The following is a 57,671-nucleotide window of genomic DNA, read 5'->3' as shown; positions in this document are numbered from 1 at the left end:
GAACTGGTTGCGCAGGGCCGCGATCATCTTCATCTGCGGGGAGTCGTCCTGACGGGACGCGAACCGCGCGAAGAGCGAGGTGGTGATCGCGGGCAGCGGGACGGCGTGGTCGATGGCGGCTTCCACCGTCCAGCGGCCCTCGCCGGAGTCCTGCGCGAAGCCCTTCAGCTTCTCCAGGTGCTCGTCCTCGTCGAGGGCGTTGACCGCGAGGTCCAGCAGCCAGGACCGGATGACCGTGCCCTCCTGCCAGGAGCGGAAGACCTCCCGGACGTTGTCGACCGACTCGACCTTCTCCAACAGCTCCCAGCCCTCGGCGTAGGCCTGCATCATGGCGTACTCGATGCCGTTGTGGACCATCTTCGCGAAGTGCCCGGCGCCCACCTTGCCCGCGTGGACATAGCCGTACGGCCCCTCCGGCTTGAGCGCCTCGAAGATCGGCTTGAGCCGGTCGACGTACTCCTTCTCGCCGCCGACCATCAGGGCGTAGCCGTTCTTCAGACCCCACACGCCGCCGGACACGCCCGCGTCGACGAAGCCGATGCCGTGCGCGCCGAGCTCCTTGGCGTGCTGCTCGTCGTCCGTCCAGCGGGAGTTGCCGCCGTCGACCACCGTGTCATACGGCTTGAGCAGGCTGCCCAGCTGGTCGATCACGAGCTGGGTGGGCCGGCCGGCCGGGACCATGACCCAGACGGTGCGCGGCGCGTCGAGCTGGTCGACGAGGTCGGCCAGGCTCGCGACGTCGGACAGTTCGGGGTTCGTGTCGTATCCGACGACGGTGTGGCCGGCGTTGCGCAGACGCTCGCGCATGTTGCCGCCCATCTTGCCGAGACCAACAAGACCGATCTGCATGTCAGTTCACTTCCTTGAGTTCACGGTAGGCGGCCACGAGGGCGGCGGTGGACGGGTCGAGGCCGGGGACCTCGGCCCCCGTGGTGAGGGCGGGCTCGACCCGCTTGGCGAGGACCTTGCCCAGCTCGACGCCCCACTGGTCGAAGGAGTCGATGTTCCAGACGGCGCCCTGGACGAACACCTTGTGCTCGTAGAGGGCGACCAGCTGGCCGAGGACCGACGGGGTCAGCTCGGGGGCGAGGATCGTGGTGGTGGGGTGGTTGCCCAGGAAGGTGCGGTGCGGGACCTGCTCCTCGGGCACCCCCTCCGCGCGCACCTCGTCCGCGGTCTTGCCGAAGGCCAGCGCCTGCCCCTGTGCGAAGAGGTTCGCCATCAACAGGTCGTGCTGCGCCTTGAGTTCGTCGCTGAGCTCGGCGACCGGACGGGCGAAGCCGATCAGGTCGGCGGGGATGAGGCGGGTGCCCTGGTGGATGAGCTGGTAGTAGGCGTGCTGCCCGTTGGTGCCGGGCGTGCCCCAGACCACCGGGCCGGTCTCCCAGCCCACGACCTGGCCGTCCCGGTCGACCGACTTGCCGTTGGACTCCATGTCGAGCTGCTGGAGATACGCCGTGAACTTCGACAGGTAGTGGCTGTACGGCAGCACCGCATGCGACTCGGCGCCGAAGAAATTGCCGTACCAGATGCCCAACAGACCAAGGATCAGCGGGGCGTTGGCCTCGGCGGGCGCGGTGCGGAAGTGCTCGTCGACCGTGTGGAAGCCGTCCAGCATCTCCCGGAAGCGGTCCGGTCCGATGGCGATCATCAGGGACAGGCCGATCGCCGAGTCGTAGGAGTAGCGGCCGCCGACCCAGTCCCAGAACTCGAACATGTTGTCCGGGTCGATGCCGAAGTCCGTCACCTTCTCGGCGTTCGTCGACAGCGCGACGAAGTGCTTGGCGACCGCCTTGTCGTCGCCGCCGAGCCCGCCCAGCAGCCAGGAGCGGGCCGAGGTGGCGTTGGTGATCGTCTCGATCGTGGTGAACGTCTTGGACGCGACGATGAACAGCGTCTCCGCCGGGTCCAGGTCACGGACCGCTTCGTGGAGGTCGGCGCCGTCGACGTTCGAGACGAATCGGAACGTCAACTCCCGTGCCGTGAACGGACGGAGAGCTTCGTACGCCATGGCGGGGCCGAGGTCGGAGCCGCCGATGCCGATGTTGACGACATTGCGGATACGGCGGCCCGTGTGGCCGGTCCACTCGCCGGAGCGCACGCGGTCCGCGAACGCGCTCATCTTGTCGAGCACCGCGTGCACCTCGGGCACGACGTTCTCGCCGTCGACCTCGATCACGGCCTCGCGCGGCGCCCGCAGCGCGGTGTGCAGCACCGCCCGGTCCTCGGTGACGTTGATCCGCTCCCCGCGGAACATCGCGTCCCGCAGCCCGGACACATCGGTCGCGGCCGCCAGTTCCCGCAGCAGGGCGAGCGTCTCGTCGGTGATCAGGTGCTTGGAGTAGTCGAGGCGCAGATCACCGACGCGCACGACGTACCGCTCGGCCCGGGACGGATCGGCCGCGAACAGCTCACGCAGCCGGGGGCGCTGGAGCACGTCCGCGCGGTGGTCCTCCAGGGCCGCCCACTCGGGGCGCCGGGTGAGCCGGGGGGTCTCAGACATGAGAGGACGTCTCCTTGGGTGCCTCGCCCCGCAGAGCGATGGCGTACATCTCGTCCGCGTCGAGGCGCCTGAGCTCCTCGGCGATGAGCTCGGAGGTGGTGCGGACCTTCAGCGCCAGGGTGCGCGACGGCTGGTCCGGCAGGGAGAGCGTGGCCAGCGGGCCCTCGGGACGGTCGATGACGATCTCGCCGTTCTCCGTGCCCAGGCGCACACCCGTGACGACCGGTCCGGCGGTCACGACCCGCTCGGCGGTGACGTGCAGACGCGCCTCCAGCCAGCGGGCCAGCAGCTCGGCGGCCGGGTTGTCGGCTTCGGCCTCCACGACGGCCGAGATGATCGGCACCCGGGCCTGGTCCAGGGCCGCCGCCAGCATGGAACGCCACGGGGTGAGCCGGGTCCAGGCGAGGTCGGTGTCGCCGGGCGCGTAGGAACGGGCCCGGGCCTCCAGCTCCACCAGCGGATTCTCGGTCGTGTACAGGTCGGTGATCCGGCGCTGGGCAAGCGCGCCCAGGGGGTCCTTGGCCGGGTTCTCCGGTGCCTCGACCGGCCACCACACCACGACCGGCGCGTCCGGCAGCAGCAGCGGCAGCACCACCGAGTCGGCGTGCTCGGACACCTCGCCGTACATCCGCAGCACGACCGTCTCACCGGTGCCGGCGTCGGCGCCCACCCGGACCTCGGCGTCCAGGTGCGAGCGGGTGCGGTCGCGCGGGGTGCGGGCGTGCCGCTTGATCACGACCAGGGTGCGCGCGGGGTGCTCGTGCGAGGCCTCCTCCGCCGCCTTGATCGAGTCGTACGCGTTCTCCTCGTCCGTGACGATCACCATCGTCAGGACCATGCCCACGGCCGGTGTGCCGATCGCGCGGCGGCCCTGCACCAGCGCCTTGTTGATCTTGCTTGCCGTGGTGTCGGTCAGGTCGATCTTCATGGCCTGCGCCAGCTCCGTCCGTCTCGTGCGAGCATCTCGTCGGCTTCCTCGGGTCCCCAGCTCCCGGACGCGTACTGCGCCGGCTTGCCGTGGGTGTCCCAGTACTCCTCGATCGGGTCGAGGATCTTCCAGGACTCTTCCACTTCCTGGTGACGGGGGAACAAATTGGCGTCACCGAGGAGGACATCCAGGATGAGCCGCTCGTACGCCTCCGGGCTGGACTCGGTGAACGACTCGCCGTAGGCGAAGTCCATCGTCACGTCCCGGATCTCCATCGAGGTGCCCGGCACCTTGGAGCCGAACCGCACCGTCATGCCCTCGTCCGGCTGGACGCGGATGACGATCGCGTTCTGCCCGAGCTCCTCCGTCGCCGTGGAGTCGAACGGGGAGTGCGGCGCCCGCTGGAAGACGACCGCGATCTCGGTGACCCGCCGCCCGAGCCGCTTGCCGGTGCGCAGGTAGAACGGCACGCCCGCCCAGCGCCGGTTGTCGACGTTCAGCTTGACCGCGGCGTACGTGTCGGTCTTCGACCCCGCGTCGATGCCCTCCTCCTGGAGGTACCCGACGACCTGCGCGCCGCCCTGCCAGCTCGCCGCGTACTGCCCGCGCACGGTGTGCTTGCCCAGGTCCTCCGGCAGCTTCACCGCCTTGAGCACCTTCAGCTTCTCGGTGAGCAGCGAGGCGGCGTCGAACGCGGCCGGCTCCTCCATCGCGGTCAGCGCCATCAGCTGCAGCAGATGGTTCTGGATGACGTCACGGGCCGAGCCGATGCCGTCGTAGTAGCCCGCCCGGCCGCCGATGCCGATGTCCTCGGCCATCGTGATCTGTACGTGGTCGACATACGACCGGTTCCAGATCGGCTCGAACATCTGGTTCGCGAACCGCAGCGCCAGGATGTTCTGGACGGTCTCCTTGCCCAGGTAGTGGTCGATCCGGAAGACCTGCTCCGGGTCGAACACGTCATGCACGATCGCGTTCAGCTCCCGGGCGCTGGCGAGGTCGGAACCGAACGGCTTCTCGATGACCGCCCGCCGCCAGGACCCTTCCGGGGCATCCGCCAGGCCGTGCTTCTTCAGCTGCTGCACGACCTCCGGGAAGAACTTCGGCGGTACGGAGAGATAGAAGGCGTAGTTGCCGCTGGTACCGCGCGCCGCGTCCAGCTCGTCCACCGTCTGGCGCAACTGCTTGAACGCCTCGTCGTCGTCGAAGGCACCCGGGATGAACCGCATGCCCTCGGCGAGCTGCTGCCAGACCTCCTCGCGGAACTCGGTGCGGGCGTGCTCGCGCACCGAGTCGTGCACGACCTGCGCGAAGTCCTGGTCCTCCCAGTCCCGGCGGGCGAACCCGACGAGGGAGAAGCCCGGCGGCAGCATGCCGCGGTTGGCCAGGTCGTACACGGCCGGCATGAGCTTCTTGCGGGACAGGTCGCCGGTGACCCCGAAGATGACGAGCCCGGAGGGGCCCGCGATCCGGGGCAGACGGCGGTCGCGCGCGTCGCGCAGGGGGTTGTCCCAGTCGGAGATCATTCTGCGTCAGCTCCCTTGCTGCCGAGCGACTTCTTCACGGCGTCCAACAGGTCCTGCCACGCCACCTCGAACTTGGCGACGCCCTCGTCCTCCAGTCGGGTGACGACGTCGTCGTACGAGATCCCGAGCGCTTCCACGGCGGCGAGGTCGGCGCGGGCCTGCGCGTAGCGGCCGGTCACCGTGTCGCCGGTGATCTCGCCGTGGCCGGCGGTGGCGTCGAGCGTGGCTTCGGGCATCGTGTTGACAGTGCCCGGCGCGACCAGCTCATCCACATACAGCGTGGACTTGTACGCCGGGTCCTTCACACCGGTGGAGGCCCACAGGGGGCGCTGCTTGTTGGCCCCGGCGCCGGTGAGGGCGGTCCAGCGGTCGCCGCCCCCGAAGACCTCCTCGTAGGCCTCGTAGGCGAGACGGGCGTTGGCCAGCGCGGCCCTGCCCTTGAGCGCGAGGGCCTCGTCCGTGCCGATCGCGGTCAGCCGCTTGTCGATCTCGGAGTCGACGCGGGAGACGAAGAAGGACGCCACCGAGTGGATGCCGGACAGGTCCAGGCCCCGCGCGGCGGCCTTCTCCAGACCGGCCAGGTAGGCGTCCATGACCTCGCGGTAGCGCTCCAGGGAGAAGATCAGCGTGACGTTGACGCTGATGCCCTGGGCGATGACCTCCGTGATGGCGGGCAGGCCGGCCTTGGTCGCCGGGATCTTGATCATCACGTTGGGCCGGTCGACCAGCCAGGCCAGCTGCCGGGCCTCGGCGATGGTGGCCGTCGTGTCGTGCGCGAGCCGCGGGTCGACCTCGATGGAGACCCGGCCGTCCCGGCCGTCGGTGGCGTCGTACACGGGCCGCAGGATGTCGGCGGCGGCGCGCACGTCGGCCGTGGTCATCATCCGCACGGCCTCGTCGACCGTGACGCCCCGCACCGCCAGGTCGGCGAGCTGCTCCTCGTAGCCCTCGCCGGAGCCGATGGCGGCCTGGAAGATGGACGGGTTGGTGGTGACGCCCACGACGTGCTTGTTCGCGACGAGTTCGGCGAGGTTGCCCGACTCGATCCGCTTGCGCGACAGGTCGTCCAGCCAGATCGAGACGCCTTCGTCGGCGAGGCGCTTGAGGGTGCCGGCGCTCGCGGTGGTCGCGGTCGCTTCGGTGGTCACAGTGATCAACTTCCTTCTGGCGTTCGGATCAACCGCGGGCGAGGGCAAGGGATTCCCTCGCGGCGGCGGCGACGTTCTCGGCGGTGAAGCCGTACTCGGCGAACAGGGTCTTGGCGTCGGCGGAGGCGCCGAAGTGCTCCAGGGAGACGATGCGTCCCGCGTCTCCGACGAACCGGTACCAGGTGAGACCGATACCGGCCTCGACGGCGACCCGCGCCTTCACGGACGGCGGCAGGACACTCTCGCGGTACTCGCGCGGCTGCTCCTCGAACCACTCCACGGACGGCATCGACACCACCCGGGTACCGATCCCGTCGGCCTCCAACCGCTCCCGCGCGGCGACGGCGAGCTGGACCTCGGAGCCGGTGGCGACGAGGACCACGTCGGGCGTCCCGGTCGAGGACTCCACGAGGACGTAACCGCCCTTCGCCGCATCGGCGTTGACCGGGAGGGTCGGCACACCCTGGCGGGTGAGCGCCAGCCCGTGCGGGGCCGGGTCGGTGGAGTGCCGCCTGAGGATCTCGGCCCAGGCGACCGCGGTCTCGTTGGCGTCGGCGGGACGGACGACGTTCAGGCCCGGGATCGCCCGCAGCGAGGCCAGATGCTCGACCGGCTGGTGGGTCGGGCCGTCCTCGCCGAGACCGACGGAGTCGTGCGTCCAGACGTACGTCACCGGCAGCTGCATCAGCGCGGACATGCGGACGGCGTTGCGCATGTAGTCGGAGAACACGAGGAACGTGCCGCCGTAGGCACGGGTGTTGCCGTGCAGGGCGATCCCGTTCATCTCGGCGGCCATCGAGAACTCGCGGATGCCGAAGTGGATGGTGCGGCCGTACGGGTCGGCCTCGGGCAGCGGGTTGCCCTTCGGCAGGAACGAACTCGTCTTGTCGATGGTGGTGTTGTTGGAGCCGGCCAGGTCGGCCGAGCCGCCCCACAGCTCCGGGACGACGGCGCCGAGCGCCTGGAGCACCTTGCCGGAGGCGGCACGGGTGGCGACCGACTTGCCCTCCTCGAAGACCGGCAGCGAGTCCTCCCAGCCCTCGGGGAGCTGCCCGGCGACGATCCGGTCGAACAGCTGCGCGCGCTCGGGGTTGGCGGCCCGCCAGGCGCCGAGCCGCTTGTCCCAGGCCGCGTGTGCCTCGGCACCGCGGTCGAGGGCGCGGCGGGAGTGGGCGAGGACCTCGTCGGCGACCTCGAAGGTCTGCTCCGGGTCGAAGCCGAGGAGGCGCTTGGTGGCGGCGATCTCGTCGGCGCCGAGGGCGGAACCGTGGGAGGCCTCGGTGTTCTGCGCGTTCGGGGCGGGCCAGGCGATGATCGTGCGCATGGCGATGATCGAGGGACGCTCCGTCTCGGCCTGCGCCGCCTTGAGGGCCGCGTACAGCGCGTGGACGTCGATGTCGCCGCCGAGCTCCGGCTCGATCCGCTGCACATGCCAGCCGTACGCCTCGTACCGCTTCAGCACGTCCTCGGAGAACGCGGTCGCGGTGTCGCCCTCGATGGAGATGTGGTTGTCGTCGTAGAGGAAGACCAGGTTGCCGAGCTTCTGGTGCCCGGCGAGCGAGGAGGCCTCGGCGGAGACGCCCTCCTGAAGGTCGCCGTCGGAGACGATCGCCCAGATGGTGTGGTCGAACGGGGACTCGCCCTCGGGGGCGTCCGGGTCGAACAGGCCACGCTCGTAGCGGGCGGCCATCGCCATGCCGACGGCGTTGGCGACGCCCTGGCCCAGCGGACCGGTGGTGGTCTCCACACCCGCGGTGTGCCCGTACTCGGGGTGCCCCGGAGTCTTCGAACCCTGGGTCCGGAAGGACTTGAGGTCGTCGAGCTCCAGCTCGTACCCGGCGAGGAAGAGCTGGGTGTAGAGGGTCAGCGAGGTGTGGCCGGGGGAGAGGACGAAGCGGTCACGCCCGGTCCACTCGGGGTCGGCCGGATCGTGCCGCATCACCTTCTGAAAGATCGTGTACGCGGCCGGGGCGAGGCTCATCGCCGTGCCCGGGTGGCCGTTGCCGACCCGCTGGACGGCATCGGCCGCCAGGAGGCGGGCCGTGTCGACGGCACGCCGGTCGAGTTCGGTCCATTCGAAGCTGTCCGGTGTCTGCGTGCTCATCTTCAAAAGTCCTCGATCGCAGCGAAGTGGCTGGTCCAACGCGTTCAAAAGTAAAAGTCTGACTTTTACGAGGGAAGGTCGGCGTGTGTCACGCTGTGGTGAAAGTGGGACACCGCGAGGAGTGCCGCGCACGGCTGAGCATGGGGCGCGCACGGGTGAGACGGTACGAGGCGGACATGGCGGACATGGCGGACGTGACGGATGTGAAGGCCGAAGGCGGCGACGGGATACGGACGTTCCCGTTCCCGGTCGATCTGAGCGTCCTCGGCGTCGGCATGCAGGTCGGCCAGATGGGCACGGGGCGCACCTGGCACGCCGCCGACGCGCCACTGGAGCGCGTGCACCGCATCGACTTCCACATCGTGATGCTCTTCGACGAGGGGCCCGTACGCCACATGATCGACTTCGCCGGGTACGAGGCGAACGCTGGTGACGTGGTGTGGATCCGGCCGGGGCAGGTACACCGCTTCTCCGGGACCGGCGGCTACCGGGGCACCGTCCTGACCATGCAGCCCGGCTTCCTGCCGCGCGCCACGGTGGAGGCGACCGGGCTCTACCGCTACGACCTGCCGCCCCTGCTCCACCCCGACGAGGCTCAGCTGACCGCTCTGCGTTCGGCCCTCGCCCAGCTCCAACGGGAGTACGAGGACACGACGACGCTGCCTTTGAGCCTGCACACGGCGGTGCTGCGGCACTCGCTCACGGCGTTCCTGCTGCGGCTGGCCCATCTCGCGGCGAGTTCCGCCGAGGCCGCGCGACGGCAGGGGGACACGACGTTCACGCTCTTCCGGGACGCGGTGGAGAAGGGGTTCGCCACCAACCACAGCGTCAGCGCCTATGCCGACCAGCTCGGGTACTCGCGGCGGACCCTCGTCCGCGCGGTGCGCGCCGCGACCGGGCTCACGCCCAAGGGGTTCATCGACAAGCGCGTGATCCTTGAGGCGAAGCGGCTGCTCGCCCATACGGACATGGCGATCGGGCGGGTGGGGGTGGCGGTCGGGTTTCCCGATGCCGCGAACTTCTCGAAGTTCTTTCATCAGCGCACGGAGGTCACGCCTGCGGTCTTCCGGGCGGAGATTCGCTGAGTGTTCGGGTTCCCCGGCCTCCGCGGGTCTTCTTGACAAGGGCAACCTGGTTGTCTACGAGTGCTGGATGACCGACCACGAGGAGAACCCCGCCGTCGCGACGCATGCCGCGGACGCGCTTTTGGAACACCTGGCCGACAGACTCGGCGGCAGCGCCTCGGTCACCGCCGTCTACGGCGAACCCGTCACCGCTGACGGCGTCACCGTCATCCCGGTCGCCAGAGTGGCCTTGGGGCTGGGCGGCGGAGCCGGGTGGGCCGGTGAGGCCGGAGGCCGTGAGGGCGGCGGTGGCGGGGGAGGGGCGGACGCCAGGCCGGTCGGCTACATCGAGATCAGCAACGGTGTCGCGAAGTACCGGCCCATCCGCCACACCTGGACCGACGTCGCGTTTCCGCTGGCCGCGCTGGTTCTCGGCATCGCGCTCCCGAACGTCCTCCGGACGCTACGCCGACGACGCTGACCATGCCGATGCCCCGCGAGGGCCGTTGGGCTCTCGCGGGGCATCGACCGGACGGCGGACGGGTGCAACGCGCCTGTCAGCGCCCGAAGTTGAACCAGTTCACGTTCACGAAGTCCGCCGACTGACCGCTGGTGAAGGTGAGATAGACGTCGTGCGTGCCGGTCACCCCGCTGATGTTCGCCGGGACGGTCCGCCACGACTGCCACCCGCCGGTGTTGCCGACCGCGAAGCTGCCCACGGGGGCGTTGCTCCGGCTGTCCAGGCGCACCTCGACCAGGCCGCTGACCCCGCCCGCCGCACCGCTCGCCACCCGGGCGACGAACTGGGTGGCCGCGCTGGAACCGAAGTTGACGCCCTTGTACAACGCCCAGTCGCCGTTCGCCACGGCGCCGATGTTCTGTCCGCCGCCCGAGTCGGACGTGGTCTCGGCGCTCACGCCGCTCTGGCTGTCGAACGACTCGGCCTGGATGGCGCTGTAGGCGTCACGGTTGCCTGTCGGCGGGGGCGTGGTACCGCTCCCGCTGGACAGCACCTGGACGTAGTCGACGACCATGGCGTGACCGGGCTGCGTCCCGCTGTCCGGGCCCCCGCCGAAGGCGTCCGGGAAGGCGCCGCCCATGGCCACGTTGAGGATGATGAAGAAGCCGTGGTTCGTGGCGTTCGTCCAGGTCGTCGCGTCGACCTGGTTGGCCCGCACCGTGTGGAAGTTGACGCCGTCGAGGTAGAAGCGGATCTCCTCGACGCTCGTCGAGCGGTCCCACTCCATCCGGTAGGTGTGGAAGCCCGCCTGGCAGGTGGTGCCGGAACAGGGGGTGTTGCCGCCGATGCCGGTGGTCTCGTTGCACGGGCCGCCCGGTGAGGTGCCGCAGTGCATGGTGGCGAACACCGTGTTCTGGCCCTGCGTGTTCTCCATGATGTCCAGCTCGCCGACGCTCGGCCAGTTCCAGTAGTCGCCCCGGTAGGGCGCGCCCAGCATCCAGAACGCCGGCCAGTACCCCTTGGCGGCGGCCCCCGTCACGTTCGGCACCTGGATACGGGACTCCACGCGGAGCTTGCCGCCCGCCGGGGGCTGGAAGTCGGTGCGGTTGGTCTCGATGCGACCGGAGGTCCAGTTCCCGGACGCGTCCCGCCGCGGGGTGATGCGGAGGTTGCCGTTGCCGTCGAGCGCGACGTTGTCGGTGCTGTTCGTCATCGTCTCGATCTCGCCGGTGCCCCAGTTGGCGGGACCACCGGGATAGCCCTTGCCGGTCGCGTACTGCCAGTCGGCGGTGTTCACGCCGGTGCCGGCCGCGCCGTTGAAGTCGTCCAGGAAGACCTGCGTCCAGCCCGACGGCGGCGTGGGCGCGGAGGCGTTGGCGGCGGGGACGGCGACGGTGGCGGTGGCCGCCGCGAGGCCCAGTGTGCCGAGCAGGGCGACGAACGTCCGCCTGAGGGAGCGGTGTCTGCGATGTATGCCGGAGGGTTCACTCATGGGGGGTGCTGCCTCTCGGTGTACGGGTGGGAGTGCGGGGAGCCTTGGGCTATGAGAGCGCTCTCAAAGTGTCGCCAATGTGCTCCCCGTCCCTCCGGTCGTCAAGAGGTGAAGCAGAGGAAACCCTTCCAGCACAGGGGAGTTCACCCTGTGAAGGCGGAAATGTGCTAGAGAGACCCCCAGGTCAGCGCCTACGCCCCCTTCTCCGGCTGCCACCCCAGCCCCCGCGAGATCCCGCGCGCCGCGAGCCGTACCGCCGGCACCAGGACCGGGACCTGCGCGTCGGCCTGCGGTACGACGACGGACACGGCGGCGACGACCGACCCGCCAGGACCGCGCACCGGGGCCGCCACCGACAGCGCGTCGTCGGTGACCTGGCGGCTGCTCACCGCCACCCCCGTGCGGCGCACCTCGGCCAGCATGCGGCGCAGCCGGGCCGGCTCGGTGACGGTGTACGGCGTGAAGACGGCGAGGGGGCCGGCGCAGTACTCCTCCTGGAACTCGGGGTCGCTGTGCGCGAGCAGGGCGAGCCCGACCCCGGTGGCGTGCAGCGGCCAGCGCGCCCCGACCCGGATGTGCACGCCGACCGCGGAGCGTCCCGACAGCCACTCGATGTAGACGACCTCGGCTCCGTCCCGCACCGCCAACTGCACGTTCTCGTGCGTCGCCTCGTACAGGTCCTCCAGGTGCGGCAGCGCGAGCTGTCGCAGGGCCAGCCCGCGCGGCGCCAGTGCCGCGAGCTCCCACAGCCGCAGCCCGATGTGGTAGAGGCCGGAGTCGTCCCGCTCCAGGGCGCCCCACTCGGTGAGGGCGTTCACCAGCCGGTGCGCGGTGCTCAGGCTCAGCCCGGCCCGACGGCTGATGTCCGTCAGACACAGCGCGGGATGTGCGAGATCGAAGGCCCCGAGCACGGACAGCAGCCGGTCGGGCGCGGAACGCGCCTCCTTGGCCGGCCCGGACGGGACGGGCGGCGCGGGCGGCGTGGGTGGCACTGCTTTGGAGGTCATCGGCATTTCATCACCCTGTCACCCCAGCCCGGACTCGGTGAGCCGCTGAAGCAGCCCGTGGAGCTGCTCCCGCTCGGCCGGGTCGAGGGGCTGGAGGAGTTCGTTGGTGACCCGCTGCCCGGCCTCGTCGGTGTCCCGCAGGAACGCGCGACCGCCCTCGGTCAGGACGATGATCCGGCTGCGGCGGTCGTCGGGGGAGGGGCGCCGCTCGGCGAAGCCCAGCTTCTCCAGGTCGTCGACCAGGCCGACGATCGCGCTCGGGTCGTAGCCGAGGGAGGCGCTCAGCTCGCGCTGGAGGGCGCCCGGGGACGTGGCGAGGAACCGCAGCACCGCGTAGTGGCGCAGCCGCAGCCCCGACTCCTGGAGGAACGTGTTGAACAACTGACCCGAGCGCAGGCCCAGGCGGTACAGCAGGTAACCCGTGTCCGCGTGCAGTCCGCGCATCCACGGTTCGTGTCCGTCGATGGGTGCCGGGTTCGTGGCGTGCTGGCGGGCGATGGCGGACTCCCTGGTCTCGGCCCCCGGTGCCGGGGGTTCCTCTGTGCAGATTCCAGCATGACGCACCCGAAGGTCACCAACAACTATTGACGACAACAATTATTGCTCTTAACTTCGATCCCGTAGCCGCACCTCGCGTCGAAGCAACCCATGACGCAGCACCCCACGTCGAAGGGACCCTCCCGTGCCCAGCATCGATCTCACCGGCAAGGCCGCCGTCGTCACCGGCAGCGGCCGGGGCCTCGGCCTCGCCTATGCCCACGCCCTGGCCGCGCACGGCGCCTCCGTGGTCGTCAACGACGTCGACGAGGCCGTGGCCGAGGCGGCCGTGAAGTCCATCACCGAGGCGGGCGGCACCGCCGTCGCCGAGGTCGTCCCCGTGGGCACCACCGAGGCCGCCGAGCGGCTGGTGAACCGCGCGGTCGAGGAGTTCGGGCGGCTCGACATCCTGGTGACCAACGCGGGCATCCTGCGCGACAAGGTCCTGTGGAAGATGACCGACGACGACTTCGACGCGGTGATCACCACCCACCTCAAGGGCACCTTCACCTGTGCCCGCGCCGCCGCCGTCCGGATGCGCGAGCAGGGCGAGGGCGGCACCCTGGTCCTGGTCGGCTCCCCGGCCGGCCAGCGCGGCAACTTCGGCCAGACGAACTACGCGGCCGCCAAGGCCGGCATCGCCGCCATGGCCCGCACCTGGTCCATGGAGCTGGGCCGCGCGAACATCACCGTCAACGCGATCGTGCCGGTCGCCGCGACCGCCATGACCGAGACCATCCCCGCCTTCGCCCCGTACATCGAGGCCATGAAGAACGGCGAGCCGCTCCCCGACTTCCTGCGCAAGGGCGAGGGCTTCGGCACCCCCGAGGACTGCGCCGCCCTCGTCCCCTTCCTCGCCTCCGAGGCAGCCCGGGGCATCACCGGCCAGGCCATCGGCGTCGGCGGCGACAAGGTGGCACTCTGGTCGCATCCGCAGGAGATCGCGGCCGCCTACGCCGACGGCGGCTGGACCCCCGACACCCTGGCCGACGTCTGGCCCACCTCGGTCGGCGCCGCACTCCAGTCGGTCGGCATCCCGGCGCCCAAGTTCCCGGAGGCGTGATGGCCCCGTCCATGAACCCCGACGACCTCGTCGCTATCGACGTCCACACCCACGCGGAGGTCTCCTCCAGGGGCCACTCCTCCCTGGACGACGACCTGCACGACGCCTCCTCCGCCTACTTCAAGGTCGAGGGCAAGCGGAAGCCGACCCTGGAGGAGACCGCCGCGTACTACCGCGAGCGGAAGATGGCCGCCGTGATCTTCACGGTCGACGCCGAGTCCGCCACCGGCACCGCGCCCGTCCCGAACGAGGAGGTCGCCGAGGCCGCGGCCGCCAACGCGGACGTCCTGATCCCCTTCGCGTCCATCGACCCCTTCCGCGGCAAGGCGGGCGTGAAGCAGGCCCGCCGCCTGGTCGAGGAGTACGGGGTGAAGGGCTTCAAGTTCCACCCCAGCATCCAGGGCTTCTTCCCCAACGACCGCTCGGTGGCGTACGACCTCTTCGAGGTCATCGAGGAGACGGGCACCATCGCCCTCTTCCACACGGGCCAGACGGGCATCGGCGCCGGGGTGCCCGGCGGGGGCGGCATCCGCCTCAAGTACTCCAACCCCCTGCACGTCGACGACGTGGCGGCCGACTTCCCCCACCTGAAGATCATCCTGGCGCACCCGTCCTTCCCCTGGCAGGACGAGGCCCTCGCCGTCGCCACCCACAAGCCGGGTGTGCACATCGACCTGTCCGGCTGGTCGCCGAAGTACTTCCCGCCGCAGCTGGTGCAGTACGCCAACACCCTGCTGAAGGACAAGGTCCTCTTCGGCTCCGACTTCCCCGTCCTCACCCCCGACCGCTGGCTCGCCGACTTCGAGAAGCTGTCGATCAAGGACGAGGTCAAGCCGAAGATCCTCAAGGAGAACGCCGCCCGGCTGCTCGGGCTGACGAAACCGTAAGGGGCGTGACATGCGCAACGAGGGACTGGGGTCATGGCCCGCACGCCGGGCCCGCAAGACCCCGCACCGCACCGCCCTGATCCACGGCGGGACGTCCATGGACTACCGCACCCTGCACCTGCGCACCACCCGCCTCGCCCACGCCCTGCGCGACAGGGGCGTGCGGCGCGGCGACCGCATCGCCTACCTCGGCCCGAACCACCCCTCCTACCTGGAGACCCTGTTCGCGGCCGGCACGCTCGGCGCGGTCTTCGTCCCGCTCAACACCCGCCTCGCCGGTCCCGAGATCGCCTACCAGCTCGCCGACTCCGGAGCCAAGGCCCTCGTCTACGGCCCCTCCCACGCCGGGCTCGTGGCCGGACTGCCGGGCAGCACGGACGTCCGCACCTACGTCGAAGTGGGCGCCGAGTACGAGGAGGCGCTCGCCTCAGCCTCCGAGGAACCCGTCGACACCCCGGTCACCCCGGACGACACCTGCATCATCATGTACACCTCGGGGACGACCGGCCGCCCCAAGGGCGCGATGCTCACCCACGGCAACATCACCTGGAACGCGCTCAACGTCCTCGTCGACACCGACCTGATCGCCGACGAACGCGCCCTGGTCTCGGCCCCGTTGTTCCACACGGCGGGCCTGAACATGCTGACGCTCCCGGTCCTGCTCAAGGGCGGCACCTGCGTCCTGGTCGAGGCCTTCGACCCGGACGCCACCTTCGACCTGATCGAACGGCACCGGATCACCTTCATGTTCGGCGTGCCGACCATGTTCGACCAGATCGCCCGCCATCCGCGCTGGCCCGACGCCGACCTGTCGTCCCTGCGCATCCTCACCTGCGGCGGCTCCCCGGTCCCGACCCCGCTCATCGCCGCCTACCAGCAACGGGAACTGACGTTCCTTCAGGGCTACGGCATGACGGAGGCCGCCCCCGGCACCCTGTTCCTGGACGCCGAACACGCCGTCGGCAAGGCCGGTTCGGCGGGCGTGCCGCACTTCTTCAGCGACGTACGCGTCGTCCGGCCGGACCTGGCGCCGGTCGACGTCGGCGAGACCGGCGAGATCGTCGTCCGCGGCCCGCACGTCATGCCCGGCTACTGGGGGCTGCCCGAGGAGACGGCCGCCTCCTTCGCGGACGGCTGGTTCCGCAGCGGGGACGCGGCCCGGATCGACGAGGACGGCTACGTCTTCATCGTCGACCGCATCAAGGACATGATCATCTCCGGCGGCGAGAACATCTACCCCGCCGAGATCGAGGACCTGCTCCTCGCCCACCCGGACATCGTCGAGTGCGCGGTCATCGGCGTGCCCGACGACAAGTGGGGCGAGGTGCCGCGCGCGGTCGTCGTCCCCCGCGAGGGCACCGCACCCGACCCCGACGCGATCCTCGCGTCCCTCGCCGGCCGACTCGCCAAGTACAAGATCCCGAAATCGGTGGTCCTCGCGGACGAACTCCCGCGCACCGCCTCAGGAAAACTCCTCAAGTCCCGCGTCCGTACCCGATACGGCAACAGTTAAGGAACCCCATGAGCATCACCGTGAACGGCCTCGACGAACTGAAGAAGCTCGCGGGCAGCGACCTCGGCACCAGTGAATGGATCGAGATCACCCAGGACCGCATCAACACCTTCGCCGACGCCACCGGCGACCACCAGTGGATCCACGTGGACCCGGAGAAGGCGGCCGCGGGCCCGTTCGGCGCTCCCATCGCCCACGGTTACCTCACCCTCTCCCTCTTCATCCCCCTGTTCACCGAGCTGCTGGACGTCCAGGGGGTCACCACGAAGGTCAACTACGGCCTGAACAAGGTGCGTTTCCCCTCGCCGGTGAAGGTCGGCTCCCGCATACGCCTGGTCGGGAAGCTGGCGGAGGTCGAGGAGGTGCCGGGAGGGGTGCAGATCGCTGTCGAGGGGACCATCGAGATCGAGGGCGGGAGCAAGCCGGCGGCGGTGCTGCAGAGCGTGAAGCGGTTCTACGCCTGAGCCGGCCCAAAGCGTCCATACACAGACGGCACGTCACCCGTGCGGAGCCACTTCCTCATCAGAATTCACACAGGTGACCTGGGAAAACAGAAATGCAGTGGCCCTGACGCCTCGAAGGTGGCACTGCTTAGCGGTAGCGTGCTGCCATAAAAGTTCTGCCCCAACGCTCCTCTGCCCACCCACTTGGGCCTTTCGACAGGGAATGCCGTGACCATTCCAGCAAGAACCACCGCAGGTACGACCGTGCAGTCGGTGGTCGCCGCCGAGCCTCGCAAGAGCGCGCTGCGGCTCGATACTCCGCACGACCCGAAGAGTGTCCGAGGAGTGCGTCGCGCCCTGTCGACCACCAGGGTAGGCAGCAGGGCAGGGGTGACCTTCCAGTCGTCCATCTGAGGACACCGAATCCTCCGTCATGACCGGTCCGACTCTTCCGCTGCGGCAGCTCGTGCTGAAAGTGCACAGCAGGTGCGATCTCGCCTGCCGGCACTGCTACATCTACGAGCATGCCGACCAGAGCTGGAGCTCCCGGCCCAGGGTGATCTCCGAAGAGACGATCTCCTGGACGGCCCTCCGGCTGTCGGAGCATGCCAAGGACCATGGGCTCGCCTCCGTTCAGGTCATCCTGCACGGGGGCGAGCCCCTTTTGGCGGGCCCGGCGCGATTACGTCTCATCTGCGAGGAACTCCGCACCGCCCTGCGCGGAGTGTGCGAACTGGATCTGCGGATCCACACCAACGGCGTGCAGCTGAATGAGCGTCACCTCGACCTCTTCGCCGCACACGACGTCCGCGTCGGCATCTCGCTCGACGGCGACCGCGCCGCCAACGACCGCCACCGCCTCTTCACTGACGGCCGCAGCAGCTACGACAAGGTGCTCAGGGCCCTGGGGCTGCTGGACCAGGACCGCTACCGTCATCTCTTCGCCGGGATCCTGTGCACCGTCGACGTGCGCAACGACCCGATCGCCGCCTACGACGCCCTGGCCGCGCTGCGCCCCCCACGCATCGACTTCCTCCTGCCCCACGCCACCTGGGACACGCCGCCCCTCAGACCCGACGGCGCCCTCACCCCGTACGCCGACTGGCTCCTGGCGATCTACGACCGGTGGGACTCCCAGGGGCGCCCGATGCCGGTGCGGCTGTTCGACTCGGTGATCAGCACCCTCGGCGGTGGTCCCGCCCTGACCGAGGCGATGGGGCTGGAATCGGCCGACGTGGTCGTCGTCGAGACCGACGGGACGTACGAGCAGGCCGACTCCCTGAAGACCGCGTACGACGGGGCGCCCGTCACCGGCAAGGACGTCTTCCGGCACACCCTCGACGAGGTGGCCCGCCACCCCGGCATGACCGCCCGGCAGCACGGCCTGGACGACCTGTGCACGCAATGCCGTACCTGCCCGGTGGTCCGCTCCTGCGGCGGGGGGCTCTTCGCCCACCGCTATCGCGACGACGGCAGCGGCTTCGACAACCCGTCGGTCTTCTGCGCCGACCTGGCCGAGCTGATCCACTCCATCGACGCCAGGACCGGCGTCGGCGCGAACCGGCCGATCAAGGGCTTTGACGAACTGGCCGACGGCACCGACGACGGCACTGGGGTAAGGGAGTTGATCCGGTCCCGCGAGCGCGTCACCCTCGACCTGCTCAAGGCGCTGCATTCCGAACCAGGCCGATTTGAAAGCGAGTTGTGGGCTCCTGCATGGCAACTCGCCCTGAAACTCGGTGAGTACGACGAATCACTGCTCGCGTCGCTCCTGACGCACCCCTACACCAGGCCCTGGATCCTGCGCTGCCTCGACGGCGACGCCCCTCCCGGCCACCTGGCCTCGCTCGTGGCGGCGGTCGCACTGCCCGCGCGTGCCGCCGACGGCATCGAGGTCCCCGTACGCGACGGTTTCGCCCACCTCCCCGGACTCGGCCGACTCCGTGCCGAACTCCCGGACAGCACCGTCCGGTTGGATCCCGATGTCGTCGCCGGGTCGCCCTCCGTCTGGGAGCCCGTGCGGTGGCTGCGGACCGAGGGGCTGGAGGTCGCCGTCGACGACATGGACCCCTACCGCGACTGCTTCGGTACTCCGGTGCGGGCACGGCTGACGGACGAGGACATGCAGCTCTGGCGGCATGTGGTGCCGCAGGCCTGGACGTTGATCGGGAAGACCCTGCCCGCCGTCGCCGCCGGAATGGCCGCGGGGGTCTCGGTGCTGACGCCGCTCGCCGCCCCGCCCGACCCCGAACGCACCACGGCCGGCGCCGGTTTCACGGCCCTGGGCGTACACCTCCACCCCGACCCGGCGGACGTCGCCGTCGACCTCGTCCGCGGATTCCGGCTCGGACTCCTGGACGCCCTGCTCGACGAGTGCGAGTTGTACGACGAGGCGGACACGGACGTCGCGGCACTACTCGCCGACACCTACGCACGCGCGGCCACCGATGCCCTGCGCCCGGCCCCCGAGGCGGCCCACCGCACCCGCGCGCAGTGGGAGCGACTCGCGTCCGCCGCGTCGCTCACCGCGCTCGGCCGGCGTTTCGTCGACGGCATCGGGCGGAGCCTGTGAGCGGCGTCCGGCCCCTCGGCGAGGGGCTGCGGGCGTTGGGGGTCCGGCCAGGCGCGGTCTTGCTGGTGCATGCCTCGCTGCGGCGGGTCGGGGCCCCGCCCGAGGCTGTGCTGGCCGCGCTGCTCGATGTTCTCGGGCCCGAGGGGACGCTGGTCGTACCGACGTTCACCGCGGGGAACTCCGACACCTCGCCGGCGTATCGGAAGCGGATTCACGGCATGACGGAACGTCAAGTCACCGACTACCGGGCCGGTATGCCGCCGTTCGAGGCAGATCGGACTCCCTCCCAGGGCATGGGGCGGCTGGCCGAGGCCGTGCGGTGCCATGGTGAGGCCGTGCGCAGTGCGCATCCGCAGACGTCGTTCGCGGCCGTGGGCGCCCGTGCGCGGGAGTTGATGGCGGCGCACGACGAGGAGTGTCATCTGGGGGAGCGCTCCCCGCTGGCCCCGCTGTACCGGGCCGGGGCCCAGGTGTTGCTCATGGGGGTCGGCTACGAGGTGTGCAGTGCCTTCCACCTCGCCGAGTACCGTGTGGAGGAGCCGCCGCACCGGGAGTACAGCTGCGTGGTCCTGCGGGATGGCGAGCGGTGCTGGATCTCGTACAAGGACGTCGCTCTCGACGACCGTGACTTCGGCGCCCTGGGCCGGGCGTTCCAGGCGTACGGCGACACGCGGCACGAGCCCGTCGTCCGGCGCGGTCCGGTCGGGGATGCCCGGGCCCGGTTGTTCCCCTTGGCGAGGGCGGTGGATTTCGCCACCGGATGGCTGGCCCGAAATCGACCCCGCGGCCTTTTCACGGAGCCGTCACAAATCGCTGCGGGGTTCCTACACTGAGTGTCCACCCCCGCGGGGCGGGGGGACGGGGGACGGGATCGGGGGATCGCGTGGAGCCGACGGCACCGACGGGGGAGGACCTCACCGCTCCCTATTTTTTCCTGAGCTACGCCCACCTCCCCCGAAACGGCTCGGAAGAGGCCGATCCGGACCTGTGGGTCCACCGTCTCTTCTGCGACCTGTGCGAGCACATCCAGAACATGACCGCCCACGCCGGCGCACCCGGGTTCATGGACCGCTCGATGCGGGCCGGGCAGATCTGGAGTCATGAACTCGCCGACTCACTGGTCGGTTGCCGGGTGTTCGTGCCGCTGTACTCGCCGCGGTACTTCATCAGCTCCTGGTGCGGCAAGGAGTGGGCCGTCTTCGGCGGCCGTCAGGCGCGCTACCGGGTCGAGGGCCAGCGCGGTACGCCCAGCGCGGTGGTGCCCGCCCTGTGGTCGCCGGTGCCCGACCACCAACTTCCGGACACTGTCAAGGAAGTGCAGTACGCGCACCCCGAACTCGGCCAGAAGTACCGCTCGTTCGGGCTGTACGGACTGGCCAAACTCAGTTCGTTCCGCAACGACTACCAGAAGGCCGTGCTGCACCTGGCCCGGCGCATCGTCGAAGTCGGCGAGAGCATCGTCGTGGAACGCGGCGACCGGACCGCGATGGACACCGCGCACGACGCCTTCGCCGGCCCGCCCGCCGCAGCCGTGACGCTCACCCGGCCCGCCGGGCGCACGACCACCGCCGGAGACTCCGCGGCCGCCCGCCCGGCCCGTCCCACGACCCCCGGGCGCAGGCTGCGGATCAGCGTGGCGGCGGGCAGCCTGGACCGGTTACCCGAGGGGCGCGGCCCCGACTGCTACGGCCCCTCACCGCTCGACTGGAACCCCTACCACCCCACCTCCGCCCAGCCGCTCGCCCAGGTGGTCGCCGGTATCGCGGAGCGGCTCCAACTCCGGCCCGACCTAAGGGAGTTCGGCCAGGTCTCCGGTCCCGCCGACGGCCCGGAGGTCCTGCTCCTGGACCGCTGGGTCCTGCGCGACCGCGAACAGCGCGGCCGGCTGCGCGAGTTCGACTCCGGCGCCCGGCGCTCCACCGGTCTCGCCGTCCCGTGGAACCGCGCCGACCCGGACAGTGACGAGGCCGAGGACGAACTGGCCGCCGAGGTGGAGGTCACCCTGCCCCGCCTGATGTACCAGGGGCGGCAGACGTGCAGACCCGCCGTCCAGGGCATCCCCGACCGCAAGGCCTTCAGCCACCTGCTGCCGCGCGTCGTGCAGGAGGCCGAGAGGGAGTACCTCAGAAGAGCCCCGGCCAGGACGCCGTCCGGTCAGGGCACCGCGCGATTCCGGCTGGGCGCTTCGGACAGCCCGGACAGCCGGCCACAGGGACACCGCCGGGACGCCGAGGAGGAAGACCGCGATGAGCAGCGTTGACGAACGGGGCGAACGGGCCGAACGGGATGAGCGAGACGGGCGTACGGGCCGTATCGTGACGTTCTACTCGTACAAGGGCGGTACCGGCCGGACCATGGCCCTGGCCAACACCGCGTGGATCCTGGCCGCCAACGGCAAACGCGTCCTCGCGGTCGACTGGGACCTGGAGGCGCCGGGCCTGCACCGCTTCTTCCATCCCTTCCTGGATCCGGCCACCGTCGGCGCCACCACCGGCGTCATCGACCTGCTCAAGGAGTACGCCTGGGCGGCCACCGGTGGCGAGGGCGAGGACGAGCAGCGCCCGCCCGACTGGCACCGGGAGTACGCCCGTATCCAGCGCCACGCCGTCTCGCTGGACTGGCCCTTCCCCGAACCCGGCACCCTGGACCTGGTCTCGGCGGGCCGGCAGAGCCGTGACTACTCGGCGATCGTGAGCACCTTCGACTGGGACAACTTCTACGACCGCCTCGGCGGCGGACTGTTCTTCGACGCCCTGCGCGAGGACATGCGGCAGAACTACGACTACGTCCTCATCGACAGCCGCACCGGACTGTCCGACATCGCCGACATCTGCACCGCCCACCTGCCCGACGTCCTCGTGGACTGCTTCACCCTCAGCGACCAGAGCATCGACGGTGCCTCCATGGTCGCCCACGACATCCACGACCGCTTCCACAGCCGCAGCATCCGCATCCTGCCCGTCCCCATGCGCATCGACGAGGGCGAGAAGGAGAAGGCCGACGCCGGACGCTCGCTGGCCCGGGCGAAGTTCGACGGGCTCCCGGCCGGCCTGGTCGACGACGAACTGTCCACCTACTGGGGGTCGGTGGAGGTCCCGTACCGGCCCTACTACGCCTACGAGGAGACGCTGGCCACCTTCGGCGACGAGGCCGGCAACCCCACCTCGCTGCTGTCGGCCTTCGAGCGGCTCACCAGCGTGATCAGCGACCGGGCGATCACCACGCTGCCGCGCATGGACAAGGATCTGCGCGAGGGCATCAAGAAGAAGTTCACCCGCACCCGGCTGTCGCTGCCGGCCGACCTGCATCTGAGCTATGTCGCCGAGGACCGCATGTGGGCCGACTGGATCGCGGTGCTGCTGTCCCGGGCCGGGTTCCGGGTGGTGCTCAGGTACGTGGGCTGCGACGGGGACGGTGCCGAGCAGCCCGCCGACCGGACCGTCGTCGTGATCTCCCCGGCGTACCAGCGCTCCGCACGGGCCCGGCAGGTGTGGGAGGCGGCCACGGGCGGTGACCCGTCCGGCCGCCGCCAGGTGGTGGCGGTGCGGGTCGGCGACTTCCGGCCGGCGCCGATGTTCAGCGAGTGGCCCGCGGTCGACCTGGTGCGCACGAACGAGAAGAACGCGGCCTCCGCGCTGCTGCGGGCCCTCGGCAAACCGCCCCTGCCGGCCGAACTGCCCGACGACGCCGTCGCCTCCGACGCCCGCTTCCCGGACACGGTGCCCAAGTTCTGGAACGTCTCCCCGCGCAACGCCGCCTTCACCGGCCGCAGCGCGTTGCTGGAGCGGCTGCGCGACGGCCTCGGCAGCGCCTCCGGCGGCACGGCCGCGATGTACGCCCTGTACGGGCTGGGGGGTGTCGGCAAGACACAGATCGCGCTGGAGTACGTGCACCGCTTCGCCGCCGACTACGACCTGGTGTGGTGGATCCCCTCGGAGCAGAACGAACTCGTGGTCTCCGCCCTCGCCGAACTGGCCCGCAAGCTGGGCCTGCGGGTCGGGGACGACGCGGCACAGGTCGCCCAGGAGGTGCGCGACCATCTGCGCCAGTCGAGCTCGACCCTGCGCTGGCTGCTGGTGTTCGACAACGCCGACGAGCCGCAGGAGGTCAGCCGGCACTTCCCCGGCGGCAACGGCCACGTCCTGGTGACCTCGCGGAACCAGACCTGGCTCCAGTACGGCAAGGCCCTGGAGATCGACCCGTTCCTGCGCGAGGAGAGCGTCGAACACCTGCTGCGCCGGGCCGCCGACCTCACCGCCGAGGACGCCGACCGGGTCGCCGCCGCCGTGGGTGACCTGCCGCTGGCACTCGACCAGGCGGGGGCGTGGCTCGCCGAGACGGGCACACCCGTCGACACCTACCTCGCCGAACTGGAGCAACAGGCCGAACGCGTCCTGTCGTTCAGCCAGCCCGCGAACTACCCGAAACCCGTGGGCGCCACCTGGAACGTCTCCATCGAGCGGCTCAAGGAGCGCTCCCCGGCCGCCGTACGCCTGCTCCAGCTGTGCGCCTTCTTCGCGGCCGAGCCCATCTCCATGAAGCTGCTCTACGGCGACGAGATGATCCGCGTCCTCGCCACGGAGGACCCCTCACTCCAGGAGAAGATGGTCCTCGGTCAGGTCATCCGGGAGATAGGCCGTTTCGCGCTCGCCAAGGTCGACCGGGCCACCGAGTCGATCCAGGTGCACCGGCTGGTGCAGGCGGTGATCCGCTCCCAGCTCACCCGCCAGGAGCAGGAGGAGGCCCAGCACGTCGTCCACCGCATCCTGGCCGGCGCCCGCCCCTCCGGTGAGGAGCCGATCGACGACCCGGAGAACCAGCCCACCTTCGCGGCGATCTGGCCGCACCTGGAGGCCTCCGAGGCCAGCATCTGCGACGAACCGGAGACCCGGCAGCTGCTCATCGACCGGGTCCGCTACCTGTGGAAGCGCGGCGACCTGAACGCCGCCCTCACCCTCGGGGAGGCGCTGCGGCGCCTGTGGGAGGGGCAGCTGACCGAGCGGGTGAGCGCCGCCCAGCGGAGCCACGCCGCGAACCTCCGGATCCAGATCCTGCATCTCAGGTTCCACATCGCCAACGTGCTGCGCTCGCTCGGCAAGTACGTGGAGGCGGAGAAGCTGGGCTCGGACACCCTGGCCCGCCAGCGCGACCTGCTGCGGCCCGGACACCCGCACATCCTCATGACGGCCAGCGGCCTCGCGATGGACCTCGGCAACGTGGGCCGCTTCAACGACGCCCTCGACATGGCCACCGAGGCCTACCTCGGCTTCAAGGAGAGCTTCGGCGAGGACCACCCGCGCACGCTCAGCGCCAACAACAACCGCGCCCTGTGCCTGCGCCAGCTCGGCCGCTACAGCGAGGCCCGCGACGTCGACCAGGAGATCTACGACCGACGCCGCAACGACCTGGGCAAGGAGCACCCGCACACCCTGATCAGCGTCACCAACCTGGGCCGCGACCTGCGGGAGGTCGGCGAGTACGAGACGTCGATCTCCCTGCTGCGCGACAGCTACCAGTCCTACGAGGCACTGTTCGGCACGGTCCACCCCGAGACCCTGCGCACGGCCAAGAGCCTCGCGGTCTCGCTGCGCAAGGCCGGACAGCTTCAGGAGGCCCGCGCCCTCACCCAGCAGACCCGTGAGCTCTACCGAGTACGGGAGACCCCCACGTCCACCCCGGACGTCCTGGACTGCACCCTGAACTACGCGGCCGACCTGTACGCCACCGGGGCCAGGGACGAGGCGCTGGTGCTGGCGCAGGACATAGTGCGGCAGTACCGGACGGCACCCGGCGAGCGCCACCCGGCGACCCTGGCCGCCGTCAACAACCTCGGCATCTTCCTGCGCGGGGCCGGTGAGGCGGCTCAGGCCGGCAAGCTGATGGAACGTAACTTCGCCACCCTGCGGAAGGTGCTCGGCGAGCGCCACCCGTACACCCTCGCCGCCGCCGTCAACCTCGCCAACGTGCTCGCGGAACAGGGCGAGTTGCGCGAGGCCGAGGAACTGGAACGGACGGCCGTGGCAGGATTCCAGGCCGCCCTGGGCCCGAAGCACCCGGACACGATCGTCTCCCGCGCCAACCTGGCCGTGACCCTGCGCGCGCTGCGCCGGATCCCCGAGGCCGACCAGCTCCAGGAGAGCGCCCAGGCCGAGCTGACCCGGCTGCTCGGCGAGGAACACCCGCACACGGTGAGCGTGCGCGACGGCAAGCGGATCCACCGGGACCTGGAGCCGCTGGCCGTGTGACCGCCGCGCCCAGGGCGTGTTCAGCCGCGGTCGGCGGCCAGTCGGGTGCGGCCGCCCAGCAGCCAGGTCACGATGTCCGGCAGCACCCGTAACGAAGCGAAGTGCGCCGCGGCCGGCTGGAGGATCGCCGTGACCCCGGGGATCCGCTCGGCCAGCCAGCGGGTGTGGCCGGCCGGCGAGAACCCGTCCTGCTCGCCGTGCCACAGCAGCACCGGTACGCAGATGTCGGCCGGGTTGAACCCCCAGGGCGTGCAGAAGGACAGCGCGTCGTCCACCCAGCCGTCGGCCGACACACTCAGCGCCTCGCGGTAGTTGCGCAGCAGCATGGCCCGGATACCGGCGTCGGCGACCACCCGCAGGTCGGACTCGGTGAGGTCGCGGCGCAGCTGGGCCAGCAGCCGGACCGGGTCGGCGCGGATGCCGACGGAGCGTTCGCGGAGGCTGGCCTCCAGGTGGTCGGGGCTGGCCTGCGCCTTGGTGTACTCGCTGACGTTGAAGGCCGCCATCCCGGCGAACCAGTCCAGCCCGTCGGCGTCGCGGGGCGCCAGGCTGACCAGCACCGCGACCCGGGTGACCCGGTCGGGCAGCAGGGCGGCACAGGCCAGGGCGTGCGGTCCGCCGCCGGAGCGGCCGACCACCGCGAACCGTTCGACGCCGAGGGCGTCGGCGATGGCGGTCACGTCGGCGGAGACATGGGCTACCCGGCGGCCGGGGAGCCGGTCCGAGGGGCCGTAGCCGGGGCGGTCGTAGGTGATGAGCCGGACCTGCTGGTGGTAGAGCAGCATGGGCCTGGGTGCCGGGCCGAGCCTGCTGCCGGGGGTGCCGTGCAGCAGGAACACCGGAAAACCGTTGAGATCCCCGGAGATCTCAACGGCTAATCGGCGGCCGTCCCCCGTGATCACCTCTTTGCGCATGCGCGGCCTCCCCTCGAAGCCCCCGCCCGCTGCGGCATGCCGTCCGGTCGTGCGACGGCCACTCCCCATCGTGCCCCAGACCATCCCGATGTGCGGGTGTTTCCGGGGTCTCGGTCAGTTCGTGACCTGCTGGTACGAGTACACGGCCGTCGCCGCCGCGCACACGCCCGGCGGAATCATCTGGGCCCGCAGGGTGGCGCTGCTCGCGTCGTAGTCGACGCCCTCCGTCTCGAAGGTGCCGAACGAGCCGGTGCACAGGCTGCGCTGAGGCAGTGCGAACAGGCTGGTCACCGCGCCCGTCATCGGCTGTCCGTCCACCTTGCGCTCCAGGTCGACCCGGAGCAGCGGGCGGATCTCCGGGAAGAGCGTGCCCGAGGCGTCGTTCGAGGCGCACACCAGGCGGGTGTCCGTCACGAAGTCACAGCCCTGGATGTCGCGTACGGGCTTGTCCAGGGTGATCTGCCAGGCCTCCTTCAGATCGCCGCCGGACTGCGGGGTGGACGGGTTCAGCAGGGGCGCCGGGAACACCTGGAGTCTTCGCTGCTCACCCCACTCGCCCGACACCAGCCACTGCCCGTCGGGCGAGACGGAGGCGAAGGAGTTGTTCAGCTTCTCGCCCGGGTTGAGCCGGTGGACGTACTCGTAGCGCTTCCCGGCCGGGGTGGTCACCGCGAACATCTTGGACGTGGCCGTATCCGGGCCCTGGTAGGCGTCGAAGACATGGCCGCGTGCGACGTCCGGGTCGCCGACGTGGTTCCAGCCCTTGATCCGCAGGTCCAGCGGGATGGAGGCGAGCCCGCGGTACAGCAGTGAGCCGTCCGCGCGGCTCGCCAGACCCTGTCCGCCGCCCAGCGTGTCCGTGTACGCCGTGCCGGACTCGGCCCAGCGCGGGGCACCGGCGGCGGACGCCGTCCCCGCGCCGAGCGCGAGTACGCCCAATAAGCAAGCGAGAGTGCTGAGGTGACGCTTCATCAGGCTCCTGCCACGTCGACGAATACCGGGTTCGAATAGAACCACGTATCCGTCCACGGGTCACCGTCTCCGGGCGCGTGCGGGATCGGCCCGTGCGGGTCGACCGAGGCGCCGAGGTAGCCCGTGCCGTTGCGGTTGCCGTCGCTGCCGCGCAGCCGCACGTAGAAGGACTCGTCCCCCGCGGTCAGCGGGATGCGCAGGGTGTACGTCCCCTTGCGGCCGCTCACGTCCGTCGTCCGCACGACCCTGGTGTCGGGGGCCCGCCAGGTGTCCCGGTCGGTCACCGGGCCGCGCACCGCGCCCCGGACGACGTCCACATGGGCCAACTCCGGCAGGATTCCCTGCGGGTTGGGCCGGGAGGCGGTCGTGACCGTCACGTGCAGGGTGAGCTTCTCGCCCTTGCGCACACGCAGCCGGCCGCCCAGCGTGACACCCCGGCCGTGGTCGCAGTCCCGCTTGAGGCGGACGTCCAGGCCGTCGAGCAGATGCCCGTGGTCCAGCCAGACCCGGCCCGCGCGCAGGCCCGCCATCACCGAGCGGTAGCCGTAGCGGGTCACGCCGACGTGGGTGCGGCTGAACTGGCCCGGCCAGAAGTCGCTGCCCGGCTGCGGGGTAGTGGTGTTCACCGGGTCGGGCAGCTTGCCGGTGGTGTCGAAGTTCTGGCCCGCCGGCCAGTCGCCGTTCTTCCAGGTGTCGAAGACGATGCGGTGGGCGTCGGAGTTCGTGGTGATCGAGAACAGGCGGCCCTCCGCCAGCATCGAGTCCCACAGCCCGCCGACCGTCGCCGTCGCCCAGTCGAAGCCGCCGTACGTGAGGTACGCGTCCGCCGGGTAGCCGGCCCAGGACTGCGCCGACGGCTTGTTCTCGTACTCGCCGCGGATCGAGGTCGCGCCGCGCCAGCCGGGGATGGCCGCGCCCTGGGCGCCGGGCGCGCCCTCCATACCGATCATGATCTCGGGGGCCGCGTCCCGCCAGGCCCGCATCTCGTGCGGGGAGTCGATGCCGAGGCGCATCGGGTGGTTGGCGAGGACGAGGACGTCGTCCACGTAGCGCGTGCGGCGCTGTTCGGCCAGCCACTGGACGGCCTTGACCGCGTGGGCCTCGTTGCGGGCGGTGTCCGCGTCGGCCGCGCCGCCCTTGTCGTAGCCGAGGAGCTTGCCGTCGTAGGCGCTCTCGAACTGTGTCAGCAGGTCCACCTCGTGGCGGCCGGGCGCGGCGAACACCGTGCAGTGCTCGGCGCCCGGGATGTACCACTCCAGGCCCTGGAAGATGAGCTGGCGCGGGTTCTCGGCCCGCGCCCGGAGGATCTCCTCGTGCTCCAGCGCGGCCCCGAACTTGGCGTGCCCGAAGTTGGAGTGCTCGGTGAACACCATCCAGTCCAGGCCGAACTTGGCGCTCGCGGCGGCCAGTTGGGAGAACGTGTACTTGGCGTCGTGGCTGTAGACGGAGTGGATGTGGTGGTCGCCCACGAGATAGGCGAGGCGCGGGTCGTCGCCGCCGAGACGCCGGTCGGAGGCGGCCGAGGCCGGTCCCGCCAGCGCCGGTGCGGCCGCGCCGCCCAGCGCGAACGCGGCGCCGAACAGGCCGGCGCGGCGCAGGAGCCCGCGCCGGGAGACGCCCTGCGGGTCGAGGTCGGCGGGGGAGACGGACGGGTCGGCCCAGCTGGGCAGCTGCTGCTCGGTCATGGTGCTGGTCCCCTGAAGGTCAGTGGTTCATGAAGGACTTGACGGGCAGCGCCCGCGCGACGATCCGGACGTCGCCGAGGCGGCCGTGCAGGATCTGGTCGATCTTGCCGCCGTACGCGTAGCCGCCGAGCAGCCACGGCAGGCCGACGGACGTGATGCCGGTCGAGCGTGCCTTCGGGTTGCGGACCACCGGGCAGCCCTCGACGTACATCGTGGTGTGCTCGCCGTCGTTGACGACCGCGAGGTGCCACCAGGTCTCCAGCGGGGTCTCCTGGGCCCAGTTGGTGGCGATGCCCTCCTGGTTCAGCGGGCGCATCGCCCACTGCGGCTCCCGGTCGTTCGACAGGGAGAGCGTGGCGAGCGGCTCGTCCGGGTCGTCGGCGGTCTTGCCGGCGGCGCCGCCCGTGCCCGTACGGCTCACCAGGCCCGACCAGGCGTGGTGGTCGGGGTCCCAGTCGGCGGGGAGACGGTAGAACGCCTCGATGGTGTAACCGTCCCTGAACGTCGCCGAGTTGAGCGGCGCCCCGTCGACCGTGCGCAGGTACGCGCCCTTCAGCGGTGACTTGAAGCCCTGGAACTCCAGGCTGCCGTGCCCGGGCTGGTCGGGGTGGTGGTCGGCGGACCAGCCCAGCGTGCCGCCGCCGACCGGGACGAGCGAGAGGTCGTTGCCGTGCCCGGAGGCGTCACGGACCGTGCCGCCCGACACCGGCTGCTCGAAGCGCCAGTACGCCACCGTGCCCGGGATCAGCAGCCGGGACGCGGGGCGCGACGGACGCGCGGGCACCGGGGCGAAGCCGGAGAAGCGGTCGGCGAAGTCGAGGTCGACGCTGAACCGGTCGGCGTCGCCGCTGAGTTCGATCTCCTGCCGCTCCAGCTCGCCCAGGCCCTTGGCGGCCCGGCCGAGGATCCACGGGGAGACCGTCTCCACGTCGATGACGTTCCGGTCGAGGTCGAAGCGGTACAGGCGGATCATCGCGGCGCCGCCGAAGTACCGGTTCTGGTAGTTCGTCAGATGCAGGTGGACGTCGTTGCCCGCCGCGTTCTTGCGGGTCGCCCGGCCGGCCGGCCAGTAGTGCCCGTTGAGGGTGAGGAAGATCTGGTCGTGGTCCTCGATCAGCTGGTCCCACAGCTGCTGCCCGTACGCCGACAAGGTGTCGTCCTCGACGACCAGCTCATGGGTGGTGAGGACGACCGGCGTCCTCGGATGCCGGGCCAGGACGTCCTTGGCCCACGCATAGCCCTTCGCCGACAGCCGCCAGTCAAGGGCGAGCACCATCCACTCACGTCCGGCGGCCTTGAACAGGTGGAAGCTGTTGTAGCCGTCGGGGGAGGCGCCCCCGAAGGTCTTCTTCCCCTGGAACCGCTTCGGCCCGAAGGCGTCCAGATAGGGCGTCGCGCCGCGCTGGTCGTCCGTGGACGACTTCACGTCGTGGTTGCCGGCGAGGACGCTGTAGCCCACGCCCCGCCGGTCCAGGAGCCGGAACGCCTCGCTGATCGCGGCGACTTCGGGCTGGGAGCCGTTCTGGGTGAGGTCGCCGAGGTGCGACAGGAAGACGATGTTCTCCTTCCGGCCGTGCTCCAGCAGATACCGCAGCGACGCCTCGATGGGCGCCTTGTCGATGCTCGGCCCGTCGAAGAGGTACTGGGTGTCCGGCATCACGGCGAGCGTGAAGCGACGGCTGTCGGAGTCGGGCCGCCAGTCGGAGGCCGTGGCCGCGGCGGGCGCGGCCTCGGCGACCGCCGGGAGGGCGACCGCGGCGGTGGCGGTGGCGCCGATCAGCGCCGTGGCCCGCAGGAAACTGCGTCTTCCGGCGGCGGCCTGCGCGGCCTCGCCCTGGTCGTGGGCATGCGAAGTACACATGGGTGCTCCATGAAGAGGAGGGGAGGAAGAGGAGTTCAGAGGACGCGCAGGGTCCAGCTCCAGCGATGGACGCCCGGTGCGACGCGGTACGAGGGGAAGGTGTCGGGGCCGCACGACGCCGTGCCCAGGCCCCGGTGCGCCGCGTCGAGGTGGACCACGCAGCCGGGGCGCGGCACCAGTTCGTCGTGGTGCGTGGCGGCCGTCAGGTCCTCGGCACGGTAACGGGTGACGCAGACCTGACGCGGCTCGTCCAGCACCACCGCGAGACCGGTGGCGTCCGGCGCGGACAGCGTGAACCGCCGTACGCCGTGCCGGCCACCGCTCTCCTGCGGACGCAGATAGGGGGTGAACAACTCGTCGACGGGCAGGGAGTGATGGCCGACGGGCGCGCCCGCGCGGCGGTCGGGATACGACTCCCAGGGGCCCTGCCCGAACCACTCCAGCAGGTCCAGCCCCGCGACCGTCTCGAAGACCGTGCCGACCCGCGCCACGTCGTCGAAGGCCTCCGGTAGCTCGGCCTCCTCCTCGACGCGGACGCCGCCCGCGACGGGCGTGAACACCTGCCGGTGCCGTACGACACCGGTGGTGCCCGCGTACTCGGACCGCACGGTCACCTGTCCGGCGTCCTCACGCACGGACACGACCTTGCGGACCAGCGCGTCCAGCCCCCAGCTCCGCCAGCGCCCCGCCATGCCGCCCAACTCGTCGTTGTCGGTGGGCGCACGCCACAGAGAGAGGGCGGGAGCCACCGTCAGCAGCGGGTGGACGAGGAGTCCCTCGCCGTCGACCTCCACCGAACCCGCCGCGACCGGCTCCCGCCGCACGTCGGCCTGCCGCAGCTGTATCTGCGGCACGCACACCTCCGTGCCGCGCGGCGCCCACGGCAGGTCGCGCGCCGTCGTCACCCGCAGCGTCAGCCACGCCTCGCCGCCGTCCTCCGGCAGCGCGAACGGCAGCGGCACCGCCGCCGTCTCCCCCGGGCACAGCTCGGGCAGTTCGGCCGGCGCGGTCAGCGTGCGACCGTCGGCCAGCGACAGCTCCCATACGGCGGCCAGCCAGTCGAAGCCGCGGAAGTGCTGGTGGTTGGTCAGGACGACGCCCTCGTGCCGGTAGCTCTCGATGCGCACCGGCGCCGCGATCTCCCGGTGCTCGTACATCGCCGGCTTGGGCGTGCGGTCGGGAAACACCACGCCGTCCGCGATGAACGCGCCGTCGTGGATCGTCTCGCCGAAGTCACCGCCGTACGCCCAGCGGTACCCGGGCGCGGCGACACCGTTGTCGTACAGCCCGGCGCCCCCACGCCCGGCCGGTCTTCCGTCGCTCACACGTTGCAGAATCCCGTGGTCCCAGAACTCCCAGATGAACCCGCCCTGAAGACCCGGGGTGGCCTCGATGGCAGCCCAGTGGTCGGCCAGCGTGCCGTTGCTGTTGCCCATGGCGTGCGAGTACTCGCACTGGATCAGCGGCTTGGTCTGCTCGCCGGAGAGCGCGTGCGCCACGCAGTCCTCCAGCGGCGCGTACATGGGGCAGGCGATGTCGGAGGCGAGCTCCGGGTCGGCCCAGCCCAGTTTGGCCGCGCCCTCGTACTGGATCGGCCGGGTCGGGTCGTGCCGTCGCACCCAGCCGGCCGCCGCGTCGTGGTTGGCCCCGTAGTCGGACTCGTTGCCCAGCGACCAGATGATCACCGACGGGTGGTTCTTGTCGCGCAGCACCATGCGCGAGACCCGGTCCACGAAGGCGCCGAGATAGCGCGGGTCGTCGGCGGTCTCGTGGGCGTGGTCGTGGGACTCGATGTCCGCCTCGTCGACGACGTAGAAGCCGAGCTCGTCGGCGAGGTCGTACAGCGTCGGGTCGTTCGGGTAGTGGGCGGTGCGCACGGCGTTGAAGCCGAACCGCTTGAGCAGGACCAGGTCCGCGCGCATGTCGTCGTACGACACCGTCCGGCCGGTCAGCGGGTGGAAGTCGTGCCGGTTGACGCCCCGGATGAAGACCCGCTCGCCGTTGACCAGCAGGTCGCGGCCGACGATCTCGACGTCGCGGAAGCCGATCCGGTGCCGGGAGGTGTCGGCGACCGTACCGTCGGCGCGGTGCAGACGTACGGTCAGGTCGTACAGCTCGGGCGTCTCCGCGTTCCAGGTGCGCACCTCGGGGACGGTGGTCAGCAGCCGTGCCTCGCCGAGGAAGTCGGAGACGCGCTCGTCCTCGGCGTTGGCACGGTCGAACTCAGTGTCCTGGGCGAGCGGCCGCCCGTCCAGGTCCCCGGTGAGATACCACCCCGCGGGCAGCGCGCCGCCCGTGTCCCGGACCCGGCAGTCCACGCGCAGGTCGCCGCTGTACCGGGCGCGCACGGTCACGTCCGCGAGATGCAGCGGGTCCGTCGCGTACAGCAGCACCGAGCGGGTGATCCCGCCGTGCCACCACTGGTCCTGGTCCTCGATGTGCGAGGCGTCGGACCACTTGACGACCGTGAGCCGTACGGTCGCGGACGTGCCGGGGCGTACCAGTGCCGTCAGATCGAACTCGGCGGCCAGGTGCGAGTCCTTGGAGACGCCCACCGGCCGCCCGTCCACGTGCACCAGCAGCACGCTCTCCGCGGCCCCCACCTGGAGCACGACGCGGCGTCCGGCCCAGTCCGCCGGGACGTCCACCTCGCGCTCGTACACGCCCGTCGGGTTCGCCGCGGGGGAGGCGGGCGGGTACTGGGGGAACGGCATCCTGACGTTGGTGTACTGCGGGAGGTCGTCGGTGCCCTGCATGGTCCAGACGCCGGGGACGCGCGACGTCGACCAGGCACCGCCGACCGGCGCGTGCGGAGCGGACAGCAACTGGAAGCGCCAGTCACCGTCCAGGGGGAGTGCTCCGTCGCGCCGGTCGACGGCGTTCATGGGGAGTCGCCCCCAGGAGGTCACCTCGGGTGCCTCCCAGGGGCGCAGGGCCAGCAGCGGATCGCTGGTCATCCGCGGACGGCTCCCTTCGCGAGGTCGCCGATGATCTGCTTGGCGCCGACCGCGAACACGATCAGCAGCGGGATGAGGGCGAGCAGGGCGCCGGTCATCACGATGCCGTAGTCGGTGGTGCCGTGGGTGCCGTTGAGCTGGGACAGCGCGACCTGGAGGGTGACGTTGTCGGGGTTGGTGAGGGCGATCAGGGGCCAGGCGAAGTCGTTCCACTGGCCCATGAAGGTGAAGATGCCGAGGAAGGCGAGGCCCGGGCGGACCACCGGCAGTGCCACGTGCCAGTACTGGCGCAGGAAGTTCGCGCCGTCGAGCTTGGAGGCGTCGAGCAGCTCGTCGTGGATGGCCGTCTTCATGTACTGGCGCATCCAGAAGATGCCGAACGCGTTGGCCGCCGCCGGCACGATCAGCGCGGTCATCGAGCCGATCCAGCCGATCTTCGCCATGACGACGAACTGCGGGATGACCGACAGCTGCGCCGGCACCATGAAGATGACCATGAGCAGCCCGAACAGCAGTCCCTTGCCCGGGAACTCGAACTTGGCGAAGACGAACGCCGCGAGGGAGTCGAAGAGCAGGACCAGGAAGGTCACCGCCGTCGCGACCAGCAGCGAGTTCCACATCGACCCGAAGAAGTCGACCGCGTCGAAGAGGCCCCGGACGTTCTCCAGGAAGTGCGTGCCCGGCAGCAGCTTCGGCGGGTAGGAGAAGATCTCCGAGGAGCTGTGCGTCGACATGATCACGGCCCAGTAGAACGGGAAGGCCGAGATCACCGTGCCGACGATCAGCGGGAGGTGCAGCGCGATCCCTCTGCGGCGGGACCCCTTGATGGATGCCATGATGCGCGCCCTTCCTAGTCGCCGCGGCGCTGCACGAGGCGCCAGTTGATGATCGAGAACAGGACGACGACGAGGAAGATGCCCCACGCCACCGCGGCGCCGTACCCGAAGTCGTTGTTGTCGAAGGTCTGCTGGAAGAAGTAGAGGACCATCGTCTGGCCGGAGTGACCCGGACCGCCCGCGAACGTGGAGTCGTTGGAGGACGTCTGGAGCAGGACCTGTGGTTCGGAGAAGCTCTGCAGGCCGGTGACCGTCGAGACGACGAGCACGAACAGCAGCGTGGGCCGCAGCAGCGGCAGCGTGATCCGGAAGAAGGTCTGGACCGGACCGGCGCCGTCCATCCGCGCCGCCTCGTACAGGTCGCTCGGGATGGTCTGGAGTCCGGCGAGGAAGATGATGGCGTTGTAGCCGGTCCACTGCCAGGTCATCAGGGCCGCGATGGTGACCTTGATGCCCCAGGGCGTGTTCAGCCACGCCACCTGGTCGATGCCCACCGCGTGCAGGACGGCGTTCACCATGCCGGCGTTGGTGGAGAAGATCGAGCCGAAGACGATCGCGATCGCGACGACCGAGGTGACGTTCGGCAGGAAGTACGCGAAGCGGTAGACGTTCTTGAAGCGGACCGCGGAGTTGAGCATCACGGCCGTGACCATCGCCAGGAAGATCATGGGGAAGGTCGCCAGCGCCCAGATGACGACCGTGTTGCCGATCGAGTTCCAGAAGTCGCTGTCGCTCAGCAGGTACTGGTACTGCGAGAGCCCGGCCCACTCCATCGAGCCGAGGCCGTCCCAGCGGTGGAAGGACAGGTAGAGCGAGAAGCCGACCGGGAAGAGGCCGAAGCCGAGGAAGATCAGGTAGAAGGGGGAGATCGCGGCGTAGAGATGCCAGTACTTGCGCCAGCCCTTCCTGGGCTGCGTGGGCGAGGGCTGCGCCACCGCCGGCGGGGTCTGCTCCAGGACGGCCATCAGTAGCTCACCCCCAGGTGCTTCGCGATGCGCCGGCACTTGCTCATGGCGTCACTCCAGGCGTTCTTGGGATCCTTGCCGAGGACGCCGACGTTCTTGATCTCGTCCTTGAGGGGCTGCCCGAGCGCGATGTCGAACGGGCTGTTGTAGGCGACCGCGATCTTCCGCGCGGCGGGCCCGAAGACATCGGTCGTGACCTGGCCGCCGAAGAACTCGTCCGGCTCCTGCATCTGCTTCAGGCCGTACGAGGCGGGCGTCGAGGGGAAGAGGCCCGCGTCGACGTAACCCTGCGCCTGGTTGGCCGCGTTGAGGATCCAGGTGATGATCTCGAAGGCCTGCTCGGGCTCCCGGCACGCCTTGGTGATCGACAGGAACGAGCCGCCGTTGTTGGCGGGCCGCACCGGCATCTGCGCCACCCGCCACCTGCCCTTGGTCTTCGGCACGCCGTTCTTGATGTCGAAGGAGGCCCAGGAGGCGTTCAGCTGGCTCGGCAGCTTGCCGTCCTGAATGGCCGACAGCTGGTCCGGGGTGCCGCTGACCAGGTCGGAGACGATCCCGCGCCGCTTCGCCTCCACGGCGAGGGCCCAGGCCCGGCGCACATGGTCCTGGTCGCCGATGAAATGGCGGTCCTTGTCGACGTAGCGCTTCGCGCCCTGCTGCACGACGTTCTCGAAGACCGAGTTGACGTCGGTGAGCAGCTTGGCTCCCGGGACACGCTTGCCGAGCCGCACGCCCGCGTCGAAGAACTTCTCCCAGGTGTTCAGTTCGTTCGTCACGTCGTCGGGCTCGTACGGCAGCCCGGCCCTGCGGAAGATCTCGTACTGGTAGTAGTGCGCGACCGGCCCGCAGTCGATCGGGAAGCCGACCATCGTGCCGTCGTCGGCGATGCCTTGGTCCCACTTCCAGGGCAGGTACTGGCTCCGGTACTTCTCCGCGCCCAGCGTCCGCAGGTCGATGAACTGGTCCGCGTTCGGCAGGTAGGCGGCCATGTCCTCGCCCTTGAGCCCCGCGATGTCGGGGATGTGGGCCCGGCCGGTGATGGTGGTGATGAGCTTCGAGCGGTACTGGCCGCCGATCTGGATGGCGTCGAGGGCCACGGAGCTGTCGTAACGCGCCTTGGCGTTCTTGACGACCGTGTCGCTCAGACCGCCGCTCCAGTACCACAGGACCATGTTCCGGCCGGTCGAGCCGGTCGGTACGGCACAGCCGGACGCCAGGCCGCCTAGCGCCGTGGCGGCCGTACCGGCCAGGCCCGCGCGGAGCAGGCCTCTTCGTGAGAGCCGCACAGCTCCCACCGCCTTTCGGATCTTTTCGGGACTTCGCATGAGAGGGGCGTGGGGGGAGGTCGGTCAGTTCTGCCGCGCGGGCGGGGTCACCGGGGCGTACGCGACGGGCGGCCCCGGGTCGTCGGGGAGCCGGTCCGCAAGGAATCCGTACGTCCGCTTCAGCTCGGGGTCGGTCAGGGAGCGCCACCAGCGGTCGACGCCGTACCAGCCGGGGGCGGCCAGCGCCCCGCCGTGCCGCCCGACCGACAGGCCGGCGGCCAGGACGGCGAACCTGAGCCGTTCCTCCAGGGACCAGCCGCCGAGCGAGGCCGCGACGAAGCTCGCCCCGAACACGTCACCGGCGCCGGTCGCGTCGAGGACGTCGACGGGCAGGGCGGGCACCTCCGCGTACTCGCCGGTCGTCTGGTCGACCGCGACGGCGCCGTCCCCGCCGCGGGTCACCACGGCGACCGGCACCAGTTCGCTGAGCGTGCCGAGGGCCGCGACCGCGCTGTCGGTGCGGGTGTAGGCCATCGCCTCGGTCTCGTTGGGGAGGAAGGCGTGGCACAGGCGGAGCTGTTCGAGGAGGTCGGTGGACCACTGCTGGGTGGGGTCCCAGCCGACGTCGGCGTAGATGCGGGTGCCGTTCGCGGCTGCCTTGGCCAGCCAGGCGCGGGGTTCGGCCTCGATGTGCACGAGGGCCGTGCGCGCCTCGGGCGGGTCGCCCATCAGCGCGTCCTGCGAGTACGGGGGTTCCTGGCCGTGGGTGACGAGGGCCCGGTCGTGGCCGTAGGCGAGGGAGACGGTGACCGGGGTGGGCCAGCCGTCCGCCGTGCGGGAGAGCGAGAGGTCGATGTCCTCCTGGTCGCACAGGACGTCCCGGCAGTACTCGCCGTAGAGGTCGTCGCCGAACACCGTGGCCAGTGAGGTACGCAGACCGAAGCGGGCGGCGGCGACCGCGAGGTTGGCGATGCCGCCCGGGCCGCAGCCCATGCCGCCGGTCCAGATCTCCTCGCCCAAGGTGGGCGGCTTCCCGAGCCCCGTGAGGACGAGGTCGTAGAAGAGCAGCCCGGTCAGCAGCACATCGGGCCGGTCATCGTCCACGGCTGGGTCCTCTCGTCAAAACTCTTCATTTCGGTGACCGGAATCGTGCGCCGATCGAAGAGATTGGTCAATACCCGAGCAGAAATGAGCATGGCGATGATTGAAGATGACGAGTAGTGTTCACGTCGTGCTGGCAGAACGACGACACCAACTCATCCTGCGGGCCCTGCGCGCCGGAGGCCCCGCGGCCGTGACCGATCTCTCCGAGCAGCTGGGTGTGAGCCCGGCCACGATCAGGCGTGACCTGGTCAAACTCGAGGAGGACGGCCTGCTCACGCGGGTGCACGGCGGCGCGGTCGTGGAGGAGGGCGACCAGCCCTTCGCCGAGGTCGCGGAGATGCGCGTGCCCGAGAAGGACGCCATAGCCGCGCGCGCCGCCTCGATGATCAAAGACGGTCAGTCGGTGCTGCTCGACATCGGCACCACCGCCTTCCGGCTGGCCCGCCAGCTGCACGGCCGCCGCCTCACCGTGATCACCAGCAACCTGGTGGTCTACGAGGAGCTCGCCGACGACGAGGGCATCGAGCTGGTGCTGCTCGGCGGCATGGTCCGCCGCGAGTACCGCTCCCTGGTCGGCTTCCTCACCGAGGACAATCTGCGCCAGTTGCATGCAGACTGGCTGTTCCTGGGCACCAGTGGAGTGCGGCCCGGCGGTCAGGTGATGGACACGACGGTCGTCGAGGTGCCGGTCAAGCGGGCCATGATCAAGGCCGGTGACAAGGTCGTCCTGCTCGCCGACGCGGCGAAGTTCCCGGGTACGGGGATGGCGAAGGTGTGTGGTCCGGACGACCTGGACGTGGTGGTGACGAACGCGCCGGTCGACGCGGCGACCCGGTCCTCCCTGGAGGAGGCGGGCGTCGAGGTGGTCGTGGCAGGAAAGGTGCAAGAGTGAGACTGACGATTCTGGGCGGCGGCGGATTCCGCGTGCCGCTCGTGTACGGGGCGCTCCTGACGGACCGCGCCGAGGGCCGGGTCACCCAGGTCGTGCTGCACGACCTGGACGCCGGGCGGCTCGCCGCCGTGACCCGTGTCCTCGCTGAGCAGGCGGCCGGGGTGCCGGACGCGCCCGGGGTGACCGCCACGACCGACCTGGACGAGGCGCTGCGCGGCGCCGACTTCGTCTTCTCGGCGATCCGCGTCGGCGGCCTCGAAGGCCGGGCCAACGACGAGCGGGTCGCGCTCGCCGAGGGCGTCCTCGGCCAGGAGACGGTCGGTGCGGGCGGCATCGCCTACGGCCTGCGCACGGTCCCGGTCGCCGTCGACATCGCCCAGCGGGTCGCCCGCCTCGCCCCCGACGCCTGGGTCATCAACTTCACCAACCCGGCGGGCCTGGTCACCGAGGCCATGTCCCGCCACCTCGGCGACCGCGTCATCGGCATCTGCGACTCACCGGTAGGCCTCGGCCGCCGTATCGCCCGGGTGCTCGGCGTCAAGAACCCCGGCGAGGCGTGGATCGACTACGTCGGCCTCAACCACCTCGGCTGGGTGCGCGGCCTGCGCGTCGCCGGCCGTGACGAACTGCCGCGTCTGCTCGCCGACCCCGACCTGCTCGGCTCCTTCGAGGAGGGCAAGCTCTTCGGCGTCGACTGGCTCCAGTCACTCGGCGCCATCCCCAACGAATACCTGCACTACTACTACTTCAACCGCGAGGCCGTCCGCGCCTACCAGCAGGCCGACAAGACCCGCGGCGCGTTCCTCGCCGACCAGCAGGCGCACTTCTACCGCGAGGTCGAGCGGTCGGACGCCTCCGCGCTGGAGATCTGGGACCGCACCCGCGCCGAGCGCGAGGCCACCTACATGTCCGAGAACCGGGAGACGGCCGGCGCCGGCGAACGCGACGCCGACGACCTCTCCGGCGGCTACGAGAAGGTCGCGCTGGCCCTGATGCGGGCCATCGCCCGCGACGAACGCACGACCCTGATCCTCAACGTCCGCAACCGGAACACGCTGTCGGTGCTCGACTCCGACGCCGTGATCGAGGTGCCCTGCCTGGTCGACGCCAACGGCGCCCACCCGGTCGCCGTCGCCCCGCTGCCCGACCACGCCACCGGTCTCGTCTGCTCGGTCAAGGCGGTCGAGCGCGAGGTGCTGGCCGCCGCCGGGTCCGGCTCCCGTACGACGGCGGTCAAGGCCTTCGCCCTGCACCCGCTGGTCGACTCAGTCAACGTCGCCCGCAGGCTGGTGGACGGCTACACCGGGGTCCATCCCGGCCTCGCGTACCTTAGATAGCGCGTACGGCGGAAAGCGCTTACAGCCCCCTAGCCTGCTCTTTCGCCTCCTCCCTCACCCCTCGCTTCCCCTCCGTTCTCTCCCTCCCTGGAGACCCTGATGCACGACGAACGCCGCCGGATCGAGGAACGCGTCGAGCGCGTCCACAACCAGCGCATCAAGCCCGCGATCTACGCGGCAACCGTCCCCTTCGAGGTCGAGGCCTGGCAGGCGCCGGGTGAGCCGGTCTCCTTCGAGGAGGCGGCGGCCGCCCCCTACACGCCCTTCGCGATGGACACCCCGTGGGGCCCGCCCTGGGGCACGACCTGGTTCCGGATGCGCGGCCGGGTGCCCGCCGAGTGGGCCGGACGGCGCGTCGAGGCGGTCATCGACCTCGGCTTCGTGGGGGACTGGCCCGGCAACCAGGCCGAGGCCCTGGTCCACCTGCCCGACGGCCGGCCCCTGAAGGCGGTCAACCCGCTCAACCAGTACGTGCCGATCGGCAACCCGGTCGCGGGCGGCGAGGAGATCGACTACCTGGTCGAGGCCGCCTCCAACCCGGACATCCTGGCCGACAACTTCTCGAAGACGACCCCGCTCGGCGACGTCCTCACGGCCGGCGACAAGCCCCTCTACACCTTCCAGCGCGCCGACATCGCCGTCCTCGACGAGGAGGTCTGGCACCTCGACCTCGACATCCAGGTGCTGAGCGAGCTCATGGTCCACCTCGGCGAGCACGAGCCGCGCCGCCACGAGATCATGCACGCCCTCGACCGGGCCATGGACGCCCTCGACCTCGACGACGTCTCCGGCAGCGCGGCCGCCGTACGCGAGGTGCTCGCCCCCGTCCTGGCCCGCCCCGCGCACGCCAGCGCGCACACGGTCTCCGGTGTCGGCCACGCCCACATCGACTCGGCCTGGCTCTGGCCGATCCGCGAGACCAAGCGCAAGACGTCCCGCACCTTCTCCAATGTCACGTCCCTCGCGGACGAGTACGACGACTTCATCTTCGCCTGCTCGCAGGCCCAGCAGTACGAGTGGGTGCGCGACAACTACCCGCACGTGTGGGCCCGCATCCAGGAGTCCGTGAAGAAGGGCCAGTGGGCGCCCGTCGGCGGCATGTGGGTCGAGGCCGACGGCAACCTGCCCGGCGGCGAGGCCATCGCCCGCCAGCTGATCCACGGCAAGCGGTTCTTCATCGAGCACTTCGGAGTCGAGACCAAGGGCGTCTGGCTGCCCGACTCCTTCGGCTACACCGCCGCCTACCCGCAGCTCGCCAAGCTCGCCGGCAACGACTGGTTCCTGACCCAGAAGATCTCCTGGAACCAGACCAACAAGTTCCCCCACCACACCTTCTGGTGGGAGGGCATCGACGGCACCCGCATCTTCACCCACTTCCCGCCGGTCGACACCTACAACGCCCGCTTCAGCGGCGAGGAGATGGACCGCGCGGTCCGCAACTACTCCGAGAAGGGCGGCGGCACGCGTTCCCTCGCGCCCTTCGGCTGGGGCGACGGCGGCGGCGGCCCCACCCGCGAGATCATGGAGCGTGCGCGTCGGCTCGCCGACCTGGAGGGCTCGCCCAAGGTCGTCGTCGAGCACCCGGACGAGTTCTTCGCCCAGGCCCGCGAGGAGTACCCGGACGCCCCGGTCTGGGTCGGCGAGCTCTACCTGGAGCTGCACCGCGCCACCTACACCTCCCAGGCCCGCACCAAGCAGGGCAACCGCCGCTCCGAGCACCGGCTCCGCGAGGCCGAGCTGTGGGCGACGACGGCCGCGCTGCACGCGCCGGGCTACTCCTACCCGTACGAGAAGCTCGACCGGCTGTGGAAGACGGTCCTGCTGCACCAGTTCCACGACATCCTGCCGGGCTCGTCGATCGCCTGGGTGCACCGCGAGGCGGAGGCCGAATACGCCCGTGTCGCCGAGGAGCTGGAGGCACTGACGGCCGAGGCGGTCGCGGCGCTGGGCGCCGGAGACACCCGCGTCTTCAACACCAGCCCGTTCGACCGGGCCGAGGTGGTCCGTACGGCACCGGGGGCCCCGGCGTACGTGAAGGTGCCCGCGAGTGGCAGCGCGCCACTGACGGACGCGCGGCCCGCCCGGTCCGTGCGGACCGAGGGCCGGGTCCTCGACAACGGCCTGGTGCGCGTGGAGGTGGCGCAGGACGGCACCCTGTCCTCGGTCCTCGACCTGCGCGTCGGGCGTGAAGTCCTGGGCGACAAGGGCAACCTGCTCCGGCTGCACACCGACCTCCCGAACTACTGGGACGCCTGGGACATCGACAAGCACTACCAGAACCGGTACACGGATCTTCTGGAGCCCACGTCGATCGAGGTCGTCTCCGAGGACCCGCTGCTGGGCGCGATCCGGGTGACCCGGGCCTTCGGCAAGGGCTCGACGATCACCCAGACCATCACGCTCCGCGCCGACAGCCCCCGGATCGACTTCGAGACCGAGATCGACTGGCACGAGGCGGAGAAGATCCTCAAGGCCGCCTTCCCGGTCGACGTCCGGGCCGCGCACTCCTCCGCGGAGATCCAGTTCGGCCACATCCAGCGGCCCACCCACACCAACACCAGCTGGGAGGCGGCCCGCTTCGAGGTCTCCGGCCACCGCTGGGTGCACGTCGGCGAACCGGGCTACGGCGTCGCGGTGCTGAACGACTCCACCTACGGCCACGACGTCTCCCGTACGGTCCGCGAGGACGGCGGTACGACGACCACGGTCCGGCTCAGCCTGGTCCGCGCCCCGCGCATCCCGGACCCGGAGGCCGACCAGGGCAAGCACCGCTTCACCTACTCGCTGCTGCCCGGCGCGAGCATCGAGGACACCGTCGCCGAGGGCTACTCCCTCAACCTGCCGCTCCGGGTGGCGGACGCGGCCGGCGCGCCCGAGCCGGTCGTCTCGGTCGACGGTCAGGGCGTGACGGTCGAGGCGGTCAAGCTCGCCGACGACGGTTCCGGTGACGTCGTGGTGCGGCTGTACGAGTCCGGCGGCGCCCGTGCCCAGGGCGTGCTGCGGACCGGGTTCCCGCTGGCCGGTGCCCAGGTGACCGACCTGCTGGAGCGACCGCTGGACGACACCGTCGAGATCTCGGACAGCGGGGTCGCGGTGTCCCTGCGGCCCTTCCAGGTGCTGACGCTCCGGCTGCGGAGGGGCTGACCCCATGCCGATGCGACCCTGGTTCACCGACGCCAAGCTGGGGATCTTCATCCACTGGGGCATCTACGCCGTGGACGGCGTGCAGGAGTCCTGGTCGTTCTACGACGACATCGTCCCGTACGACCGGTACATGTCCCAGTTCGACCGCTTCACCGCAGCCCGCTACGACCCGCGCGACTGGGCGAAGCTCTTCGCGCGGGCCGGCGCCAGGTACGCCGTGCTGACCAGCCGGCACCACGACGGCGTGGCCCTCTGGGACACGGCCCACGGCGACCTGAACGTGGGCCGCGACCTGATCGGCGGTTACGCGGACGCCCTGCGCGAGCAGGGCCTCAAGGTCGGCCTCTACTACTCGCACTCCGACTGGAGCCACCCCGACTACGCCTCCACCCGCAAGCCCGGCCGCCCGCCGGAGCTGGAGGACAACCGGTACTCGGAGGTCGCGGCCGAGGACGAGGACCTGGACGCCTGGGAACGATTCCTCGCCTACCGGGACGGCCAGATCCGGGAACTCACCTCCCGCTACCGGCCGGACCTGCTGTGGTTCGACGGCGAGTGGGACCGCAGCGAGGAGCAGTGGCGCATCCCCGAACTCGCCGCGCTGATCCGCTCCGAGGTGCCGGACGTCGTCTTCAACGCCCGCATGCTCAGCGAGGGCGACTACGCGACACCGGAACAGGGCGCCCCGGTGATCCCGCCGGAGGGGCCCTGGGAGCTGTGCCTGACGATCAACGACTCCTGGGGCCACCAACACCACGACCACAACCACAAGTCGGTCGACCAGCTGATCCGCTACTTCACGGAGACGATCGGCGGCGGTGGCAACCTGCTGCTCAGCGTCGGACCGCGCGAGGACGGCACGATCCCGCGGGAGCAGGCCGAACGCCTGGAGGGGCTCGGCGACTGGATCGCCAAGCACGCGGAGGCGGTGTACGGCACCGAGCGCGGCCTCCCGCCCGGCCACCACTACGGCCCGAGCACCCTCTCCAAGGACCGCCGCACCCTGTACCTGATCGTCTTCGACGCCCCGCGCGCCGAGATCAACGTACGCGGACTCCTCGGCTCGGTACGCCGGGTCACGGTCCTCGGCAACGGCACCGAACTGGCCCACCGCGTCACCGGCGGCCTGCACGAGACACCGGGCGTCCTCTGGATCGAACCGCCCACCGGAGCCGACCTCGACCCACACGCCACGGTGCTCGCCGTCGAACTGGAAGGGGAACTGGAGCTGTACCGCGGCGCGGGCCGCTTCTGACGCCCCCACAACGCACCTTCGGGCCGGCCGGCCGCCACCCCCGTGACAGCGCCGGCCGACCCGAAGCCCCCGTACATCCCCCGTGGTGGTGCTTCCCCCCCCCATGGCCCCCTCGTGGATCCCCCGTCGATCCCCGTGGGTTCCCCCGTTCCCTTTCACTCTTATGAGCACGCGGTCCGCGCCCTGATACACCCCTCGCTCAATTCTTTTGGCGAACCCACGTCACAGATACCCGTCCCGCCCGCCGGCCCGCTCGCGCCGGGCCTCTCGGCGCGCCTGTACGAACTCCGCGAGGGGAGCGCGGAACGCGTAGAGAGCCAGCAACGCGGCGGCGACACCGCCGAGGGCGATCAGCCAGTTCCGCATCGAGTCGACGCGGTTCGACCAGGTGTTCTCGACCTGGAGGCGCACAGTGATGGGCGGGGTGAGCGTGTCGAGCGCCCGGTCCGAATCCCCTTGGTACGTGGTGAGGCTCAGCACGAGGTCGTAGGAGCCCGGCTCGCTCGCGGTCAGGCCCCAACGCCATTCGACGGTGTCCCCGGGTTCGGCGATGACCTGGCGCGTCTTGGTGTCGGCGAGGCGGACGACCCGGACCTGACCGCTCGCCGAGGTGAGCGAGGCACCCTCCACACCGCCCACCTGGAACGCCCTGGTCTCCGCGGCCCGCTCCGGATTCACCCTCCGCGCGGCGTCCTCGCCCAGTGCCGTGAGCTTGATCGAGTAGGTGACGGACTCGCCGACCGGAGCCGAGACCCGGGACCGGTAGCTCAGGCTCCCGTCGAAGAGCTGTCTGCGGTCGTCGACGATCTTCGCCTGGAACTCGGCCTGGTCGGACGGCGGCCCCTGCTCGCTTCTCAGCATCACCGTGAGAGTGAGGCTGGTGGCGACAAGGAGCGCGAGCGACGACAACCCCCGCACCGGGGCCGCGTCTTCAGCGCGGCCGATTCTTCCCGATGCGGGGGTCTGCTGACGGCTCTTTCGGCTCGGTCGCCGCTAGCCGGTGAACCCGGCCGTGATCGACGTGAACTGCCAGTTGTCCTGACTGATCCCGGAGCAGTTGCTTGTCACGCCGCCGCCCGGGCAGGGCCGGTCGCGGTTGACCGACCAGAACGCCAGACGAGCGAGGTGACGGGAGTTCGCCCAGTCGCGGATCTGCGCCCAGGTCGCGGGCGAGGTGAGTTCCTGCTGGTCGGACAGGCCGTTCATGCCGGAGATGCCGATGTGCGCGTAGGCCGTTGCGTCGTCCCAGCCGAAGGTCGACTTCAGCTTGGTCTTCAGCCCCTCCGTGGCGTTCACGGTGTTGCCGTACATGTCGGCGCCGCCGCCGAAGTCGAACGGCATGATCGTGAAGACGTCGATGTCCGCGTTCAGCGCCTTGGCCTGCTCGATGAGCCGCTTGCCCCAGTAGTTCGGGCCGGTCGTCGAGGTGCCGAAGGTGACGATGGTGCGCAGCCCCGGGTTGTTCGCCTTGACGATCTTCAGGGCGTTCAGGATCCGGTCCTGCACGGTCGCGTTCTCGAACTCGTCGGTGTTCTCGATGTCGACGTCGATCGCCTTCAGCCCGTAGGCGTCGACGACCTTCTGGTACGCCCCGGCCAGCGCCTCGGCGCTGGAGCAGTTCGGGCCGAGCTTGTTGCCGCTCCAGCCGCCGATCGACGGGACGATGTCACCGCCGGCGGAACGGATGGAGTTGATGACACTCTGGTCGTTCCCGCCGGTCAGCGGCCTCGTCCCGTCCCAGGCGGGGTTGCAGCCGCCGGAGGAGAGGATGAACGCCATCGTGTACCACTTGACGCCGGTCGCGCTCATCACCGACGTGGCGCTCGGCGGATCGCCCCAGCCCAGGTACAGATAGGGCGCGGCCTGCTTGAAGCCGGTGCCGCCACCGCCGCCCGCGTCCGTCGTGACGCTCACGGCGTTCGACGCCGCCGAGACGTTCCCGGCCGCGTCCCGCGCCTTCACCGTGAAGGAGTAACCCGTGCTCGGCGACAGCCCGCTGACCGTGGCGCTCGTCCCGGACACGCTGAGCACGTGACTGGAGCCACGGTAGATGTCGTACGCCGTCACGCCGATGTTGTCCGACGAGGCGTTCCACGCCAGCGACACGCTCGACGACGTCTTGCCGGTGGACCGCAGGCTGCCCGGCGTGGACGGCGCCTGACTGTCCGGACCGTCCCCGCCGGGGCCGTCGAGGCTGATGTCGTCGGCGTAGTAGGTGCCCTGGGCGTACCAGCCGTGGACGTAGACGGTGGCGCTGGTCTGGGAGGCCCCGGTGGTGAAAGCCACGCTGAGCTTGCTGTACGCCGACGGCGACGACGTCCAGGTGGACGCGCCGCCGCTCACACCGAGGTAGACGTACGACCCGCGCACCCAGCCGCTGAGCGAGTACGTCGTGTTCGGCTGGACCGGGACGGTCTGGGCGCACTGGGCGATGTCGCTCGAACTCACCGCTCCCGCGAGGGCCTTGGACCCGGCGTGCACGGGGGAGGAGGTGACCGAGCCGAGGTTGCCGCCGCAGGACCACGGCCCGAGCGCGCCCGACTCGAATCCGGAGTTGTTCAGGAGGTTGGCCGCGTGGGCCGTGCCGGGAAGCGCGACGGCTCCGGTGACCGCGAGGGCGGTGGAGCCGAGCAGAGCGAGAAGACGGCGTCTGAGCCGTCCGAGGGGTTGGTTGCGCACGCGATCTCCCTGGGGAATGTGGGGTGTTCGGGAGTGCACGAAATGCCGAGCGGTGCAGAGAGGTGCAGAGAGCTGCGCAGACCAAGTTGGTATGGACCAATCCCGGTGTCAAGACATGACACCGGGATTGGTCCATACCGGAGTTTCTACAGCGGCAGTGCCTGAGCCGCCCCGCTCTCGACGGAGTCGACCGGCGCCGGAGCCGGCACCGCCGGCAGCAGCGGCCCCTCGACCTCGGCCCGCTGCTGCGGAATGGACACCGGCCGCAGCGGCCGCGGCCCGGAGACCACCGTGTAGTCCTGCCCCAGGAACGGCGGAGCCACCTCACCCGGATCCTCGCCGAGCGCCAACTGCACAGCCAGCCAAGGCACGTTGACCCCGCACAGCGACAGCTGGTGCAGGCCCCCGGCGGGCCGCGTGTTCACATCCATCAGCACCGGCGTCTCGCCGAACATCCGGAACTGGATGTTGGACAGATAGTGCAGCCCGAACCCCTCCGCGATCAGCCGCGCCGGCTCCAGCCACTGCTCCTGGAGCGTGAACCCACGACGCCGGCCGTTCTTGATCCGGCCGATCGCCAGCCGCACCCGGTTGTCGGGACCGGTGAGGCAGTCCACCGACACCTCGGGCTGCTCAAGCCGCGGCATGACCAGCCAGTCCACCGGCTCGTCGGCCCGCCGCAACGCGTCCACGACAAGGTCCAGCTGCACATACGGGGTCGGGAACCCGCTGAGGTGCACGAGCGAGAAGGGGGCGCGCGTGATCACACGGAAGCCCACCCCGCCCGCACCGGACGCCGGCTTGAAGCAGGCCTTGTACCCGCCCGCCTCCAACTCCTCAACCGCGGCGACCAGTTCGTCGGCGTCCCGGACCCGCCACCACGGCGGCACCGGCACCCCGATGGCCTGCACGGCCTCGTACGCGATCACCTTGTCCTGGAAGACCGCCACAGCCTCCGGCGGCGGCGCCAGCAAAGCCGTACCGACCGCCGCGAACTCCGCGCGGTGCGCCACGATCGCCGACTGGTGCAGCCGCGGCACGAACACGTCGATCCCCCGGCGCCGGCACTGGGCGAGCGCGTACTCGACGTAAGCGGCCGGGGACAGGCCCTCCGGCTCCAGTTCGGCGGTGTCGGCGGCGGCCAGCACGGGCGAGTCGGCGTCCCCGTGCGTCGCATGGATCTCGACGGCCCGGTCGCTGGGATTTCTCCGCAGCTGATCCATGAAGAACACGTTCTCCGCGTACGTGCGGTTGAGCCAGACGCGTACGCGAGAGACCATGCAGGGCCGTCCTTTCGGGGTCGCGGGCAGGGCGAAGCGGGCCCGTGCCCGGGCAGGGTGGTTGGAGGGACACCAAACCGCCCCTTGCGAAGGGAAGTTCCGGCGGTGGTGTTGGGGCGATCATACGGCTTTCAAAGGGTGCCGCGTGCAACGTACGTGTTACGGAATTGCGGATCATTCCTGACCGTCCCGCCCGCCCCGGGCCGCCCCTGCCCGGGCGACGCGTGTCCCTCTTGTACGGTGAACACATCCTGTGTTCTCGTAATGTCATTCGTTGATCGAAAGGGGCGAGGGGTGACGTCGACGGTCGGCGGTGCCGGACAACTGCTGGCCATCAGTGACCTGCATATCGGCTACGAGGAGAACCGCGCCCTCGTGGAGAAGATGCGGCCGGACTCCGACGACGACTGGCTGCTCGTCGCCGGTGACGTCGCGGAGACCGTGGCCGACGTCCGCTGGGCGCTGAAGACGCTCGCCGGCCGCTTCCGCAAGGTCGTCTGGGCACCCGGCAACCACGAACTGTGGACCCACCCCAAGGACACCGTCACCCTGCGCGGCGTCGCCCGCTACGAGCACCTGGTCGAGATGTGCCGGGAACTCGGCGTGACGACCCCCGAGGACCCCTACCCCGTCTGGGACGGCCCCGGCGGCCCGGTCGCCGTGGCCCCGCTGTTCCTGCTGTACGACTACTCGTTCCTGCCCTCCGGCTGCACCACCAAGGAGGAGGGGCTGACCTACGCCCACGGCACCGGGATCGTGTGCAATGACGAGTACCTGCTGCATCCCGACCCGTACCCGTCCCGCGAGGCCTGGTGCGAGGCCAGGGTCGCCGAGACCGGGCGCCGGCTCGCCGCCCTGCCCGAGGACCTGCCTACCGTCCTCGTCAACCACTACCCGCTGGACCGGCATCCCACCGACGTGCTGTGGTACCCCGAGTTCGCCATGTGGTGCGGCACCCGGCTCACCGCGGACTGGCACCGCAGGTTCCGGGTCGAGACCATGGTCTACGGCCACCTGCACATCCCGCGGACCACCTGGCACGAGGGCGTCCGCTTCGAGGAGGTGTCGGTGGGCTACCCCCGCGAGTGGCGCAAGCGACCGGACCCGCCCGGACGGCTGCGCCGGATTCTGCCCAGGGAGGACGGGACCCGTTGATCGAGGAACTGCTGCCGGCCTCGGTCGTCACCGTCGAGGCGTACGGCGACGAGGAGCCCGCGAACACGGCCCTGTACCCGGAGGAGGAGGCGGTCGTCGCCCGGGCGGTCGGCAAACGGCGTCGGGAGTTCGCCGTCGTCCGCTCCTGTGCGCGCCGCGCCATGGACAAGCTCGGCGTGCCGCCCCAGCCGATCCTGCCCGGCGAACGCGGCGCCCCGACCTGGCCGGCGGGCCTGACCGGCAGCATGACCCACTGCGACGGCTACTGCGCGGCCGCACTGGTCCGCGCCGCCGATCTGGCCTCACTCGGCATCGACGCCGAACCCCACCAGACCCTCCCGGACGGTGTCCTGCCCGCCGTCTCCCTGCCCGCCGAGGCGGAGCGGCTGCGCCGGCTGTCCGGCGAGAATCCCGGTATCCACTGGGACCGGCTGCTCTTCAGCGCCAAGGAATCCGTCTACAAGGCGTGGTTCCCGCTCACCGGGAAGTGGCTGGACTTCACCGAGGCCGACATCGAGATCCTCACCGACCCCGGTGAACAGCGAGGCGGCTTCAGTGCCCGGCTTCTCGTGCCGGGCCCCTGGGTCGGCGACCGGCGGCTCGACCGGTTCGAGGGCCGGTGGACCGTCCAGCGGGGGCTGGTGGCGACAGCGGTGAGCGTGCCGCACACCTGAGCCCCCGCGGGCCGGGCGCGCGGTCCGCTACGGCTCCGCCGGGCACCAGCTCCCGAGCATCCGGAAGAACTCCTCCTCGTTGCCCGTCAGTCCCGCGTCCGCCAGGGCCTGTTCCGCCTCGGCGAGGACAGTGGGCGGCACGAGGGGTGGTCGGCTGCCCCCGGGAGGAGCGTCGAACGCGGCCCGAACGGTGTGCAACAGCCGCAGATAGGCCTGGACGGCGGTGCGCTCGTGGTCGGTCAGTACGGCGGTGGGCATCGGTCGGCTCTCCCCGGGTCGGCGTCATCGCGTCACGCCCCGCACATGAGGGCGTACCACCAGCTTGCCGTCCACCACTGACAATCGGCCCTCAACAGGGCGGTGGGTCAGCCCTGTGGCCCCAGGTAGCCCAGTGACGCCTCGATCCGCCCGGCCAGGTGGTCACGCTGTCCGCGTGCCGAGGAAACCGCCAGCCAGGTACGGCACTTGCTGGCGAGCAGCAGGCCGAAGCTCTCGGCCTCCTTCTCCTCGGCCTGGTCGAAGTGGTCGCGGGCGGCGACCTTCAGCACCGTCGACCGTAAGTCGGCGTCGTCGTCCAGGAGCCGGGCCGCCACGGTGGCGCCCTCGACGCTGTGGCGGCCGTGGCCGGCCTTCATGTGCCACAGCTCGTGGCCGAGGATCACCAGCTGGTGGTCGGGCGCGGTGCGTTCCTCGATCACCACGAGGTCCTGGTCGGCCATGTCGAGCCACAGCCCGCTGGCGGTACCGGGCGGGAAGGCGGCCGTACGGAAGTGGACGGGGCGGCCGCGGCGTCTGCTCATCGCGTCACACAGTGCGCGGTACAGCTTCTCCGGCGGCGCGGGCGCCGAAAGCGCCAGCTCCGCGACCAACTCGCCGCTCAGGCGGCGCATTTCCCTACCGATGCCCACTGGTCTCCCGTTCTCCCCGGATCACGACTCGGGCCGCTTGACGCTCTCCAGGAGCATGTCCAGCCACTCGGCGACCTTGTCGCGATGCTGGTCGGTGGGCAGTTGGGCGGCCCGCCACGCGATACCGCGCACACCGTGGTCCTGGAGGAGTCTCTCCAGCGGGTCCTCGGCGGCCTGGGCCGCCTCGCGCTCGGCGAGCTTCTGGAGCAGGTCCTGCTCGGTGCGCTGGAGCGCGCCCGCGAGCGCCTCGGGGTCCTCGGCCGTGAGGAATCCGGCGTGGACGCGGAAGAAACGCTGGATGGCGTCGCAGTGCTCCATGGTGGGGCGCCGGTCGCCGTTGATCAGGGCGCCCGCCTGCTGCCGTGACATGGCCGCGCCGTCGGCGATCTCCTGCTGGGTGTACTTGCGGCCGTTCGGCTTGAGGCGGGTGCGCCGCAGGAGGTCGAGGCGCTGGAGGAACCGGGCCTGGACATCGGGCTCACCCGCGGGGTGCCCGCTCAGCAGGGCCTTGACCACGGGCACCGGGACGCCGGAGGCGACGGACAGACGGCCGGCGTCGAAGACCTCCGCGTGCGGCACGCCGAGCCGGTCGGCGAGCGCGGTGACACGAGCGACGACGGCCGGCAGCTCAGCCGTCGGCGTGGCGCCCGGACCCTCGATGCCATCCGTCACCTACAGATCTCCCAGGTCTCTCACAGGCTTCTCACAAGCGGTTGCCGTGAACTCGACGGAGATTACCGGGTAGTTCGAACTCACATCCAGGTCTCGCCACAACTGTGTCCAATTTCAGCCGTCAACCGGCACGAAATGCCACGATAGTTGACACGGCTCCGGCGTGGGCAGCAGGATCAAGGCGCCGCGTGAAGGCCGCATAGGCAAGAGGGGTGACCTCCCGATGGCATATCAGGCAGGTGGACAGCGGTCCGTACCGCGGTCCGTCCCCGAGCGGCCCGAGGCCGAGGCGTACCTACGGGACTACGCCACCCTCGTGGAGGCCGTGCCCTTCCCGTCCGTCGTCGTCGACCACCGCTGGGACGTCGTTCTGGCGAACACCGCTTTCGCGTCACTTTTCCGCGGCGTGGGCCCGCATCCGACGGCGATGCCCGACGACAACTTCCTCCGGTTCGTGCTCTTCCACCCGGACGCGAGCACGGTCCTCGGCGACCACGAGTCCGGCTGGTGCCTGCCGATGCTGGCCCACTTCGCCGCCGCCGTGGAGTCGCACGGCCATGACCACGGGCTCCAGGCGATCCGCCGGGAGATCGCCCAGGACCCCCTCATGGAGGCCGCCTACCGGCAGGGCCTGCCGCACTGGATCCGGGCGGTCGGCGAGCGGGCGGTCGCCCAGGACGGTGCCGTACGTCCGCTGCTGCACCCGGATCCGCGCTGGGGCGCCACCGACTGCCGGGTCGTCGACGAGACGCCCCGCACCCTGCGGGAGATGGGGTACACCCGGCTCACGCTGGTGCTGCGCGAGGTGCGCCGCGACCGGCCCAGGGCGCGTGCGGTGCGCCGCGGCGCCGCACATCTGCGCGTGGTGCCGGCCCCCGAGAACTGAACGGGGCACCGTCGGCGTTCAGGTCGTCGACGGCGCCCCGTCCGGCCAAGGCTTTCGGCACCCCGACCGACCTCGCCCCGGGCACCCGGCGCGCCCGCGCGGCCCGTGCCGCACGCGGCCAACGCGGTGAACGTCGCCTACAGCGTCCCCGACGGCCAGTCCGGCTCGCTGAACGTGTACGTCAACGGCACCCGGCTGGACCGGACCATCCCGGTGACGTCCAAGTACTCGTACGTGGACACCCCGTGGATCCCGGGTGCCAGGACCCGTCACTTCTACGACAACGCCCGCCTGCTGCTCGGCCGCGACGTGCGGGCCGGGGACAAGGTCGCCGTCGTGGCGATCGGCGTCCAGGTCACGGTCGACGTCGCCGACTTCGAGCAGGCCACCGGCCCGACCGGTCAGGGCGACTCCACGCAGGCCTTCCGGGACGCCATCGCCTCGGCGCGGGGCGGCGTCGTATGGATCCCGCCGGGGGAGTACAAGCTGACGTCCTCCCTCAACGGCGTCCAGAACGTCACCCTCCAGGGCGCGGGCCACTGGCACTCCGTCGTGCGCACCTCCCGCTTCATCGACCAGTCGAGCTCGGCCGGCAACGTCCACATCAGGGACTTCGCGGTCATCGGCGAGGTCACCGAGCGCGTCGACTCCAACCCGGACAACGGGCCGGCCGGCCACCGCCACCGGATGCAGGCCCTCGGCCCCATAACGGCGTATCTCACGTGACGCTCTTCCTGGGGGGACCGGCATCGGTCCCCCCGCGCTTCGCCGCCTGGATCTGCTCGTACACATGGGTGCGCAGCTCGGTGAAGCGCGGGTCGACGCGGGTGTGCAGCTGGTCGCGCTCGGCCGGCAGGTCGACCTTCAGCTGTTCCTGGACGACGGTGGGGGATGCGGACAGGACGAGCACCCGCTCGCCCAGGTACACGGCCTCGTCGATGTCGTGGGTGACGAACAGGATCGTGATGCCGCGTTCCCGCCACAGCCCCCGGACCAGGTCCTCCAGATCGGCCCGCGTCTGCGCGTCCACGGCCGCGAACGGCTCGTCCATCAGCAGCACCCGGGGCTCGTAGGCGAGCGCTCGGGCGATGGCGACCCGCTGCTGCATGCCGCCGGACAGCTGCCACGGATACGCCCCCACGGCGTCCGTCAGCCCCACCGAATCCAGCGCGTCACGCACCAGCTCCCTGCGTCGTGCCTTGCTCAAGTCCTTCTGCTTCAAGGGGAGTTCCACGTTCTCGCCGACCCGCATCCAGGGGAACAGGCTGCGGCCGTACTCCTGGAAGACGAACGCCATCCCGGGCGGCGGACCGTTCACCTGCCGCCCCTCCAGCAGGACTTCGCCGCTCGTCGGGGTGAGCAGCCCGCCCATGCACTTCAGCAGGGTCGTCTTGCCGCAGCCCGACGGGCCGACGAGACAGACCAGTTCCCCCGCGTCGACGGTGAAGGTGAGGTCGCGCACCGCCTCCACGCGCCGTCCGGAACCCTCGTAGACCTTCTTCAGGCCGCGTACGTCGAGCATGACCCGCCCCTTCACTTCAGTTCACTCAGGACCGCCGGGTGGTCGCGCGCAGGCCGCGGTACCAGCCGAGCACCCGGCGCTCGACCAGTTGGAAGACGACGGACAGCAGGAAGCCGAGCAGACCGAGGACGAGGATGCCGGTCCACATGTCGGGGACGGCGAAGCTGCGCTGGAACTGGACGACGGTGAAGCCGATGCCGTTGTTCGCGGCGAACATCTCGCTGATGACCATGAGGATGATGCCGATGGAGAGGGCCTGGCGCAGTCCGGCGAAGATCTGCGGGCTCGCCGAGCGCAGCACCAGATGGCGCAGTCGGGCGAGGCCGGTGACACCGTAGGAGCGGGCGGTCTCCAGCATCACCGAGTCGACCGCGCGCACGCCCTCCACGGTGTTGAGCAGGATCGGCCAGACGCAGCCGCTCGCGATGACGACGATCTTCATCGTGTCGCCGATGCCCGCGAACAGCATGATGACCGGGACCAGCACGGGCGGCGGAACGGCCCGCAGGAACTCCAGGACCGGCTCGCAGACCGCACGCACCGTGCGACAGGAGCCGATGACCGTGCCGAGCGCGACTCCGGCCAGGGCGGCCAGTGTGTAGCCGCCCAGGAGCCGCAGGAGGCTCGGTACGACGTCCGTGCGCAGCCGGTCAACCGTCCAGACGTCCGGGAAGGTGTCGAGGATCGTCCGCAGCGGCGGCCAGAACGGGTCCGTGCTGCCGTCCGATGCCGCCCACCACACGGCGACCAGCACCGCGGGCAGCGCGACGACGAAGAGCAGTCTCAGCAGCAGGCGTCCGATCACACCGCCACCTCTCCGCGCACCGACTGGTGCCACGCCAGCGCCCGCCGCTCCACCGTCCGCGCGCCGACGTTGATGAGCAGCCCCAGCAGCCCGGCGACCACGATCAGCGCGTACATCTCCGGCACGGCCTGCGAGGTCTGCGCGACCGCGATCTGCCGGCCCAACCCCGGGGCGCCGATGACGAGTTCGGCGGTGATCGCGAGGATCAGCGCCACCGCCGCGGCCAGCCGCACGCCGGTCATGACGTACGGCAGGGCCGTCGGCCACAGCACATGGCGGACGCGCGCCCAGGTGCCGAGGCCGTAACTGCGTGCCGTCTCCTCGGCGACCGGGTCGACGTCCTGGACGCCGTACAGGGTCTGGATCAGCACCTGCCAGAAGGAGGCGTACACCACCAGCAGGAGCACCGACTTCAGTTCGGTGCCGTAGAGCAGCACCGCCAGCGGGATCAGCGCCACGGAGGGGATGGGGCGCAGGAACTCGATCGTGGACGCCGTCGCCTCGCGCAGATACGGCACGACCGAGACGGCCACGCCCACGACGACGCCGGCGCAGACCGCGAGGGCGAGGCCCAGCGCCCAGCCGGTCAGCGTGTCGCCGAGCGCGCTCCAGAAGGCGGTGTCGGCGGCCTCGTCCACGAGCGCTTCGGCGATCCGGCTGGTCGGCGGGACGTAGGCCTCCTTGACCAGGCCGAGCCGCGGCGCCGCCTCGCCCAGGGCGAGGAAGGCCGTGAGCCCGGCCGCACCGAGTGCGACGTTCTGGCCCCTCACGGCAGGAGCGCGTCCAGGTCGGGCGTCTTCTTGAAGAGGCCGTCCGTCTCGCCGAGCTTCATCAGGGCCTCGATGGAGGACCGGTTCGCCTCGGCCGGCCACTTCGGCAGGGTGACCTTGGCCAGCACGTCCGCCGGGATCTTCGTGTACGTCGTGATGATCTGGCGAGCCTCGTCCGGGTGGGCGTCGGCGTAGGCGAGGGACTCGGCGGTGGCGTCCTGGAACTTCTTCACCACCTCCGGGTTCTGCTGCGCGTACTGCGTGGACGCGAAGTACATGGCCACGGTGAGGTTCGGGGCGACGTCCACCAGGGGCGAGGCGATCTCCACGCCGCCCTGGCTCCTGATGGTGGCGGTCGCCGGCTCCACGACCATGGCGGCGTCGATCTGGCCCTGGTCGAGGGCGGCCGGCATCTGGTCGAAGGCCAGCTCGACGAAGTCCACCTCGTCCGGATCGCCGCCGGCCTTGCGCACGGACTCGCGGACGGCGGTCTCGTTGATGTTCTTCAGCGTGTTGATGGCGACCTTCTTGCCCTCCAGCTGCTTGGCGGACTTGAGCTCGCTGCCCTTCTTGACCATGAGGGCGCCGAAGTCCTTGCCCGCCACGCCGGTCGAGGCGATGCCGTTGGCGACGGCCTTCACCGGGACGCCGTTGGACTGGGCGACCATCAGGGACGTCACATTGCTGAACCCGAACTGGAACTGCCCGCTCGCCACACCCGGCACGATCGCCGCACCGCCCTGCGCGGTGGTGAACTCCAGCTTCAGGCCCCGCTTTTCGAAGAACCCCTGCTTCTGGCCGAGATACAGCGGCGCGACATCGACGATCGGGATGAGTCCGACCTTGACGGTGGTGACCCCGCCGGACGACGCGTCCGTGTCCGACGAACCGTCGTCGGACGAGCCGCAGGCCGTCGCGACGAGCAGCAGGACGCCGGCGGTGAGACCGGCCGACAGACGACGCATGACTCCTCCTGTACAGACAACGGTGCAGCGGTGTTCCGAAAGGTTGTGCGCAAGGCGCACAGTAGTGCGCGGAAAGGCTCGGCGGGAAGGTAGAAGTCTCAACCGAGCCGGGGAGTCGGGTTCGCCGACAATATTGTTGACACTATTGGAGGTGGCGATGCTTCCGGGAGACCGCGCACCGCACTTCGTGAAGTCCTTCGAGCGCGGCCTCGCCGTGATCCGCTCCTTCGACGCCGACCATCCCGCCCGCACGCTCAGCGAGGTCGCCCAGGCCTGCGAGCTGACCCGCGCCGCCGCCCGCCGTCTGCTGCTCACCCTCGTCGACCTCGGCTACGTCCACCAGGACGGCCGTCTCTTCCGCCTCACCCCGCGCGTACTGGAGCTCGGCTACTCCTACCTCTCCAGCGTCACGCTGCCGCAGATCGCCGAGCCGCATCTGGAGCAACTCGTGGCGCAGGTACGGGAGTCGTCGTCGCTGTGCGTCCTGGACGGCGAGGACATCGTGTACGTGGCGCGGGTCCCGACCCGGCGCATCATGACGGCGGCCATCACGGTGGGGACCCGGTTCCCGGCGTACGTGACGTCGGTGGGCCGCGTGATCCTCGCCCATCTGCCGCAGGAGGAGTCCGAACTCCTGCTGGAAAGGGCGGAGTTGAAGCAGCTGACCTCGCGCACG

At 70.5% G+C, this 57,671-nt stretch carries 46 protein-coding genes and 1 pseudogene (2 of these 47 running past the window's edge); 19 read left to right on the top strand and 28 right to left on the bottom strand.

Annotated features, from left to right (window positions below):
* The 6 genes in view from gnd to tkt are tightly spaced (at most 19 nt apart) and all read right to left on the bottom strand, a layout consistent with a single transcriptional unit that may run on beyond the window.
* Positions 1-849, bottom strand: partial view of a phosphogluconate dehydrogenase (NAD(+)-dependent, decarboxylating) gene (gene gnd / locus AQJ67_RS03030; protein WP_062716378.1) — the 5' portion only. Its footprint begins 30 nt before the window's first position; 849 of the gene's 879 nt are visible here — the first part of the coding sequence; the start codon lies at positions 847-849; its stop codon lies off the left edge, out of view.
* A 1-nt stretch (position 850) separates the two neighbouring features.
* Positions 851-2,503: a glucose-6-phosphate isomerase gene (gene pgi, locus AQJ67_RS03025; protein WP_062716377.1), complete on the bottom strand. Its 1,653-nt coding sequence runs from the start codon at positions 2,501-2,503 to the stop codon at positions 851-853.
* A complete protein-coding gene (gene opcA, locus AQJ67_RS03020; protein ID WP_062716376.1) occupies positions 2,496-3,431 on the bottom strand; it encodes a glucose-6-phosphate dehydrogenase assembly protein OpcA in 936 nt (311 codons plus the stop codon). The genes pgi and opcA overlap by 8 nt, the downstream gene beginning before the upstream one ends.
* Positions 3,428-4,957 carry a glucose-6-phosphate dehydrogenase gene (zwf, locus tag AQJ67_RS03015; protein WP_062716375.1) on the bottom strand — a complete coding sequence of 510 codons (1,530 nt, stop codon included), beginning with the start codon at positions 4,955-4,957 and terminating at the stop codon, positions 3,428-3,430. The genes opcA and zwf overlap by 4 nt, the downstream gene beginning before the upstream one ends.
* Entirely contained in the window at positions 4,954-6,114 is a 1,161-nt protein-coding gene (gene tal / locus AQJ67_RS03010) for a transaldolase (protein WP_062716374.1), read from the bottom strand. The genes zwf and tal overlap by 4 nt, the downstream gene beginning before the upstream one ends.
* A gap of 19 nt (positions 6,115-6,133) precedes the next feature.
* Positions 6,134-8,209 carry a transketolase gene (tkt, locus tag AQJ67_RS03005; RefSeq protein WP_062716776.1) on the bottom strand — a complete coding sequence of 692 codons (2,076 nt, stop codon included), beginning with the start codon at positions 8,207-8,209 and terminating at the stop codon, positions 6,134-6,136.
* Positions 8,210-8,394: 185 nt separating this feature from the next.
* Between tkt and AQJ67_RS03000 the strand changes: the two genes are divergently transcribed.
* Both AQJ67_RS03000 and AQJ67_RS02995 read left to right on the top strand, forming a co-directional pair.
* The gene (locus AQJ67_RS03000) at positions 8,395-9,294 is read left to right on the top strand and encodes a helix-turn-helix domain-containing protein (protein ID WP_062716775.1); all 900 of its coding nucleotides are present in this window, start codon (positions 8,395-8,397) and stop codon (positions 9,292-9,294) included.
* Positions 9,295-9,361: 67 nt separating this feature from the next.
* Positions 9,362-9,754 carry a spore germination protein GerW family protein gene (locus tag AQJ67_RS02995; RefSeq protein ID WP_062716373.1) on the top strand — a complete coding sequence of 131 codons (393 nt, stop codon included), beginning with the start codon at positions 9,362-9,364 and terminating at the stop codon, positions 9,752-9,754.
* A gap of 76 nt (positions 9,755-9,830) precedes the next feature.
* Here the strand turns inward: AQJ67_RS02995 and AQJ67_RS02990 are convergent, their stop codons facing one another.
* The 3 genes from AQJ67_RS02990 to AQJ67_RS02980 form a co-directional block, all read right to left on the bottom strand.
* Positions 9,831-11,225 (bottom strand): glycoside hydrolase family 16 protein, encoded by a 1,395-nt coding sequence (locus tag AQJ67_RS02990; protein WP_062716372.1) that lies wholly within the window; start codon positions 11,223-11,225, stop codon positions 9,831-9,833.
* Between the two features lie 191 nt (positions 11,226-11,416).
* Positions 11,417-12,238 (bottom strand): IclR family transcriptional regulator, encoded by an 822-nt coding sequence (locus AQJ67_RS02985; RefSeq protein ID WP_062716371.1) that lies wholly within the window; start codon positions 12,236-12,238, stop codon positions 11,417-11,419.
* Positions 12,239-12,250: 12 nt separating this feature from the next.
* Complete coding sequence (locus AQJ67_RS02980; RefSeq protein ID WP_062716370.1) at positions 12,251-12,676, bottom strand: MarR family winged helix-turn-helix transcriptional regulator; 426 nt, start codon at positions 12,674-12,676, stop codon at positions 12,251-12,253.
* Positions 12,677-12,914: 238 nt separating this feature from the next.
* Here AQJ67_RS02980 and AQJ67_RS02975 point away from each other — a divergent pair, with 238 nt between their 5' ends.
* The 8 genes from AQJ67_RS02975 (at position 12,915) to fxsT (ending at position 25,492) form a co-directional block, all read left to right on the top strand.
* Complete coding sequence (locus AQJ67_RS02975) at positions 12,915-13,832, top strand: SDR family NAD(P)-dependent oxidoreductase (protein ID WP_062716369.1); 918 nt, start codon at positions 12,915-12,917, stop codon at positions 13,830-13,832.
* A gap of 11 nt (positions 13,833-13,843) precedes the next feature.
* Complete coding sequence (locus tag AQJ67_RS02970; RefSeq protein ID WP_062716774.1) at positions 13,844-14,719, top strand: amidohydrolase family protein; 876 nt, start codon at positions 13,844-13,846, stop codon at positions 14,717-14,719.
* 10 nt (positions 14,720-14,729) lie between these two features.
* On the top strand, positions 14,730-16,232 hold the full coding sequence (locus AQJ67_RS02965; RefSeq protein WP_062716368.1) for an acyl-CoA synthetase: 1,503 nt from the start codon (positions 14,730-14,732) through the stop codon (positions 16,230-16,232).
* 8 nt (positions 16,233-16,240) lie between these two features.
* Positions 16,241-16,696, top strand: a complete 456-nt coding sequence (locus AQJ67_RS02960) for a MaoC family dehydratase (RefSeq protein WP_062716367.1) — start codon at positions 16,241-16,243, stop codon at positions 16,694-16,696.
* A gap of 412 nt (positions 16,697-17,108) precedes the next feature.
* Entirely contained in the window at positions 17,109-19,247 is a 2,139-nt protein-coding gene (locus tag AQJ67_RS02955; RefSeq protein ID WP_062716366.1) for an FxsB family cyclophane-forming radical SAM/SPASM peptide maturase, read from the top strand.
* Positions 19,244-20,080, top strand: coding sequence for an AAC(3) family N-acetyltransferase (locus tag AQJ67_RS02950; RefSeq protein ID WP_062716365.1), 837 nt, complete (start codon positions 19,244-19,246; stop codon positions 20,078-20,080). The genes AQJ67_RS02955 and AQJ67_RS02950 overlap by 4 nt, the downstream gene beginning before the upstream one ends.
* A 50-nt stretch (positions 20,081-20,130) precedes the next feature.
* On the top strand, positions 20,131-21,507 hold the full coding sequence (locus tag AQJ67_RS02945) for a TIR-like protein FxsC (protein ID WP_062716364.1): 1,377 nt from the start codon (positions 20,131-20,133) through the stop codon (positions 21,505-21,507).
* Entirely contained in the window at positions 21,494-25,492 is a 3,999-nt protein-coding gene (gene fxsT, locus AQJ67_RS02940; protein ID WP_107122768.1) for an FxSxx-COOH system tetratricopeptide repeat protein, read from the top strand. Before AQJ67_RS02945 ends, fxsT begins: the two co-directional genes overlap by 14 nt.
* A gap of 20 nt (positions 25,493-25,512) precedes the next feature.
* On the opposite strand, the gene AQJ67_RS02935 is transcribed toward fxsT, so the two are convergent.
* From AQJ67_RS02935 to AQJ67_RS02895, 9 genes are all read right to left on the bottom strand, one after another.
* The gene (locus tag AQJ67_RS02935) at positions 25,513-26,406 is read right to left on the bottom strand and encodes an alpha/beta fold hydrolase (RefSeq protein ID WP_062716363.1); all 894 of its coding nucleotides are present in this window, start codon (positions 26,404-26,406) and stop codon (positions 25,513-25,515) included.
* 114 nt (positions 26,407-26,520) lie between these two features.
* Complete coding sequence (locus AQJ67_RS02930) at positions 26,521-27,378, bottom strand: hypothetical protein (protein WP_062716362.1); 858 nt, start codon at positions 27,376-27,378, stop codon at positions 26,521-26,523.
* On the bottom strand, positions 27,378-29,063 hold the full coding sequence (locus AQJ67_RS02925; protein WP_062716361.1) for a PHP domain-containing protein: 1,686 nt from the start codon (positions 29,061-29,063) through the stop codon (positions 27,378-27,380). Before AQJ67_RS02925 ends, AQJ67_RS02930 begins: the two co-directional genes overlap by 1 nt.
* 19 nt (positions 29,064-29,082) lie before the next feature.
* The gene (locus tag AQJ67_RS02920; protein ID WP_062716360.1) at positions 29,083-30,924 is read right to left on the bottom strand and encodes a LamG-like jellyroll fold domain-containing protein; all 1,842 of its coding nucleotides are present in this window, start codon (positions 30,922-30,924) and stop codon (positions 29,083-29,085) included.
* A gap of 35 nt (positions 30,925-30,959) precedes the next feature.
* Positions 30,960-33,881: a glycoside hydrolase family 2 TIM barrel-domain containing protein gene (locus AQJ67_RS02915; protein ID WP_062716359.1), complete on the bottom strand. Its 2,922-nt coding sequence runs from the start codon at positions 33,879-33,881 to the stop codon at positions 30,960-30,962.
* Positions 33,878-34,717 carry a carbohydrate ABC transporter permease gene (locus AQJ67_RS02910; RefSeq protein WP_062716358.1) on the bottom strand — a complete coding sequence of 280 codons (840 nt, stop codon included), beginning with the start codon at positions 34,715-34,717 and terminating at the stop codon, positions 33,878-33,880. Before AQJ67_RS02910 ends, AQJ67_RS02915 begins: the two co-directional genes overlap by 4 nt.
* 14 nt (positions 34,718-34,731) lie before the next feature.
* Entirely contained in the window at positions 34,732-35,682 is a 951-nt protein-coding gene (locus AQJ67_RS02905) for a carbohydrate ABC transporter permease (protein ID WP_062716357.1), read from the bottom strand.
* Complete coding sequence (locus AQJ67_RS02900; RefSeq protein WP_062716356.1) at positions 35,682-36,968, bottom strand: ABC transporter substrate-binding protein; 1,287 nt, start codon at positions 36,966-36,968, stop codon at positions 35,682-35,684. The genes AQJ67_RS02905 and AQJ67_RS02900 overlap by 1 nt, the downstream gene beginning before the upstream one ends.
* A gap of 63 nt (positions 36,969-37,031) precedes the next feature.
* Positions 37,032-38,051: a carbohydrate kinase family protein gene (locus tag AQJ67_RS02895; RefSeq protein ID WP_062716355.1), complete on the bottom strand. Its 1,020-nt coding sequence runs from the start codon at positions 38,049-38,051 to the stop codon at positions 37,032-37,034.
* A 127-nt stretch (positions 38,052-38,178) separates the two neighbouring features.
* Here AQJ67_RS02895 and AQJ67_RS02890 point away from each other — a divergent pair, with 127 nt between their 5' ends.
* The 4 genes from AQJ67_RS02890 (at position 38,179) to AQJ67_RS02875 (ending at position 44,679) form a co-directional block, all read left to right on the top strand.
* Positions 38,179-38,943, top strand: a complete 765-nt coding sequence (locus AQJ67_RS02890; protein WP_062716354.1) for a DeoR/GlpR family DNA-binding transcription regulator — start codon at positions 38,179-38,181, stop codon at positions 38,941-38,943.
* Positions 38,940-40,280 (top strand): 6-phospho-beta-glucosidase, encoded by a 1,341-nt coding sequence (locus tag AQJ67_RS02885; RefSeq protein WP_062716353.1) that lies wholly within the window; start codon positions 38,940-38,942, stop codon positions 40,278-40,280. The genes AQJ67_RS02890 and AQJ67_RS02885 overlap by 4 nt, the downstream gene beginning before the upstream one ends.
* Before the next feature lie 99 nt (positions 40,281-40,379).
* A complete protein-coding gene (locus AQJ67_RS02880; RefSeq protein WP_062716352.1) occupies positions 40,380-43,424 on the top strand; it encodes an alpha-mannosidase in 3,045 nt (1,014 codons plus the stop codon).
* A 4-nt stretch (positions 43,425-43,428) separates the two neighbouring features.
* The gene (locus AQJ67_RS02875) at positions 43,429-44,679 is read left to right on the top strand and encodes an alpha-L-fucosidase (protein WP_062716351.1); all 1,251 of its coding nucleotides are present in this window, start codon (positions 43,429-43,431) and stop codon (positions 44,677-44,679) included.
* A 222-nt stretch (positions 44,680-44,901) separates the two neighbouring features.
* Here the strand turns inward: AQJ67_RS02875 and AQJ67_RS02870 are convergent, their stop codons facing one another.
* The 3 genes from AQJ67_RS02870 to AQJ67_RS02860 all read right to left on the bottom strand — a co-directional run bounded on the left by AQJ67_RS02870 (position 44,902) and on the right by AQJ67_RS02860 (position 48,638).
* Positions 44,902-45,540, bottom strand: coding sequence for a hypothetical protein (locus tag AQJ67_RS02870; RefSeq protein WP_159058704.1), 639 nt, complete (start codon positions 45,538-45,540; stop codon positions 44,902-44,904).
* Between the two features lie 132 nt (positions 45,541-45,672).
* On the bottom strand, positions 45,673-47,358 hold the full coding sequence (locus AQJ67_RS02865) for a carbohydrate binding domain-containing protein (RefSeq protein WP_062716349.1): 1,686 nt from the start codon (positions 47,356-47,358) through the stop codon (positions 45,673-45,675).
* A gap of 146 nt (positions 47,359-47,504) precedes the next feature.
* Positions 47,505-48,638, bottom strand: a complete 1,134-nt coding sequence (locus AQJ67_RS02860; RefSeq protein WP_062716348.1) for an ATP-grasp domain-containing protein — start codon at positions 48,636-48,638, stop codon at positions 47,505-47,507.
* A 294-nt stretch (positions 48,639-48,932) separates the two neighbouring features.
* Here AQJ67_RS02860 and AQJ67_RS02855 point away from each other — a divergent pair, with 294 nt between their 5' ends.
* Positions 48,933-49,793: a metallophosphoesterase family protein gene (locus AQJ67_RS02855; RefSeq protein WP_062716347.1), complete on the top strand. Its 861-nt coding sequence runs from the start codon at positions 48,933-48,935 to the stop codon at positions 49,791-49,793.
* The gene (locus AQJ67_RS02850) at positions 49,790-50,467 is read left to right on the top strand and encodes a 4'-phosphopantetheinyl transferase family protein (protein ID WP_062716346.1); all 678 of its coding nucleotides are present in this window, start codon (positions 49,790-49,792) and stop codon (positions 50,465-50,467) included. Before AQJ67_RS02855 ends, AQJ67_RS02850 begins: the two co-directional genes overlap by 4 nt.
* Before the next feature lie 27 nt (positions 50,468-50,494).
* Here the strand turns inward: AQJ67_RS02850 and AQJ67_RS02845 are convergent, their stop codons facing one another.
* From AQJ67_RS02845 to AQJ67_RS02835, 3 genes are all read right to left on the bottom strand, one after another.
* Entirely contained in the window at positions 50,495-50,725 is a 231-nt protein-coding gene (locus AQJ67_RS02845; RefSeq protein ID WP_062716345.1) for a hypothetical protein, read from the bottom strand.
* Between the two features lie 107 nt (positions 50,726-50,832).
* On the bottom strand, positions 50,833-51,357 hold the full coding sequence (locus tag AQJ67_RS02840; protein WP_062716344.1) for a hypothetical protein: 525 nt from the start codon (positions 51,355-51,357) through the stop codon (positions 50,833-50,835).
* Between the two features lie 39 nt (positions 51,358-51,396).
* A complete protein-coding gene (locus AQJ67_RS02835) occupies positions 51,397-52,047 on the bottom strand; it encodes a helix-turn-helix domain-containing protein (protein ID WP_062716343.1) in 651 nt (216 codons plus the stop codon).
* Positions 52,048-52,270: 223 nt separating this feature from the next.
* Here AQJ67_RS02835 and AQJ67_RS02830 point away from each other — a divergent pair, with 223 nt between their 5' ends.
* Positions 52,271-52,933, top strand: a complete 663-nt coding sequence (locus AQJ67_RS02830; RefSeq protein ID WP_062716342.1) for an MmyB family transcriptional regulator — start codon at positions 52,271-52,273, stop codon at positions 52,931-52,933.
* A 105-nt stretch (positions 52,934-53,038) separates the two neighbouring features.
* Positions 53,039-53,596: pseudogene (locus tag AQJ67_RS02825) on the top strand (glycosyl hydrolase family 28-related protein); the annotation flags it as partial.
* A gap of 55 nt (positions 53,597-53,651) precedes the next feature.
* Here AQJ67_RS02825 and AQJ67_RS02820 read toward each other — a convergent pair.
* From AQJ67_RS02820 to AQJ67_RS02805, 4 genes are read right to left on the bottom strand one after another with little or no spacing between them, the layout of a single operon-like run.
* Positions 53,652-54,455, bottom strand: a complete 804-nt coding sequence (locus AQJ67_RS02820) for an ABC transporter ATP-binding protein (protein ID WP_062716340.1) — start codon at positions 54,453-54,455, stop codon at positions 53,652-53,654.
* Positions 54,456-54,480: 25 nt separating this feature from the next.
* Positions 54,481-55,257 (bottom strand): ABC transporter permease, encoded by a 777-nt coding sequence (locus AQJ67_RS02815; protein WP_062716772.1) that lies wholly within the window; start codon positions 55,255-55,257, stop codon positions 54,481-54,483.
* The gene (locus AQJ67_RS02810) at positions 55,257-56,030 is read right to left on the bottom strand and encodes an ABC transporter permease (RefSeq protein WP_062716339.1); all 774 of its coding nucleotides are present in this window, start codon (positions 56,028-56,030) and stop codon (positions 55,257-55,259) included. The genes AQJ67_RS02815 and AQJ67_RS02810 overlap by 1 nt, the downstream gene beginning before the upstream one ends.
* Positions 56,027-56,995, bottom strand: a complete 969-nt coding sequence (locus AQJ67_RS02805; protein ID WP_062716338.1) for an ABC transporter substrate-binding protein — start codon at positions 56,993-56,995, stop codon at positions 56,027-56,029. Before AQJ67_RS02805 ends, AQJ67_RS02810 begins: the two co-directional genes overlap by 4 nt.
* A 157-nt stretch (positions 56,996-57,152) precedes the next feature.
* Between AQJ67_RS02805 and AQJ67_RS02800 the strand changes: the two genes are divergently transcribed.
* Positions 57,153-57,671, top strand: the 5' portion of a protein-coding gene (locus AQJ67_RS02800; RefSeq protein WP_062716337.1) for an IclR family transcriptional regulator domain-containing protein. The gene runs 333 nt beyond the window's last position; 519 of the gene's 852 nt are visible here — the first part of the coding sequence; the start codon lies at positions 57,153-57,155; its stop codon lies beyond the right edge, outside the window.

Origin of the sequence: Streptomyces caeruleatus (assembly GCF_001514235.1) — a bacterium.
GTDB classification, from domain to species: domain Bacteria; phylum Actinomycetota; class Actinomycetes; order Streptomycetales; family Streptomycetaceae; genus Streptomyces; species Streptomyces caeruleatus.
This window is presented reverse-complemented; position numbering and strand designations above follow the sequence as displayed.

What these genes read in the sequence shown, in the direction of transcription:
- pgi (WP_062716377.1), bottom strand. Translation starts at nt 2,503, where the DNA reads ATGTCTGAGACCCCCCGGCTCACCCGGCGCCCCGAGTGGGCGGCCCTG.
- opcA (WP_062716376.1), bottom strand. Translation starts at nt 3,431, where the DNA reads ATGAAGATCGACCTGACCGACACCACGGCAAGCAAGATCAACAAGGCG.
- zwf (WP_062716375.1), bottom strand. Translation starts at nt 4,957, where the DNA reads ATGATCTCCGACTGGGACAACCCCCTGCGCGACGCGCGCGACCGCCGT.
- tkt (WP_062716776.1), bottom strand. Translation starts at nt 8,209, where the DNA reads ATGAGCACGCAGACACCGGACAGCTTCGAATGGACCGAACTCGACCGG.
- AQJ67_RS03000 (WP_062716775.1), top strand. Translation starts at nt 8,395, where the DNA reads ATGGCGGACGTGACGGATGTGAAGGCCGAAGGCGGCGACGGGATACGG.
- AQJ67_RS02995 (WP_062716373.1), top strand. Translation starts at nt 9,362, where the DNA reads ATGACCGACCACGAGGAGAACCCCGCCGTCGCGACGCATGCCGCGGAC.
- AQJ67_RS02990 (WP_062716372.1), bottom strand. Translation starts at nt 11,225, where the DNA reads ATGAGTGAACCCTCCGGCATACATCGCAGACACCGCTCCCTCAGGCGG.
- AQJ67_RS02985 (WP_062716371.1), bottom strand. Translation starts at nt 12,238, where the DNA reads ATGCCGATGACCTCCAAAGCAGTGCCACCCACGCCGCCCGCGCCGCCC.
- AQJ67_RS02980 (WP_062716370.1), bottom strand. Translation starts at nt 12,676, where the DNA reads ATGCGCGGACTGCACGCGGACACGGGTTACCTGCTGTACCGCCTGGGC.
- AQJ67_RS02970 (WP_062716774.1), top strand. Translation starts at nt 13,844, where the DNA reads ATGAACCCCGACGACCTCGTCGCTATCGACGTCCACACCCACGCGGAG.
- AQJ67_RS02965 (WP_062716368.1), top strand. Translation starts at nt 14,730, where the DNA reads ATGCGCAACGAGGGACTGGGGTCATGGCCCGCACGCCGGGCCCGCAAG.
- AQJ67_RS02960 (WP_062716367.1), top strand. Translation starts at nt 16,241, where the DNA reads ATGAGCATCACCGTGAACGGCCTCGACGAACTGAAGAAGCTCGCGGGC.
- AQJ67_RS02955 (WP_062716366.1), top strand. Translation starts at nt 17,109, where the DNA reads ATGACCGGTCCGACTCTTCCGCTGCGGCAGCTCGTGCTGAAAGTGCAC.
- fxsT (WP_107122768.1), top strand. Translation starts at nt 21,494, where the DNA reads ATGAGCAGCGTTGACGAACGGGGCGAACGGGCCGAACGGGATGAGCGA.
- AQJ67_RS02935 (WP_062716363.1), bottom strand. Translation starts at nt 26,406, where the DNA reads ATGCGCAAAGAGGTGATCACGGGGGACGGCCGCCGATTAGCCGTTGAG.
- AQJ67_RS02930 (WP_062716362.1), bottom strand. Translation starts at nt 27,378, where the DNA reads ATGAAGCGTCACCTCAGCACTCTCGCTTGCTTATTGGGCGTACTCGCG.
- AQJ67_RS02925 (WP_062716361.1), bottom strand. Translation starts at nt 29,063, where the DNA reads ATGACCGAGCAGCAGCTGCCCAGCTGGGCCGACCCGTCCGTCTCCCCC.
- AQJ67_RS02920 (WP_062716360.1), bottom strand. Translation starts at nt 30,924, where the DNA reads ATGTGTACTTCGCATGCCCACGACCAGGGCGAGGCCGCGCAGGCCGCC.
- AQJ67_RS02915 (WP_062716359.1), bottom strand. Translation starts at nt 33,881, where the DNA reads ATGACCAGCGATCCGCTGCTGGCCCTGCGCCCCTGGGAGGCACCCGAG.
- AQJ67_RS02910 (WP_062716358.1), bottom strand. Translation starts at nt 34,717, where the DNA reads ATGGCATCCATCAAGGGGTCCCGCCGCAGAGGGATCGCGCTGCACCTC.
- AQJ67_RS02905 (WP_062716357.1), bottom strand. Translation starts at nt 35,682, where the DNA reads ATGGCCGTCCTGGAGCAGACCCCGCCGGCGGTGGCGCAGCCCTCGCCC.
- AQJ67_RS02880 (WP_062716352.1), top strand. Translation starts at nt 40,380, where the DNA reads ATGCACGACGAACGCCGCCGGATCGAGGAACGCGTCGAGCGCGTCCAC.
- AQJ67_RS02875 (WP_062716351.1), top strand. Translation starts at nt 43,429, where the DNA reads ATGCCGATGCGACCCTGGTTCACCGACGCCAAGCTGGGGATCTTCATC.
- AQJ67_RS02870 (WP_159058704.1), bottom strand. Translation starts at nt 45,540, where the DNA reads ATGCTGAGAAGCGAGCAGGGGCCGCCGTCCGACCAGGCCGAGTTCCAG.
- AQJ67_RS02860 (WP_062716348.1), bottom strand. Translation starts at nt 48,638, where the DNA reads ATGGTCTCTCGCGTACGCGTCTGGCTCAACCGCACGTACGCGGAGAAC.
- AQJ67_RS02845 (WP_062716345.1), bottom strand. Translation starts at nt 50,725, where the DNA reads ATGCCCACCGCCGTACTGACCGACCACGAGCGCACCGCCGTCCAGGCC.
- AQJ67_RS02840 (WP_062716344.1), bottom strand. Translation starts at nt 51,357, where the DNA reads ATGCGCCGCCTGAGCGGCGAGTTGGTCGCGGAGCTGGCGCTTTCGGCG.
- AQJ67_RS02830 (WP_062716342.1), top strand. Translation starts at nt 52,271, where the DNA reads ATGGCATATCAGGCAGGTGGACAGCGGTCCGTACCGCGGTCCGTCCCC.
- AQJ67_RS02820 (WP_062716340.1), bottom strand. Translation starts at nt 54,455, where the DNA reads ATGCTCGACGTACGCGGCCTGAAGAAGGTCTACGAGGGTTCCGGACGG.
- AQJ67_RS02805 (WP_062716338.1), bottom strand. Translation starts at nt 56,995, where the DNA reads ATGCGTCGTCTGTCGGCCGGTCTCACCGCCGGCGTCCTGCTGCTCGTC.